The sequence below is a fragment of the Clostridioides sp. LIBA-6622 genome, from assembly GCF_056716095.1.
Genome location: NZ_CP196998.1, coordinates 3,823,811 through 3,881,481, shown reverse-complemented (window position 1 = coordinate 3,881,481; position 57,671 = coordinate 3,823,811). Strand labels below are relative to the sequence as shown.

Genomic DNA, 57,671 nt, shown 5'->3' with positions numbered 1-57,671 from the left:
ATTTAGTAGGTTCAATTTTGTTAGTAGCACTTGTATTTTATTCTTCTACATTGACAGGAGATGCAGCTACAAAAGCTATAGCCGTGGCAGAAGCTAAAGTTAATTCGACTATGCTTTCCATGTTTTTAAAAGGAATACTTTGTAATGTTCTAGTAGTCTTATCTGTATGGATGGCTACAGCATCTCAAGATGTAATGTCAAAGTTAGGTTCATGCTGGACAGTAATAATGCTATTTGTGTTATGTGGATTCCAACATAGCGTTGCAAACATGTTTTTTATACCAATGGGAATGGTATTAGGAGCAGATATTACTATGGTTCAATTCATAACTAATTTGCTATTTGTAACACTTGGAAATATCGTTGGAGGTTCTGTAATAGTTGGAGGAATTTATTATCTTTGCTATGTTAAAAATAGTTAGATAAATAATACGAATTAAATTGCCTTTTAAAGCATTGATATCAGTGATATTGATGCTTTTTTTAAATTATTTATATTCTTTTATATATTGTTATTTTTTTTTTTTTAATTTATTATATATTTATTGAATATAGTTTGTAATTAAGAAACTTAAAATATAAAATCCATATGATAAGCAAAATCATATATTATTGAATATAGTTAATACTATATATTAATGTAATTTAAATAAGAATGACAGCTAAAGTTCAGTATAATTTGGGAGGAAATACAATGAATAATCAAGATATATATGAAAATTTATTAAATATATTAAGTAAAGATGATATAAAAGTTGATGAACCTATGAAAAAGCATATTTCATTTAGAGTAGGAGGACCTGCAGATATATTGGTTAGACCCAGAACAGAAGAACAATTAAAAAATGTACTTCTTTTGGTAAAAAAAGAATCTATTCCATATTTAATAATCGGAAATGGTTCAAACATTTTAATTAAAGATGGTGGAATAAGAGGCATTGTAATAGAGTTAGCAGATAATTTCAATTCTTATGAGATAAATGATACTAGAATGATTGCTCAGTCAGGAGTTTTATTATCAGTTTTAGGTAAAGCTCTTCAAAAGCAGGAATTAAAAGGATTTGAGTTTGCTTCGGGAATACCTGGAACATTGGGAGGCGCATTAGCCATGAATGCTGGCGCATATGGCGGTGAAATGAAAGATATAGTAAAGTCAGTAAGATTGATGGATATGGAAGGAAATATATTTGAACTATCAAATGAACAGATGGAATTTGGGTATAGAAAAAGTATAATATCAAAAAATGGCTATATAGCTTTATCAGCAGAATTAGAATTACAAAAAGGAAACTATGATGAAATAAAAAGTTTAATGGACGATTTGGCAACAAGAAGAATAACTAAACAACCATTAAATTTTGCTAGTGCAGGAAGTACGTTTAAGAGACCAACAGGATATTTTGCAGGTAAATTAATAGAAGAAACTGGATTAAGAGGTCTTACTTTGAGAGGTGCACAAGTATCTGAGAAGCATTGTGGATTTGTAGTTAATAAAGGAGAAGCAAATGCTAAAGATATCTTAGATTTAATATATGTTATAAAAAGTGCCGTACATGCCAAGTTTGGGGTTATGTTGGAAGAAGAAGTCAAAATACTTGGAGAGGATTAACAAATGAAAATATTGGCTGATTATCATACACATACATTATATAGTCATGGAAAAGGGACTATTGAAGACAATGTAAAGGTGGCCATTTCTAAAGGAATAAAGACAATAGGGATATCAGACCATAGTTATAAACATATTGCATATGGCGTAAAGAAAAAAGATATTCTTAAAATGAGAGAAGAAGTAAACCATTTGAATGATAAATATAGTGATATAAATATACTCTTGGGTATGGAGTGTAACATATTAGATGATAAAGGCAATATAGATATGGATGATAAGTTCATTAAAGAATTTGATTATATTATGGCTGGATATCATTTTGGTTCTACTCCAACATCATTAAAAAGTTTATTGAATCATTGTAATAATTATGTATTCAAAACTGAAAAAGCAAAGGAATATAATACAAAAGCTGTAATAAATGCTATGAGTAATAATGATATTTTTGTAATTACTCATCCTGGAGATAAAGGCGATGTATATATAGAAGAAGTAGCAAAGATAGCAAAAAAGACAGATACTAGACTTGAAATAAATAGTAGTCATTCTTTTTTAAATGTGAATCAGTTAAACAAGATAAAAGAGTTAAAAAATACATTTGTAATAGGCTCAGATGCACATTGTCCACAAAGAGTTGGTGACTTTGAGCTAGCGATAAAGACTATATCTGATTCTAATCTAGATGTATCGTTAGTAGAAAACATTATAATAGAATAAACATAAGATAAAAGGGAGGAGTTAGCAATGAAATTTGTTATAGTTACAGGTCTTTCAGGATCTGGAAAAAGTGAGACAATGAGAGCTTTAGAGGATATGGGATTTTATTGTGTAGATAATCTACCTCCTGCTTTGATAACTAAATTTGCAGAATTATGTTATCAACCAAATTCAAGTATTGATAAAGTTGCTCTAGGGATAGATATAAGAGGAAGAAAGTTTTTTGAGGCTCTTCACGAAAGCTTAAATTACTTGGAAAAAGAAAATTATGAATATGAAATGGTCTATTTGGATTGTAATGATGATGTATTGTTAAAAAGATATAAAATGACGAGAAGAAATCATCCATTGGCAAAAGACATGCAGATTCCAGAAGGTATAAAGATGGAAAGAAAGATAATGGAGCCTTTAAAGGAATTATCTACATGTATAATTGATACAACTAATATGAAGCCAAAAGACCTTAAAGAAGAAATAAAAAAAATATATTCTTCTGGTGAAGATAATCCAAACTTAACTATATCTGTAGTATCTTTTGGATTTAAACATGGTATACTTGCTGATGCAGATTTAGTATTCGATGTAAGATTTCTTCCAAATCCCTATTATGTTGAAGAATTAAGGTCTAAAACTGGTGATGATAAAGAAGTTAGAGATTATGTTATGAATTCTAAAATCAGTGAAGAATTTTATATAAAACTTTTAGATATGATTCATTTTTTAGTGCCTCAATATATAGAGGAAGGAAAACAACATTTAGTAATTGGTGTTGGATGTACAGGTGGAAGACATAGGTCAGTTACTATAACAAATCTTATAGCGGAGGATTTATCTAATAAAGGATATAGGGTTGTAAAGAAACATAGAGACTCTATGTTACGATAATGGAGGCAAACATGGCTAAATTACTTATTATTGTAGGAATTTTAGGTTGGATTGCATTAATTGTATCGTTATTTATATATAAAAAAGCAAAGAATGAAAAAGTAAAATTGTTTCAAAGGTCTATTGTTGAAAATAGAGACCCAAATGTGGTCGTGATAGGTGGAGGTACTGGTCAGTCAGTATTTTTAAGAGGTCTTAAACATACTACACAGAATATAACTGCGATTGTTACTGTTGCTGATGATGGTGGAGGTTCAGGTGTACTGAGAGAAGACTTAGGAATGCTACCACCAGGAGATATAAGAAACTGTTTACTAGCACTTGCAAATATAGAACCAACAATGAATGAAGTCATGCAATATAGGTTTACAGAAGGACTTTTGAAAGGTCAGAGTTTTGGAAATTTATTTCTGGCTGCTATGAATGGACTATATGGAAACTTTGAAAAAGCTGTGTATAAATTAAGTGAGATTTTTGCTATAACAGGAAGAGTTTTGCCAGTAACTTTAGAAGATGTAAATTTAGTTGCTAAATTGGAAAATGGCAACATAATAAATGGAGAATCTAGCATACCTAAAGAATCAAAAAGTCAAAAAAGCTCTATTGACGAAATTTTCTTAAATCCAAAAGATGTCAAACCATTAAAGGATGTTATTGCTTCTATTTATGATGCTGACATTATAATCATGGGCCCTGGAAGTTTATATACAAGCATAATACCAAATTTACTTGTAGATGGAATTGTAGAGGCCATTAAATCGTCTGTAGCGCCAAAGGTATATATATCAAATATAATGACTCAACCAGGAGAGACAGAAGGTTACAACGTATTAGAGCATGTTAATGCTATAGTAAAGCATACTGATGAAAATTTGATAGATTATGTAATAGCAAACAATGAAATATTACCCGAGGAAATGCTTGACTTATATAGACAGGATGGAGCAGAACAAGTTTTGCTAGATAAAAAGCAAAAAGAAAAATTAAAAGAGCTGGGTATAAGAACTGTAGAAAAGAATTTAATTGAAATAAAAAATAATTATATAAGACATGATGCAAAGTATATATCTAACATAGTTATTGAGTTAGCCCTAAATCATAATTACAACAAAAGTTAGTAAAAAAGGATTTTAAAAAATTGTGTAGAAATCCTTATCATTATGTTAGTTTTAAGGAGTGAACATCGATGAGAGAAGAGGTTAGTGCTGGTGGTGTAGTCCTGTTTGGCAATACGATTCTTTTACTAAGGAAGTTCAATGGAGATTGGGTGCTACCCAAAGGAAAAGTAGAAGAAGGGGAAAATAACCAAGAGGCAGCATTACGTGAAGTAAGTGAAGAAACTGGAGTAAAAGCAGATATATTGAAATATTTGGGTGAAATACATTATACATTCAAAGAAAACTGGGATGAAAACAGAGCAGTTCATAAAACAGTTTTTTGGTATTTGATGCAAGCAAAGAATATGGATACTATTCCACAAAAAGAGGAAGGCTTTATTGATGCTAAATTTATCCATCTAGATAGAGTAGTAGACCTAGCTAGGTACGATGATGAAAAGGAGATAATAAAGGTCGCATTACAAGAAATAAAAAAAAGGTTAAAGAAAAATTAGTTAATGGGTGATAGATATGTCTTTTTCAACTGAAACCAAAAATGAACTAGCGAGAATTGTATCTGAGAATGAATGTTGTAATATAGCTGAATTATCAGCTCTAGTCAAATCAGGGGGAAGTATACAAATTGTTGGATATAAAAAGCTAAATCTAAAGATAACAACAGAATTAAATTCAATAGCCCGAAAAGTATTTAAGTTATTAAAAAAGAATTTTAATATTAATACTACAATCTCTGTAAATAAGAATCAAATGTTGAAGAGAAATAACAGTTATGTATTAATGGTAACAAGTGAAATGGGTTCAGAAATGTTATTAAAAAGATTAGGTATACTTGAAGATAAAGAAGGCTTTTTTACTATAAATAAAATTCCAGATAACTTAATTAAACACGAAGTATGTAAAAGAGCTTTCATAAGAGGAGCTTTTCTTGGTGGAGGTTCTATAAGTGACCCAGAAAAGAACTATCATATGGAATTTGTGACTAACAACGAGGAGTTTGCAGAGTCTTTAAAAGAACTTATAAACTCTTTAGGTTTTAATAGTAAAATTGTGGCTAGAAAAAATAATCATGTTGTTTATATTAAAGAGAGTGAACAAATATCTGATTTGCTGAGTATTATAGGAGGACACCACGCTCTTTTAAGTCTCCAAAATACTAAAATAGTAAAAGAAATGAGAAACAATGTAAACAGGATAGTAAATTGTGAGACAGCTAACCTTTCTAAAACAGTAAATGCAGCAGTAAGACAAGTAGAAAATATTAAGTTTATACAAGAAACTATAGGAATTAGCAGTTTGCCAGAAAATTTACAAGAAATAGCTAAGATTAGAATTGAGTATGAGGATATGACTCTCAAAGAACTTGGAGAGATGTTAGAGCCACCAATAGGAAAATCTGGTGTCAATCACAGGCTCAGAAAAATAGAGGAAATCGCGACAGATTTGAGAAAAAAATCATTGCAATAAATTGAGGGGACAATCTCAGAATAAGCATTAATTTCTAACATATATATGGAATATGTTGAAGTTAATCCCTATTTTGAGATAAAAGTCTCTGTTTTTGTTTTAAGACATATATTTGTGGTAAAATTAAATTTATAAAACAGGAGGTGATTTAATGAACAAAGATTTTGCTCATCTTCATGTACATACTGAGTATAGTTTACTCGATGGATTTTCGAGGGTGAAAAAACTTATAAAAAGAGCTAAGGAGTTAAATATGAGCTCAATAGCTATCACTGACCATGGTTGTATGTTTGGTGTTATAGATTTCTACAAAACAGCTATAGAAGAAGGAATAAAGCCAATTATAGGGTGTGAAGTTTATACAGCTGCACGTGGACTTAGAGATAAAGACCCAAACTATGATAAATATCAAGGACATTTAGTTCTGTTAGCTAAAAATATAGAAGGTTATAAAAATTTAATAAAAATAGTTTCAACTTCATATGTAGAAGGTTTTTATTATAAGCCTAGAGTTGACATGGAAGAACTTAAAAAACACAATAAGGGAATTATAGCACTTTCTGCATGCCTTGCAGGAGATGTAGCACGTGCCTTAATGAATAGAAATTATGATAAGGCGAAGCAATTTGCTATTGATTACAGAGATATATTTGGAGAAGAAAATTTCTTTTTAGAGATTCAAGACCATAATTTACCTGAACAGAAAGAAGTAAATTCTGGATTAGTGAAGTTATCAAAAGAGACTGGTATTCCAATAGTTGCAACTAATGATGTTCATTATGTAAATAAGGAAGATTCAAAGATACATGATGTACTTATGTGTATTCAAATGGGAAAAACATTAAATGACCCAAATAGAATGAGATTTGGTAGTGATGAGTTCTATTTAAAATCGAGAGAAGAAATGGAAGAACTATTTCCATATGCATTAGAGGCTATTGATAATACTACGAAAATAGCTGACATGTGTAATGTAGAGTTTGATTTTAATACTATACATCTTCCTAAGTATGATGTTCCAAAAGGATATACACCAGAAACTTACTTAAGGGAGTTATGTTTTAATGGATTAAAAGAGAGATATGATAATCCTAGTGACGAGGTGCTAGAGAGACTAAATTATGAATTAGATGTAATTGAGAAAATGGGTTATGTGGAGTACTTCTTAATTGTATGGGATTTCATAAATTTCTCTAAAGAAAATAATATTATAGTAGGACCAGGTAGAGGTAGTGCAGCAGGTTCAATAGTAGCATACACACTTAAAATAACTGATATAGACCCAATAAAATATTCTCTCCTGTTTGAACGTTTCTTAAATCCAGAACGTATATCTATGCCAGATATAGATATAGATTTTTGTTATGAGAGAAGAGAAGAAGTTATAGATTATGTAAAGAGAAAATATGGTGATGACCATGTCGCACAAATAATAACTTTTGGGACAATGGGTGCAAAAGCTGCAATAAGAGATGTTGGAAGAGTGTTAGATATAGGTTACAATAAAGTTGACAAGATAGCCAAAGAAATTCCTTTTGCTTTAGGAATGACAATAGATAAAGCTCTAGATACAAATCCTAATTTTAAAGAATTATATGACCAAGACCCTGAAACAAAAGAGATAATAAATATATCTAAACAGATAGAAGGTATGCTAAGACATGCTTCTACTCATGCAGCAGGAGTAGTTATATCAAAAAATCCTGTGGATGAGTATGTCCCTTTATATAAGCATCAAGATGCAATAACAACACAATTTACTATGACAACACTTGAAGAACTTGGTCTTTTGAAGATGGACTTTCTTGGATTAAGAACACTTACAGTTATAAGAGATACTCTTGATTTAATAGAAAAAAATAGAGTTATAAAAAATTATACAGAAAAAATAGACTTTTCAAAGATGGATTATGATGACCCAAAGGTATATGAGATGCTTTCATCTGGAAATACATTAGGAGTATTCCAATTGGAGAGTGCTGGTATGAGAAGCTTTATTAAGCAACTAAGACCAGACAACTTTGAGGATATTGTAGCGGGTATATCTCTATTTAGACCAGGCCCAATGGATTCTATACCTGCATATATAAAAAATAAAAGCAATCCAAATGATGTAACATACCTACATGAAAAACTAAAGCCTATAATGGAAGTAACCTATGGTTGTTTGGTATATCAAGAACAAGTTATGCAGGTTGTTAGAGATTTGGGTGGTTATAGTTATGGTCGAAGTGACTTGGTTAGAAGAGCCATGAGTAAGAAAAAGATGGATGTAATGGAAGAAGAAAGACAATATTTTATTCATGGTAAGTTTGATGAAGATGGTAACATAGAAATTGCAGGTTGTATCAGAAATGGTGTAGAAGAAGAAATAGCTAATAAAATATTTGATGATATGATAGATTTTGCTCGTTATGCATTTAATAAATCACATGCGGCAGCATATGGAGTTTTAGCATATGAGACAGCTTATCTAAAGACATATTATCCAGTTGAATTTATGGCAGCATTGATAACGAGTGTTATGGGGAATACTGACAAGGTAGTTGAGTATATAAGAGAATGTAAAGCATTAGAAATAGATGTATTGCCTCCAGATATAAATAAAAGTTTTTCAAAGTTTTCAGTTGAAGGGAACAATATAAGATTTGGTCTAGCAGCTGTAAAAAATGTTGGTGTAAATATAATAAACAACATAATTGATGAAAGAGAATCTAATGGGTTATTTATAGATTTAGTAGATTTGGTTAAAAGATTAGACCAAAAAGATACAAATAAGAGAGTAATAGAAAGTCTAATAAAATGTGGAGCATTTGATAACATAAGTGAAAATAGAGCTAGTTTAATGGCAGGATATGAAAGCTTATTAGAAAGTGTATCTATGGATAGAAAGAAAAATGTTCAAGGTCAGATTTCTCTATTCGATGCTTTTGGAGATAGTGAAGAAGATAATGATTTTCAACAAATATATAGTTTACCTAAAAGGCAAGAATATGAAGAAAGAGAAAAACTTAACCTTGAAAAAGAAGTATTAGGAATGTATGTAAGTGGGCATCCTTTATCACAATTTGAAAAAGAGCTGCAAGAAAAGACATCTATAGATAATGTAAAATTAAATTCATTAAAAGAGGATGAAGAAGCATATATACAAATGAATGAAACAGAGGCCATAATGGGTGGAATGATTGTAAATAAAACTATAAAAACTACAAAGCGAAATGAAATTATGGCATTTATTGAATTAGAAGATTTGTATGGAGCTATAGAAATAGTAGTTTTTCCCCAATTATTACAAAAATATAATGTGATTCTAAATGAAGATAATATAATCTATGTGAAAGGAACATTAAGTATAAAAGAAGGAGAAAATGCAAAACTTATAGCTAGAGAAATAAAAGATATAAACGATAATACTGATTTTGCGAATAGAAACTACAATTCAGGAAGAACTAAAAGTATACAAAATATTAAACCAGAAAGTGGTAAAAAATTGTATTTGAAAATAAATAGTATGTCTGACACAGATACAACCAATAATATTGTAGAAATAGCTAAACAACATCCAGGTAATGATAGTATATATCTATATCCTATGGATGAAAATATAAATGGTAAGCGTAAAGCATATAAAATGACAGGAATATTGACTTGTATATGTGATGAATTTATAAATAACTTAGAGACGTTACTTCCTAAAGATAACATAAAAATAAAAGCTTAGTTTTTTGGATAAAAATCTAAATATATTATAATAATATGAAAAATATTGTCCGTTTTGTGATATAATATCACAAAATGGACATTTAAGGACATTTAATTTTTTTAGTCTTGATGGGATTGAAAAATGATATAGGGACAAAAAAAGTCCATTAACATACAATAACAATGATTATAATAAAAAATTGACATAAAATCCAAGGAGGTAGAAAATGAAAACTATAGGATTACTAACAAGTGGAGGAGATGCTCCAGGAATGAATGCTGCGATTAGAGCGGTTGTAAGGTCAGCAATATATTATGGATGCAAAGTATACGGAATTAATAGAGGATACAAGGGATTATTAGAGGAAGACTTAACTGAAATGAACTTATCTTCTGTTGGGGATATCATACACAGAGGAGGAACTATATTAAAATCTTCTAGATGTGAAGAATTCAAAACAGAAGAAGGTAGACTAAAAGCAGTAAAAATTCTTAAAAAGTATAAAATCGACTGTTTAGTTGTAATTGGTGGAGATGGCTCATTTACAGGAGCTCAAAAACTTAGTGACTTAGGATTTCCAGCTATAGGTATACCAGGAACTATAGACAACGATTTAGCATATACAGATTATACTATAGGATTTGATACTGCAATGAATACTATTATAGATGCTATAGGTAAGATAAGAGATACATCTTCTTCTCATGAAAGAGTTAATATAGTAGAAGTCATGGGAAGACACTGTGGCGACTTAGCTCTATATGCAGGTCTTGCAGGAGGCGCTGAAACTATAATAGTGCCAGAAGTAGAAATTAAAGTAGATGAAGTTGCTTTAAGACTAAAAACTACTCAAAAAAGAGGAAAGAGACATAGTATAATCGTTTTAGCAGAAGGAGTCGGAAGTGCTAGCGATTTAGAAAAGGAACTTAAAAAAGAGTCAGGAGCAGATTTAAGAGTAACTGTATTGGGGCATGTCCAAAGAGGAGGAAGCCCAACTGTATTTGATAGAATATTAGCAAGTAGACTTGGTGTAAGAGCAGTAGAATTATTACTAGATGGAAAATCAGCTAGAGTTGTAGGAATAAAAGAAAATAAGATAATTGATTTAGAAATAAGCGAAGCTTTAGCTCAAAAGAAAGTATTTGATAAAGAAGCTTATGAGATGGCAAAAATATTATCTATATAAGTTTTAGTATTAAAAATAAATCTTTGGAATAATATCTCAGGAGGAGCAAATATGTTAAATAATGTAAAGAAGACAAAAATTGTTTGTACACTAGGTCCAGCATCACAAAGTGAAGAAGTTTTAACTCAACTTATGCAAAATGGTCTAAATGTATGTAGATTTAACTTTTCTCATGGTTCACATGAAGAACATAAGGAAAGAATAGATATGGCTAAAAAAGTTAGAGAAAAACTAAATAAGCCAGTTGCTATATTATTAGACACAAAAGGTCCAGAAATTAGAACAGGTAATTTTGAAGACCCAGAGGTATTTTTAGAAGAAGGGCAAAAATTCACTATAACTATGAAAGATGTTATGGGGACTAAAGAAATGTGTACAGTAAGCTATAAAGGACTTGCTGAAGACGTTAAAGCAGGAGATTCTATATTAATAGATGATGGTCTGGTTGGATTAAGAGTAAAAGAAATAAATGGAGAAGACATAGTTTGTATTGTTGAAAACTCAGGAATAGTTAAAAATCATAAAGGAGTAAATGTACCTGGTGTTAAGATAAATTTACCAGCAATAACTCCTAAAGATGTAAGTGATATAGAGTTTGGAATAAGTGAAGGTATAGATTATATAGCAGCTTCTTTTGTAAGAAAAGCATCTGATGTATTAGCAATAAGAGAAATACTAGAAAACAATAATGCAACTGATATACAAATAATATCCAAGATAGAAAACCAAGAAGGTGTAGAAAACTTAGATGAAATATTAAAGGTTTCTGATGGTATAATGGTGGCTAGAGGTGATTTAGGTGTTGAGATACCAACTGAAGAGATGCCAATAGTTCAGAAAATGATGATAAAAAAATGTAATGAACTAGCAAAACCAGTTGTAACTGCGACTCAAATGCTTGATTCTATGATAAGAAATCCAAGACCAACAAGAGCAGAAGTTACAGATGTTGCTAATGCTATATATGATGGAACAGATGCGATAATGTTATCTGGAGAAACTGCTGCTGGAAAATATCCTGTAGAAGCAGTAAAAATGATGGCTACAATAGCAAAAAGAACAGAAGAAACTTTAGATTATGATAGATTACTAAAGGAAAATGGAACTAATAATGTTACTGTAACAGATGCAATAAGTCATGCAACTTGTACAACAGCAGTAGATTTAAATGCATCAGCTATAATAACATCTACTTCTTCAGGATATACTGCTAGAATGGTATCTAAGTTTAGACCAAAATCTCCGATAATAGCAACTACAAACAATGAAAAGACTATGAATAAACTAGCTCTTACATGGGGAGTTTATCCAGTTAAATCTTCTGTTGCAGGAAATACAGATGAAGTTATAGAAAAAGCAATAGAGGCAGCTAGACAAGCAGATTATATAGATAATGGAGAATTAGTAGTTATAACTGCTGGAGTGCCAGTAGGAGTAAGTGGAACTACTAACTTAATAAAAGTTCATGTAATAAGTGAAGAAATTGTTCAAGGTATAGGTGTGGGTACTCAAACAGTAGAAGGTAAAGTTCGTGTAATAAAAAATGGGGAAACTTGTATAGATTTCAATGAAGGAGACATACTTGTTTCTACAACTACTGATGCTGAAATGAACAATTATATAGAGAAAGCAGGAGCTGTAGTAACTGAAAATGGTGGAATGACATCACATACAGCTATTGTAGGCATAAATTTAGATATACCAGTTATTGTATCTGCAACAGATATAACAAATCTAGTAAAAGATGGAGAAGTTGTAACTGTGGATGCATCAAGAGGTGTGGTATATAGAGGTTCAACTAGAGTTTTATAGGAAAAATAATAAATTTATTTATCAAGGGGCTTTATAAGCTCCTTTTTTTTTGGTAAAATAAAATATTGTAGCTTAGTAAAAAATATAGTTTAGTTAATAGCAATATTTTAATATAAATTTAAAGGAAAAAGTTTGTAAAGATTTAAATATAATAGATTGATTGGAGGGTGATTTATGCTTTCGAAAAACGAAGTGTATATTGTAGATATAGTAGACATTGGACAAGGCGGAGTAGGAGTAGGAAAGTACAATGGTATTACAGTTTTTGTAGAGGGCGGATTAATACAAGATAAAGTGAAAGTTAGGATTAATAAGGTAAAGAAAAATTACGCTGTAGGAGATATTGTTGAAATAATAGAAAAGTCTCCATTTAGAGTAAAAAGAGTGTGTAATGACAATCTTAGGGATTGTGGAGGATGTCAGATACAGGATTTAGATTATAATAAGCAACTTGAAATGAAAACGAATGAAGTTAAGCAAGTACTTACGAGAATAGGTAAGTTAGAGGATGTAGAAGTTCATGATACTATAGGAATGGAGAATCCATATAGATATAGAAATAAAGCACAATTTCCAATACAAAAAAATGATGGTATTCCAATTATTGGTTTTTATAAAAAGAAGACTCATGATGTAATATCGACAGAAAAATGTGTAATACAACATGAGATAAATGATAAAATTGTTAAGATAATAAAAACATATATAAGAGCCTATAAGGTAAGTATATATGATGAAAAGACTCATGCAGGATTAATTAGACACTTGGTAACCAAAATAGGTTTTACAACTAAAGAAGTGATGGTTGTATTAGTAGCTAATGGAAATAAACTTCCATATCTTAAAGAATTAGCTTCAGTGCTTAAGGAAAATATACCTGGTTTTAAGACTTTGGTTGTAAATATAAATCAAAAAGATACTAATGCTATTCTAGGAAGAGAAAATATAGTTGTCTATGGTGATGGTAAAATAAATGATTATATAGGTGATTTAGTGTTTGAGATTTCGCCATTATCATTTTTCCAAGTGAATCCTGTCCAAACTAAAGTATTATATGATAAAGCTCTTGAGTATGCAAATCTAAAGGATACTGATACTGTTTTTGATATTTACTGTGGTATAGGTACGATATCTTTGTTTTTGGCGCGAAATGTTAAAAAAGTTTATGGAATAGAGATTATAGAAGACGCTATAAACGATGCTAAGATAAATGCTAGATTAAACAACATACATAATGCCGAATTCTATGTTGGTAAGGCAGAAGAGGTTGTGCCTAAGATGTATAGTGAGGGTAAAACTGCTAATGTTGTAGTTGTAGACCCGCCTAGAAAAGGATGTGACGAAAAGGTTTTAGAAACTATTGTTTCAATGAATCCTGAGAGAATTGTTTATGTTTCTTGTAATCCTTCTACTTTAGCTAGGGATTTAGATTATCTAAATGTACATGGATTTAAATGTGTTGAGGCACAACCTGTAGATATGTTCCCTCATTCTACACATGTGGAAACTGTAGCTAAGATAGTCAAGAAATAGTAACATTTATATAGATGATATATTGTATTTGCCACTGTAATTTAATTTCGGTGGCAAATTTAGTTTATAAATTAAAATTTTAAAATGATAAATTAAGGAAAAAAGGCTATAATCTTATAAAATTTAAGAATGTAAGATATGCACTTTTAAAAAGCAATATAGATTATTTTAATATAATATAGATAAATATGGATAGGAGAGAGTAAGAAACATGAAAGATGAGAATGTAAGTTATTTGGGATTGGGATTATGCTTTGGTGTTATTTTGGGTTTAGTATTTAAAAATTTAGCTATTGGTATATCCATTGGGTTACTTATTGGAGTAGTATTAGATAATAATAAAAACAAAACTAAATAAAGTTTTTATAGTAGAGTATAACTAAAAATAAGAATTTATTTTAGTTTTTATAATAGAAAAGAGAGAACGTTAAATGTATAAGTATATTAAATTGTAGTTGAATGTAAAAATATTTTATGGTAAAATAGCAATAATATTATTAGAAAAGGAGAGTTTTGCTTGATGTCGGAGTTATATATAATGGTAAACAACAAATAAATAGTTGGAGACGCATATATTCTGTATAATCAGAATTTTTAAGTGTATTTTTGATACATTTAATTATTGTGTCTTATTCTGCCTTTATAGATAACTAACATATGACAACAAATAATAATATTATATATTACTTTGTTAAATTGTGGTGTAGTGGGCTTTAATCTGCTACACCTTTATTAATTTTACATAGTATTATTTCGAATATAATTATGTTGAAATAGAAAATATTAAATTTTCTAGTCCACAGGAGTTTTCTGTTTTTGTGTAGGTAAATATATACCACATAAAAAGGCAGATATAAATACCTGTGGACTTTTTTTGTTAAAAATAAAAGATATTGAGAAAATAAGCATTATTGAACTTAATGAGCGGACAGAGTCTTATAACAGATTTTAAAAAGAATTGAGACCTAGTGGAAATCGTAAAATGTTTATTTTAAGGAGGATTTAAAAATGAATTATACAAATAGAAAACGAGCTTATTATCAGGATAATTCTTGCCTAGATAATTTTATCTGCAAAAAGTGTGGTTGTCTTGTAGTTCCTGAAGGTTCTGGGACACAACATAGAAATCATTGTCCACATTGCCTACATAGTCTTCATGTGGATATTATTCCTGGTGACCGTGCTGCAGATTGTGACGGTAATATGGAGCCTATTGGAGTGTGGGTAAGAAAAAATGGTGAGTGGGCAATTATTCATCGTTGCATACGATGTGGTCATCTTAGTTCTAATCGAGTGGCAGCAGATGACAATCAGGTAAAATTGATGTCGATTGCACTAAAACCATTGGCACAACCACCATTTCCACTGGAAAAAATCACTGAAAAATTAGAAAAGGAGGAAGAAAAATGAAAGATGTAAAACAGATTGATTTACAGGAATATGGTCTGGATAATAGCTTTATAACTCAGAGTATCGAATATAATGGTCTGTATATTGCACGTATTGTATCACAGGAAAAGAATATTTATCATGTGATATGTGAGAGTGGTGAACTTTTTGCAGAGGTATCAGGAAAGTTACGTTTTGAAGCTACTATACCATCTGACTTTCCAGCTATTGGAGATTTTGTTATGTTAGACCGATGTACTGGTAAAAATGGTAATGCTATTATTCATCATGTGCTTCGTAGAAAAAGCTTATTCATGCGTAAGTCTGCTGGAAATACAAATGAGGAACAGGTAGTTGCAGCTAACATGGACATTGTTTTTCTGTGTATGTCACTAAACAAGGATTTTAACATTCATCGATTAGAGAGGTACTTGTCTATGACATGGGAAAGTGGAGCAATTCCAGTAGTAGTACTTACTAAAGCGGACTTATGCAACAATTTGTATCGTAAGCTACATGCAATTAATTCTGTAGCTTTGGGAGTAGATGTAGTTGTTACTTCAACTATAGAGCTAGATGGATGGCAACAGCTTTCCAAGTATATTAAATCAGGTTGTACTATTGCTTTGCTTGGTTCATCAGGAGTTGGAAAATCTTCATTAATTAATTGTATGTTGGGTGAAGAACTTCTAAATACAAAGCAAATTCGCATAGATGATGATAAAGGGCGACATACCACAACTAGACGAGAGTTGTTTTTAATCTCAGGTGGCGGTATTGTTATTGACACACCAGGTATGCGAGAGTTGGGAATGTGGGATGTTTTAGAGGGATTAGATAAAAGTTTTGCAGATGTAGAAGCTTACTTAGGAAAATGTCGTTTTCGCAATTGCACTCATACCTCAGAACCAGGATGTGCTATTTGGGAAGCTATTGCACAACAGGAACTCTCGCCTAAAAGATGGGAATCATATCGTAAGCTAAAAACTGAAGCAGTATTTGCAGACGACAAAAGAAACTATTTGGCGGAAAAAGAAAAGAAATTTAAAAATATATCAAAGTTAAATAAAAAATATTTTAAAAATAAGTAAGATAATTAGGATATGAGTGCAGCTGTTTTTATTCTGTTCAGTCATCTTCTTAGTCTATATACTATTAATATGTTAGATTTGCCACCAGTTTGTACTTTAACAAGGTTCTGGTGGCAAACTTTGTTTATTGTTTTATTTAAATAACTAATAATCGTCATCATATTGACAATATTTTAAACTTATGATAATCTATAATAGTCAATATGATGACTATTATAGATTTGCTAAGAATATTTGATTTATGTAACTGTATGTAAAGATATGTTACTGTTTGTGCATAGTAACTAAATACAAAGTGAAAAGAAGTATCTATTAACTAAAACATGAGGAGATATTATATGAATAATAAAATTATTAATGTTCAAAACTTAACCAAAACCTTTGATAGGAAAGAAGTTATTTGTAGATGTAATATGACAGTTCCACAGGGGGTAATTTATGGATTTCTAGGAGCAAATGGTGCAGGAAAAACAACAATTTTTAAACTTATAGCAGGATTATTAAATCCAACCTATGGACAAATAAATATTTTCGGTTTAGATATTAGTAAAAACCATAATAAGATATTGAAACGACTTGGTTGCATGATTGAATCTCCTATTTTTTATGACCATCTTTCTGCTACAGAAAATTTAGAAATGCACCTTAAATATATGGGTTATATTAATGATGACATTGAAAAAACATTAAATGATGTAGGACTTGTTAGTACGGGGAAACAGCCTGTATCCCAATTTTCTCTTGGCATGAGACAACGATTAGGAATAGCTAGAGCAATTATTCATAAGCCGAATATTTTGATACTTGATGAGCCAATAAATGGGCTAGACCCAATGGGAATACGTGAAATGAGAGAACTTTTTATAAGACTTGTTCAAGAAGAAAATATGACTATTCTAATATCTAGTCATATTCTTAGTGAAATTGAGCATATTGCAGATATTATTGGTGTGATTGTAAATGGTAGTATTGTGGAAGAAATTACTTTATCATCTATTAAGGAAAAATTTCCAGAGGGGTTAGAAGAGTATTTCTTTAATATTATGAGTGGAGGAAATACATGTGAATAATTTGATGAGGTTAGAATTAAGGCGTACCAATATTAAAAGCTATTTAATAGCTACAGGAATCATTACTATGTGTAGTCTCTGTATGCTATATATGTTTGCATATATGTCTATGATAGGTTCAGATGGGGAATTTTTTGGTTATATAGGTATACTATCTATTGTTAGTTCTATAAATATGACATGTTTTTGTGTACTTGGTTCTGTCATGCACTCGCGATTTATTATTGATGAATATATTGGCAAACGAGCTATGTTACTATTTTCTTATCCAATTGAAAGAAAAAAGATGTTTTATTCTAAATTCTTACTAGTAACTTTATTTACTGTTGGAGGAATAATTTTAAGTAATTTACTAATGTTTGTTATTTTTTTCTTAAGCGAATCAGTTTTTCCAATTGTTAATGATAATCTTTCAATTAGTATAATAATTAAGTCTATTTTTATAACATTGATGATGGCTATTATAGCAGGGGGATTTTCAGCAATATCAATGTCAATTGGGTTCAAGCGTAAATCTGTACCAACAACAATTGTGGTCGCAGTAATACTTTGCGCTTTAGTTACTAATATTTTATCCCTTTCAACTCTTACAATGATACCAACAATCGCTATTACAGTACTTTCAATAATAGTTTCGTTTATTAGCACGAAATCACTAGCTAATAAAATAAATTATTTAGAATCATAAATAGAACTAAATATGAGTTATAATAAAGTCAAATTGAAAAACTATCTATTACATCTGCTCATTAGTATATATCATAGATATTTCTAAATATATCAGAGTTTTAATCTATGCTTGAATGCAAATAATCTTTATGATATGATGTCAATAAGAATACTATGAGAGGAGTGCCTTGATGTCGGAGTTATATAATGGTAACCAACAATTAAATAGTTGGAGACGCATATATTCTGTATAACCAGAATTTTTAAGTGTATTTTTGATACATTTAATTTGTGTGTCTTATTCTGCCTTTATAGATAACTGACATATGACAACAGATAGTATTTGAAATATATATTACTTTGTTAAATTATGGTGTAGTGGGCTTTAATCTGCTACACTTTTATTAATTTTGCATAGTATTATTTTGATTATAATTATGTTGAAATAGAAAGTATTAAATTTTCTAGTCCACAGGAGTTTTCTGTTTTTGTGTTGGTCAATATATGCACAGAAAAAGGCAGATGTACCTGTGGGCTTTTTTTATATAAATTATTAAATATGGAGGTAGTTGAAGTGAGTATAATTGAACTTAGTCGACTGACTAAATCTTATAAAAGGTTTGAGAAAGAGCCAGGTCTTATAGGAAGTGTAAAATCTTTATTTAACAGGAAATACACAGAAAAAATAGCTATATCATCATTTGATTTAAAAGTGGATGAAGGCGAATTTGTTGGATTAATAGGTCAAAATGGAGCTGGCAAAACTACTCTTGTTAAGATGCTAACTGGTATTATTGCGCCATCTTCTGGAGAAATATCTGTTATGGGTTATTATCCTAATAAACTGGAAAATAACTTTAAAAAACAATATGCTGTTGTTATGGGACAAAAAAGTCAACTATTCTTTGAATTGACACCAGCAGATACATTTCTTTTATTTAAAGAGTTATACGATATATCTGATGAAGAGTATAAAAGAAACCTAGATTACTTTATAGAATTATTTGAGGTATCAGACTATCTTAATGTTCAAGTTAGGACACTTTCTTTAGGAGAGAGAATGAAAATGGAATTAATAGTAGCCCTTCTCCATAACCCTAAAATATTATTTTTAGATGAACCAACAATAGGTCTAGATGCAGTGGCACAAAAACAAATTAGATATTTTCTAAAAGAAGTGAATGCAACAAAAGGGACTACTATTATGCTTACTTCTCATTATATGGAAGATATTAAGAGTTTATGTAGTAGAAGTATCGTTGTAGAAAATAGTCATAAAATATATGATGGCTCTACAGAAGAATTGTTTAATCATTTCCAAAAATATAAAAAAATAACAGTTAGTTTCGCTGACGAAACTGATATTAAATTTCCAAAAGATTGTAAAATCATTGAGCAAACGAAGCATAAGATATCAGTAGTTATGCCAAAAGAAAGAGGGAATGAAACTGTTAAATGGATTTTTGATAATTATGATGTCAAGGATGTGATAATTGAAGAAGAAGATATAGGTAATATTGTAGAGAGAATATATAAGAAAGGAAGTGAGGAGTATCGTGAGCAACTATAATCAGGTATGTTCTAGTCATTCAATGTTTTATAAATTTAAACAGAATATCCGAAGATATTATGAAGTAGCCAAAATTAATTTCAAAGTACAACTTATCTGGAGATTTGATGTAGTAGTTAATATGATGTTTACTATTATAAAAATTTTATTTGCTTATATCTTATGGAAAGCAGTTTTTGGTGAAAATAAAATAGTTTCTGGCTTTACATTTAATTCAATGTTGTCTTATTACATAATAAGCTCATTTTTATCAGGTATTGATATGTCAAAGAGTACTAGTGAAGAGATATGTAATCGTGTGAAACTAGGTACATTTTCAAAATATATGATTATTCCAATTAATGTTCAAAATTATTTTATTGCTAAAAATTTTGGAATGACATGTTTTTATTTTGTATTTAATATGATTTCTGCATTTGTATGGATTTTCATATTTAAATTGGATTTTGCTTTTACATCCAATCCAGTTCAAATAGTGATTTCAATCTTAATGATTTCTTTAGGGCTTATTTTTATGATGCAACTCCATTTCTTTATTGGAATTTTATCGTTTAAATTTCTTGAAATTGGATTTTTTAGAATGATAATTGAAAACATCTCTGAATTTGTTACAGGAACAATGATACCACTTATACTTTTACCAGAACTTGTAGTAACAGTCATGAAGATATTTCCATTTTATTATACAGCATATTTACCATCTATGTTACTAATAGGAAGAAATAGCAATGAGGCAGTACAAGGGTTGATTATTATATCATTATGGGTTCTGCTCTTTTTTATAATGAATAAACTTATGTATAAAAGAATGAGAACGCTATTTGATGGGGTGGGGATATGATGAAAAAAAATTTCAAAATAATATTTATGTTACTAAAGATGAAATTATCAAAGATGATGGTATTTAGATTTGATTTTTTTGGAGCATTTTTTGTAGACAGTTCGTTATTTATATTACAACTATTAATGTTTAATGGTATATATTCTCATATAGACTCAATAGGAGGTTGGCAACATGGAGAGATGTTAATATTTATAGGAACTTTTTCATTAATAAATGCGATAAATATGACAATTTTCTTTTTTGGTATCTATGATATTCCAAGAAAAATTCAAGAAGGAGAATTAGATTATTATATTACAAAACCAATAGCCCCACTATTTAGATTGACATTTGAAAATATTAATATTGGTTCATCCCCATTAATTTTGGCAAGTATAATCATAGTTTTATATGGGGTGTCTGAATTAAATCCAAAGATAACTTATATCACAGTAATAATGTATATCTGTATGGTGTTATTGATGACATTACTTTTCTATGATGTAGGTATTATACTTCGGACAGTTTCATTTTTTGTTATATCATCTTCCGCTATAATGAGACTAGAAGATAATTTATTACCAATGAACATGAAAATACCTGGCGTAATATATGAAGGTGTTTTTAAATTATTATTCTATTTAATTTTACCATATGGAATTATGTCAACAATTCCAACTCAAATTTTGGCAGGAACAATAACAATGAATGGATTGATATATTCAATCTTAATTGTATTTTTGTTTACATTATTTATGTGTAGATTTTGGAAGTTAGGTATGAGGCATTATAAAAGTGCAAGTAGTTAATATAAATTTGTTTATTAGTATAATTATAGAATAGCAAGATTAATTAAAAATCTATCCAAGTAATTAGATATAATCTTTATGGAGGAAGGAGGTCTTTTAATGTCTAATAGGTTGGATATAATTTTAAATATAAGTAATGCACAGGAGAATGACCAGAATGAGTGATATATCTTATTCAGAAAATCAGAAACAAGATAATCTTCATGTGGAGGATAATTTACTTGCACAAAGATTTAATTTGTTTTCTCTATTAAAATTTGCATTTCCTACTATTTTTATGATGATTTTTATGGGATTATATACAATTGTCGATACTATATTCGTTTCAAGATTTGTTAATACAAATGCTTTATCAGCAATTAATATTGTCTGTCCAATTATTAATATTATAGTTGGACTTGGAACTATGCTTGCTACTGGGGGGAACGCTATAGTAGCTCATAAGATGGGAAACGGTGAGGCTGATGAAGCTAAGGAAATTTTTACTTTAATAGTATTATCTGGAATTGCACTTGGGATGATAATTACTGGTATTGGGATTATGTTTATAGACTATATTATTATATGGTTAGGAGCAAGTGAAATTTTGATTAAATATTGTCGCTCATATCTTTTTATTATTTTGGTTTTTGCTTCTGCTAACATATTACAAGTATTATTTCAAAGTCTATTTGTAACAGCTGGAAAGCCCAAGTTTGGATTATGGTTGGTGATAGGTGCAGGGTTTACTAATATAATTTTAGACTATGTATTTATTGTTCCATTACAAATGGGTATTGGTGGAGCGGCACTTGCAACTGGTATAGGATATATAATTCCTACTATTGCAGGATTAGTTTTCTTTTCGAAAAACAGGGGAGTACTTAGATTTTGTATGCCTAAAATAGATAAGAAAGTATTATTTGAGGCTTGTTTTAATGGTTCTTCTGAAATGGTGAGTCAATTATCAACAGCAGTTACTACTTTTTTATTCAATATTATAATGATGAAATTGATTGGGGAGGATGGAGTTGCAGCTATTACAATAATTATTTATTCTCAGTTTCTTTTAACTTCACTTTATATAGGTTTTTCAATGGGAGTTGCTCCAATAATAAGTTATAATTATGGAAGTAGAAATAATACACAGTTAAAATACATTTTTAAAATCTGCATATTATTTATTTCAGTAGCTTCTTTATTGGTATTTGTGTTTTCTATGCTCTGTTCACCAGGGATAGTAGAGATTTTTTCTCAAAGAGGAAGCAATGTTTATCAGATTACAAAGTCTGGATTTTATATATTTTCTTTTAGTTTTATTTTTTGTGGATTCAATATTTTTGCATCATCTATGTTTACAGCACTATCAAATGGAAAGATATCTGTAATACTATCTTTTTTACGTACGTTTGGTTTTATAACTACAGGTTTGATGATATTACCAAATATATTAGATATATATGGAATTTGGCTAGCAGTACCAATTGCTGAGCTTTTAACCTTATTTTTAACAGTTAGTTTTATATGTAAATATAAGAATAAGTATAACTATATATAAGAATAATTGCAGTTAACACATATCTTTTTAACTGTATATCATTTAGCCCATAAATAAAGCTTTTTCTATTATTTATGGGCTTTTATTGTATTTCTTCTTTTGGATTCATTCTTTTAATATTTTGTTATTCATATATTGCATAATCAAATCAGCACCAAATTCATTACTACCTGCACTTCTAATTTCTTTTTGCATAAGAATTATATTTTGAGTTATAGTCGAATCATTAAGAACAGCTAAAGTAGAATCTTTAAGAATATCACTTGTAATATGTTTATGTGAAATTTTTTTTCCTAAATTTAAGAGTTCAATTTGTTGTGCATTAGCTGGTTGGTCACTCATAAATGGTATAACAACCATAGGAACACCAAAATAAAGGGATTCCATAACACTATTTAAACCACCATGAGTAATAAAAACATTTGATTTCTCTAATATCTCAAGTTGTGGTACAAAGGGATAAATATAAAAATTATTTGGTATCTCATTGAAGTCTGATATATTTATTGAATTACCAACAGACATAATGACAGTTACATTTTCATCTTTAAACGCATTGATACACTTTTTGTAAAATGCCATTGCTTTATTTACTACTGTACCCAAAGAAATATAAATTAAATTATTTTTAAATTCTGGAAATATAAACTCATTCTTTTTATTACGTTGGTAAATAGAAGTACCAAGAAATATAAACTTATCTTCTGGAAAATCTTCTGCATATGGCTGAAATTTTTTTATAGTATATACAAGATTGAGCTCTGGAGGATTTTCGGTAATTTCTTTTAACCAAGAGTTAGTCATCAATTTAACACCATTTGATACTTTTTTAGTCCATCTGCGACATATCCATTCAAAACGAAATATACTTAATATTCCACCAGAGTTAATAAATTCTTTCATCAGAATTTCATTAGGAGCTGGTGCAGTAATAATCCTAATAACAGGCTTATTGAACCTTTCTGCTATATGCTTTCCTAAAAAGAAAAGATGTTCATAAATAATTAAGTCAAATTTATGGACTACTTTTATAGAAGCTTGATAGGCATTTTTTATTTGAATAGAAAGTTTTCTGTCATCTTCATAACAAAGAAAATCAGAGCCCATTTCTAAAATTTTATCTTTCCATTCTTCAGTTAGTAAGTATGTTACGGAATTACCTTTATGCACTAGCTTTTCTACTAACCCAAGGGTAGGGTATACATGTCCAGAAAAAGGTAAATTTATAAATAAAATTTTCATAATCAACCTCCTTTACGATTTTTTATCACGTATTTACTTCGCTCAAATAAACAAAATACTGTTCTGTTTATATTTTACAATGTACTTTAGGCAAAGTCAATTATAAACAGAATATTATTCTTATAATATTGAAGATTAAAGCTTACACATAAGGGAAATTATGTTTTTTAAAATGGGTAGAGACTTCCATGATTGTAGGGAAGATGAAGGATATGGAATTAAGCAAACTATTTTTTATGGGTTTTGTGCCAGCAACAAAAATGAGTAAAGAAACAATTAATAAGTTTAATTCTCATTGGAAAATATTTACATATTTACAAAACCTTATTATACTAGAGCCAGATACTATTGGAGAGGCTTACTTTTCAATTTGTACTTCTAATGTTTATACAGATATTACTGGAAAACTAATAAATCATCGAGGTCAAATTGTTAAAAGGATAGAGTATCTTTGCTAATTCTGATAAATTTTTATTTAATTATTTAAATTAATATGATAAAAGTTATGATTAATTAGAATTTAATTTATACTTGATTTTATTTAATTATTTGAATATACTTTAAGCAAAAGATAGAGAGTGAGAGGATTAAATAGAAAAAAATAACTCTTTATAGGAGCGATTTTAATATGGAGACATACTTTAATAAAAAAATATTACTTGTTGATGATGAAAAAGATATAATAGATTTAATTGAAGAAGTACTTATAAATGATGGTTTTAAAAATATTATTAAAGTCTACAATGGTTTAGATGCTATTTCTTTGTGTAAGATAGAATGTCCAGATATTATTATTCTTGATATAATGTTACCAGATGTAGATGGGATAGAAGTGTGTAAAAAAATTAGAGAGTTCTCATATTGTTCAATTCTTTTTCTTTCATCAAAAGATGATGAGATTGACAAAATACTTGGTCTTAGTAGTGGTGGCGATGATTATATAACGAAGCCATTTAGCCCAAGAGAGGTTGTATTTCGAGTTAAAGCTCAATTGCGTAGACAACAATACCAAAGCATTATACCATCATATGATGTAGTTATTAAGTTAGGTAAGATTACTATTGATACAGAAGGAAGCCGTGTTTATAAAGATGGAAATGAAATTGGGTTAACTGGAAGAGAGTATCAACTTTTAAGTTATATGGGTCAAAATATAAATAAAATTATAGGTAAGGAAAGATTATATGAAAAAGTGTGGGGAGAATATAGCAGTATCTGTGATAATACAATTATGGTACATATACGTCATATACGAGAAAAAATCGAAGATAATCCTTCAAATCCTAAATTACTCATAACAGTTAAAGGTCTAGGATATAAACTTGTAAATAGAGTTGATTAGAATGGATTTTAATGTTAATAGGCACTTATTTATGAGTGCCTATTAATATTTGTATTCCAGCAATAGACTTTGCAGTCTATTAGATTCTTATCTTTTTAGTTTCCTAGCTATGAGACTTTAACCAAACATTAATACATGTATTGAAGTATTGATTAAACAATATCATAGATAGATTTATATTAATTGTTTCTCTATGTTAAATACCTTATCAATCCAACCTTTATAAAATTTTTCTTCATGAGATACTAGTATGATACTTCCTTTAAACTGTTTTAAAGCATTTTGTAAAGCATCCTTTGTTTCTGCATCAAAATGGTTGGTTGGTTCATCTAGAATTAAAAAATTGCAAGGAGATAATATCATACAACATAATTTAACCTTAGATTGTTCACCACCACTTAGAGTAGATATACTTCTTGAAACATGCTCTTCTTTTACTCCGCATTTGGCTAGGTGACGTCTAATCTCCTTTGTATTAAACTTTGGATACTTATCTGCCACTATTTGAAGTGGCGTTTTAGTGGGATTCTCCCATTTTAAATCTTGTTCATAATAACCAATTTTAACTTGGTCTGAAAACTTAAAACTTCCAGCTATGCAAGGAATATCTTTAACTAATGTCTTTAACAAAGTCGATTTACCAATTCCATTAAATCCAGTTATAACTATTTTTTGACCTCCATCAACAGAAAAATTTAGTTTTGGAAGCAAAGAATAGTAGTAGCCAACTTCAAGATTGGTAACTGTAAGAGCATTTTGAGCAGATATTTCAATCTCTGAAAATTGAACATTTGGTTTTCCTACAAAACTAGGAGGAGCTATTCTTTCTATTTTATCCAATTGTTTTTGTCTTCCTCTTGCAATTTTTGAATTTACCCCAGCTTTATTTTTACGTATAAATGTTTCTTCTTTTTCTATTTTCTTTTGTTGTGCTTGATATCTTCTAATATAATCCTCCCTTAAATGTGATTTTTGTTTAAGAAACTCTGAATATTTTCCATGATATTTTTTAATCATGCCAAACTCTATATCAAGAATGCCTGTAGAGATTTTCTCTAAAAAGTCAAAATCGTGGGAAACTACAATAAATGCTCCAGCAAATGTATTTAAATAACTTGAAAGCCATTCAACATGTTCTTTATCTAAAAAGTTTGTTGGCTCATCTAATAATAAAACTTCATGATTAGAAAGCAGTAATTTTGCCAAGATTACTTTTGCTCTTTGTCCTCCACTAAGTTCTCCAACTACACGATTCATTCCTATCGAATCTAATCCAAGACCATTTGCTATTTTGTTCACTTCATTGTCTATGGAATAGAAGTTGCTTGCTATTAGTTGTTCTTGATACTCTGATGCCTTAATCAGGAGTTGTTCATTTCCAGATAGAGCACTTTTTTGATATAGTAAATTCATCTCCTTTTCTATTTTATAAAGTTCTTCAAATGCAGAGTGCAAATAGAGGGATATTGTTGTATCTCTATTAATTTCTGCATATTGGTCTAAATGACCTATTTTGATATTAGTTTGCCACTTGATTTCTCCTTCATCTGGAATAACTTCTCCTAATAAAATTTTAATTAAGGTACTTTTCCCTACACCATTTTGACCAACTATACCAATATGTTCACCTTTGAATAAATCAAAGTTAGCTTTCTCATACAGTGACTTATCCATAAAACCTTGTGATAAATTAGTTACTTTTAATAAACTCATAATTCAAACTCCTTTTCTTTTATTAAAAATTTATGAAAATAAAAAAAGCAGAGGAAAGGCATTCTAAAATGCCGACCTCTGCTTTTGGAAAAACAAAAGGTCATAGACAAGCATTGTTGTCTATGACCAGAAAATCTATATATCTATCGGCAAATAGGCAATTTTAAATAAGCATAGCTAAAAAACTATACTAAACCTATATTTGCCGATGAAGATAGAAAGCTCTAAGCTTCCAGATTAACCTCTACACAACGCTTCATCGTATACATTTGTGTAGAGTTAAGTTTTCTAACAAGTTTAACTAATTCTATATAAATCATAATTGTTCACATCCTAATCTTAATTCTAGTTTATTTATATTTAAACTGTACTTTAGTACTTTTGGTATTATCTTATTTATTTAAATTATATTTTACTAATTATAGCTTAAATCATGTTATCATAATACATAGTTATAGTCAACCAAAAAAGCTATTTTCATGTAGTCACTTTGATAACATAATAAATTAAAATTATATTATTAAGGTGTAGGATAGTGTTAATTATAATAATTCTCCATAATTTTGATATAGTATAAGATTATCTTTACAAGATATTATAACCTGTAGAACAAGTTGAATACTATTGTTGAATTTTCAAGGATATGCTAATATACATATATAATTGTTAGAAATAAAATAAATGCAAAATTTACATATGAAGGTATACATTTAAAGTAGTTATTAAAGATATGTGTTTATTTATGATTATATAAACAGGTATACTTTGAATATAATATCATTAGTAAGATAATGTAAATGAGTTATTATGAAAATAATCGAAAGCAATTTCAATAAAGTCTTTTACAAAGGGGAATCAGGTTTGTGTCGATTAAAAGAATAGTTTTTATAATGTCTTTAATTAGCTGTGTAGTATTTATGTGTCTCCCAATACAAGCAATTGCTACATCAGAAAAACGTGTGGTAAAAGTAGGTTTTTTTGAGTTTGAAGGGTATCATGAGTATAATGAAACTGGAAATAGAAGTGGGTATGGGTATGAGTATCTCCATGAGATTGCAAAGCATACTGGTTGGACATACGAATATGTATCTGGTACATGGGAAGAATGTCAAACTATGTTAGAAAATGGTCAGATTGATTTGCTTACATCTGCACAGTATACAAAAGAGCGTGCAGAAAAATTTGACTTCTCAGAATTGCCAATGGGGAGTAGTTATGCACGTATTACAGTAAAACGTGGAAATTTAAAATATTTACCAAATGATTATAAAAATTTTAATGGAATGGTGATTGGGTTACTTGATAGTAATAGTAGAAATGAAAATTTAAAAAGATTTGCACATGAAAAAGAATTTAATTACACATCTAAATATTTTAAAAATCAAGAAGAGTTAGAAAAAGCATTAAAAAATGGAAAAGTAGATGCTATATTAACTAGTAGTTTAAGAAAGGCTAAAAATGAAAATGTAATTGCTCAATTTTCTCCATCTTCATTTTATTGTATCGTAAAAAAAGGTAATACTCAATTGTTGCAAGAAGTTAACAATGCTCTGGAAGACATTGAAATGGATAATCCTGCATATAAGTTTAATTTGTATAGTAAGTATTATCAATCTGGCAATAAAAATGAGTTTATTCTTTCTAAAGAAGAACATAATTATCTAAAAAGAAATAATAGTATACGTGTAGTTAGTATGCCAGAATCATATCCACTATCGTATTTAGAAAATGGGAAATTTAATGGTATAATATCAGATATGTTTAATTTAATTGTTAAAGACCTTGGTTTAAATATAGATTATATAGAAACCAATTCATATAAAGAATCAATCAATATGTTAAAAGAAGGAAAAGCAGATGTAATATACTTTTTTAATTCTGATTATGGTTGGTCAGAGCAGAATGGAATAAAAATTACATCTCCTTATATGGAATTGAATTACAGTGCAATAACTAAGAATTATAAGAATACTAAATTTAACAATATTGCCGTTGTAGACAATGATAAATTTAATGATGAGTATATCAAAAAACGTTATGACAAAGCTAAAATTAAAAGTTATAAATCCGAAAAACTGGCTATAAATGCAGTAGAAAGAGGCGATGCAGATGTAGCATTTATAAATACATATTCTGCTGAAAACTATATACAAAAAGATTATAATAATTTAAAAGCAATTTTGGTTACTGATTATAAAACTAACATATCCTTAGGTGTCAACCAAGATACAAATCCAGTACTATATTCTATTTTAGATAAAAGAATAAATTCACTTAATAAGGATGCTTGTTCTGAAATTATTGCAAAACATACAATGTTTCAAAATTATGATACTAGCTTATCTCAATTTGTACACCAGCATCCAGTTCAGACAGTTTTAGCTTCTTTTTGCTTTTTCTTAATTATAATAGCAGTGCTTTCTTATATAATTGCAATTAACAGAAGACACTCAGTACATATTTTTGATTTAGCATTTAAAGATACAATTAATGGTATTTGGAATTACAATGGATTTGAAAAAGAGACAACAAAGCTTTTGGAAAAACATAAAGAAAAGTATTATGCACTGGTTGCTTTTGATATAAAGAAATTTGCTGTAATAAATGAGAACTATGGGAGAGATTCTGGAGATATAATTATAAAAGAAATTGTTTTAGCTCTAAAAAAGACTATAGGTGATACATCTTTATTAGCCCATGTAAAAGCAGACCATTTTCTTTTTCTTTTACCGTATGAGTTTAAGAAAGATTTGGAACGAGTTCTTAATAGTATAAGTGAGGATATATCATATTTTGAAGTGAAAGGCTTTAGTATTAAAGTCAAGCCAAACTTTGGAGTATACAATATTGAATCTGAGAATGTTGCAGTTACCAAAGCTATTGACTATGCTGAAATTGCTAGAAGAAAAGCAAAGGAAAGTAAGTCATCTATAGTGTATTTTGATGAGTCACTTAGAGAAAGTCTTAAAAAAGAGAAAGAGATTGTTGATAGAATAGATTATGCATTAGAAAATGGGGAATTCCAAGTTTATTATCAACCTAAATTTGATATGAGAACAAATGAAATTATTGGAGCAGAAGCACTTGTTAGGTGGAATCATAAAGAACTTGGTTTTATGAACCCAGGAGAATTTATTCCTATACTTGAAAAGAGTGGTGGAATTATAGAAGTTGATTTTTTTGTGTTGGATGAAGTATGTAGATTGACTCGTTTTTGGGTGGATTCTGGAATTAAACCAATTTCAATTTCTGTAAATCAATCAAGAGCACATTTTCAAAGAAAAGATTATATATATAGATTACAAAATTTACTTGTTAAATATAATATACCTAGAAATATAATTGAACTTGAGATAACTGAAAGCTTGTTTGAAAATGATAGCATATCAAATGATATGATAAAGAAGATTAAGGAACTTGGATTTTTTATTTCTGTTGATGATTTTGGGTCAGGTTATTCTTCTTTGAATCTTCTAAATCAAGTTTCTGTAGATATTCTAAAGATAGATAAATCTCTATTAGATAATTCTAAAGGAGAAGGGAAGATTATAAGTAAAGTAGTTGAAATGGCAAATGACTTAGGGTTAGAAGTGATTTGTGAAGGTGTTGAAAATATAGAACAGGCAGAGTTTTTAATGAGTATTAATTGTTATTATGCACAGGGGTATTTGTATGCTAGACCTATGCCAAAAGATATGTTTGTTCAAAAACTGGAAAAGTCTAAAGGTATATAGAAAATTATATAAATATTTAAGTTGTTATAATGATATATTAAAGATTCTAATAAATAAAGAATAAAATATCAAATATGAACTAAAACATAATGGTTATTGAGTAGATATGAAGGAATTAAGGATACATTTTTCCACTAGTCTACTATCTATGAATTAGACTTGATGCAATGAAAATTTCAAGTTTAAAAAAGGTGATAACAGTATAAAAACTGATTATCACTTTTTTTATTACCAGTGTATATGTACTTCATAAAATTTTTTTATAAAATCGTCTATTGTCACATTTTTGGCTTGATTGTAGCACTTTTACTATATATATTGACATCATTATTCATAGGAATTATACTATAAATACTAAAAGTGTCACAAATGTGACACAAAGAATAGGAGGATTAATATGTCAGATATAAATGTTATTGTATGGAGTTTACCCATTTTATTTATGCTACATGATTTTGAAGAAATTATATTTGTTGGTCATTGGAAGAAGAAATTTAAAAGTTTATTAGAGATACCCAATATGAAAAAGAAACCATATGGACATTTCATAGATACAGCATCTTTTTCAATGACTATTGGTATATTGTTTTTAATTCAAGTTCTAATTGCTTTTTTTAGCATTCTGTTTCAAAGCTATTATGTTTGGTATGGGGTGTTCTTTGCTTTCACAGCTCATTTTATTTTAGTACATATTCCTTTCACAATTATATTTAAACATTTTGTTCCTGGTATTTTTACGTCACTTATTATACTACCGATATGCTCCTTTATTTTATATAAGTCTGCAACTATTTTGTCATATTCTTTTCAAACGTATGTTATTTCATGTGCTTTAAGCTGTGTAGCAGTTGGTATTTTATTTATAAGTGTTGATTTTCTTATGAAAGTATTTTATAAATGGTTAAACAACTATGCCCTAAGCAATGCTATGAGATAAAAAGATTTTAGCAGTATATAACTTAATGATATAAATGGAGGAAGGTAACTATGAGAAAACATCTGGATGAAAAGATTTTTGTTGAGATTAATGGTATGCGACAGGGAATGTTTTTGCAGAGCGAGGACACCAACGGGCCAGTACTTTTGTTTCTACATGGCGGACCTGGATCGCCGGAAATCTGTTTTACGAAGAAGTATCCCGCTGGGTTAGAGAAGCTGTTCACCATTTGCTGGTGGGAGCAGAGGGGCAGTGGCATCTCCTACAGTAGCACGATTCCAAAAGAATCGATGACCATTGAGCAGATGATTTCAGATATACTTGCAGTGGCTAAATATCTTAAAGAGCGTTTTGGAAAGAAGAAAATATACGTGATGGGTCACTCTTGTGGATCTTTTCTGGGTATGTTTGCAGTTCAGCGAGCACCAGAGTACTTTTACGCCTATATTGGTATAGCTCAGGTGTGCCAGCAAGCGAAATCAGAGCAGTTGGCGTATGATTATATGCTTCAGAAATACCGCACTGTTGGCAACAAGAAGATGGTATATAAGTTGGAAAAATTCCGTATTGATAATTGGAAAGAGATGAACATGAAGTATCATAATATACGAAATGTCTGCATGAATCAACTTGGAATTGGCCTAATGCACAACAGTATTTCCAGACTAGAAATAGTCATGATTCTTCTATGCTTTAAGGGATATACTTGGAAGGAGAAGATGCAGTACCTCAGAGGTGGTTCGTTCTCCTTGACATGTCTTTGGAGCTATGTCCTATGCGGCGATTTGTTTAAGGAAGTTCCTTGCCTGGAGGTTCCAGTCTATATGTTGCACGGCAAATATGACTACAAGGTGTCCTATTCTCTGGCTGAAGAGTATATCCGTGTGTTGCAGGCACCTCTCAAGGGATTTTATACCTTTGAAAATTCTGCCCACAGTCCTTGCCAAGAGGAGCCAGAGTGGATGTTCCAAATTATGCAAGAAGATGTACTCCAGAGTAGAGTGGATTTGGCGGATTCATTAGAGTGCATTGACCAGTCTGGCGTCAAGGTCACAAATTGAACATAAAAACGTTCCTCTATTATGTATCACTTATGATATTGAGTGTAGTTCTGGCAATCATTTATGTATGATATGTAAAAATGACTAAAAAAATTAAATATACAGCAAAGGCACTTCATAAATTATGAAGTGTTTTTTATTATTGTGAAAATAAGTATTGTATCATGAACAATAAAAAGAACAGTATTAATTAAATTTTAAATAATTTCAAGTATTATATATTATTTTATTTGAAAAAACTAAAATTTTAAGGAAAAATGATGTATTTGTATTAAATTTTATTGAAATAATTAAAATTATTTACTTAATATAAAATATTAGTTAGAATTATACTAAATAATTAAGGAGGTGAACAGCTATAGATGAGATAGATTTAAAAATAATTAATTCTCTAAAGAAGAATAGTAGAGCCTCAACTTCTGAAATAAGCAGACAAGTCAATTTATCAATACCAGCAGTTTCAGAACGCATAAAGAAAATGGAGCAATCAAATATAATTCAAAAGTATACCATTCAAATCAATAGAGAAAAAACAGAATACAAACTTTTGGCTTTTATATTTATCAATACTGATTTATCCAAAAGTATAGAAGATTTTAAACAAATTATATTGGAACATGAGACTGTATTGGAGTGTCATCATATTTCAGGGGAGTATGATTATTTAATAAAAGTATTAGCAGAAGATACTAGTGACCTTGAAGAATTTATATCTATAACATTAAAAAAAATCAAGGGAATTCAGAAAGCTAATACAACTATTGTCCTATCTACGATTAAGGAAGAAATCAATACATGTAAAAGTATTTTTAAAATATATTAAGTAGCTAAATATTAAGTATATTATTTATCTTTATTTTAACTAAATTTTAGGAGGAAAATATAATATGAAAGTTTTAGTTTTTTTAGCAAAGGGTTTTGAAACTATGGAATTCAGCGTATTTATAGATGTTATGGGATGGGCTCGTAATGATTATGCTTGTGATATTGATGTAGTAACTTGTGGATTTAAAAAGGAGGTTATAAGTACATTTAATATTCCAGTATTGGTTGATAAGACCATAGAAGAAGTATGTGTTGATGATTATGATGCTCTGGCTATTCCTGGGGGATTTGAAGAGTTTGGATTTTATGAAGAAGCATATGATATGCCATTTTTAAACTTAATAAGAGAATTTGACTCAAAAGAAAAGATAATTGCATCTATTTGTGTGGCAGCATTGCCAGTTGGCAAGAGTGGAGTTTTAAAAAATCGTAAAGCTACTACATATCATTTGAAAAATGGTCAAAGGCAAAAACAATTAAGCGAGTTTGATGTAAATGTAATTAATGAACCAATTGTTGTAGATAAAAATATTATAACTTCATATTGTCCAGAAACTGCTCCACATGTAGCTTTCAAGCTTTTGGAAATGTTGACAACTAGAGAGCAAATGGAGATTGTTAAACTAGCTATGGGATTTAAACTATAATGAGTTATAGATTTTCTAAGTAATCAGAACCCCAGTCACACATGCAATCTAAAATTGGAATAATACTCTTTCCAAAATCTGATAGTGAATATTCTACTTTTGGAGGAACAACAGGATAAACAACTCTTATAATTAAACCATCTGCTTCTAATTCACGTAGCTGTTGAGTTAACATTTTAGGTGTTGCTTTAGGAATTAATTTTCTTAGCTCATTAAATCTCAATATAGTGTCTTTAAGATGCCAAAGTATAAGTGTCTTGTATTTACCACCAATCAATGCAAGTGTTGCTTCTATTGGACAACTATAATTACTAGGACATTTTTTCATTTTTAAGCTCCTTTCATATATTTTAAAGTATCTTTTTAGGTACTATATTACAAAAAAGTGCATTATTGTAATATAAAGTTATAGTGATAAAATTATAGCATAGGTTAAATGAATCATCAATGTAACCTAATAAAATGATAGGAGGTAAGTAAATGAATTTTGTTGAACTTGCAAAAAAAAGATATTCTTGTCGTAATTATCAGGATAGAAAGGTTGAAAAAGAAAAGCTTGAGAAAGTTTTAGATGTTGCGAGAATAGCTCCAACTGGTGGTAATCGTCAACCACAAAGATTAATTGTTATTCAAGAAGAAAAAGGTCTGAATAAACTTTCTAAGGCTGCCAATATATATGATGCACCATTAGCAATTATTGTGTGTGGAGATAAGGAAAAAGTTTGGACAAGACCTTTTGATGGAAAACAACTTACAGATATTGATACAAGTATAGTCACTGACCACATGATGTTACAGGCAACTGAACTTGGATTAGGAAGTGTTTGGGTGTGCTATTTTAATCCAGATGTAATTAGAGAAGAGTTTAGCTTGCCAGACAATCTAGAACCAATAAATATATTATTAATAGGATATGAATCTAAAACACCAGAAAGCCCAGATAGACATGAAAAAACTCGTGTTTCTTTAAGTGAAATTGTTTCTTATGAAACTCTTTAATCAAAAATTAAGTTATTTACATAATAAATATAATAAAATATTTGTGATAAGTAAAATTTAAAATAAGTAATATCTACATGAAGTTAATTTTAGTGAAGTGTATCTGATTTTAAGAGAAGATATACTTCACTAATTTATTTGTTTAAAATGTTTATTAAATGTGAGGGTTTTACGAACTAACTAAAATATATCTATTGAATTAACTTTTAAATCTGAAAAAGCACTTGAGATATAGTCTTTTATATCATTTAGATGCTCTTGAATTTGTTTTTCTGATATTCCATCAACTCCATATACAAAATACAAAATATTTTTAGTATCTTTTGTTATAGATGTTCGTTTATCTGGTCCATTAAGAATGCTGGATAATATACCAATGTTATCAGATAAAAATAAATCATACTTTGTTAAGACCTGTTCTTTATCACTTATCCCATAAAAATGTTCACCACCACTTGCTACATCTATTTTCAAAGGTAATTCTATCTTATCAAGGTTATGTCCTGCTGTTAAAAGAAGGTTTTTTAATTCTGCTAAAAACATTGATTCAACTGTTATGCCTACATCTGGGATATTTTTTTGTTTTAACAAGAGAGATTCTAATTGAAGTAATACAGGGTAAGTTTTCTTAAATCTTTTATAATATTTTATGTAATTTGAAATAGGTTCTGTTTTAATTTTTTCTTGACGATTGTATTCTGGGTGTTGTTTAATGATAGTTTCAGTTACAGAGTTTTTAAGAAATAGAAAATTTTCTTTATTAGTATTTGAATTTATAATATTTATAACCATAACTCCAAATTTAAGGTTAGGATAAATTTCTTTTACTTTATTTGATATTTCTAGCATAATATAGACTCCTTTTTATTTTATATTTTATGATATAATCTTAGCAAGATAAAAGTGGATTTTGTAGTTCCACTTTTATAGCAATTTTATAGAACCACTTTTGGAGGTATTAAAGTGTGGATTACGATTAATAGAAATAGCAATATATCACTATCAAGACAAATTTATTGTGAAATAAAGGGTATGATTTTGGATGGAAGCTTAAAATTCGAACAAAAATTGCCATCATCTAGAACTTTGTCAAAAGAATTATCTGTATCTCGCAATACAGTTTTAGATGCATATAATCAATTAATAGCAGAAGGATATCTGGATACAAAAAATGGTTATGGGACAATCATAGCTAAAGGTATATCAGAGTGTAATGTTGATTTTAAGTTAAATTACACTTTTGAAAATGTAGATAATTTGCATATCAATAAACAAAAAAACTGCATAGATTTTCGTTCTGGTATTCCAGAATTAAAACTATTTCCGCGTAAAGAATTTTCAAAGTTATACAAACAAATACTGTATGATTTATCAGATTTAGATTTTAGATATGGAAGTGTTGCTGGTGTATGGGGATTGAGAGTAGAAATATCTAAGTACTTATTTCGCACTAGAGGTATTAGATGTAATCCCAAAAACATTATGATTGTTTCTGGTTCAACACAGGGATTATCCCTAATTTCACAACTTTTATATAAAAACAATAAAAAAGTAGTTGTAGAAGACCCTATTCATAAAGGCTTACTAAAGGTTATTTCATCTATTGGATATTCGGTTATTGGAATTAAAGTAGATGATAAGGGTATTAATACTGATTTAATAAAATCAGTGAAAGGCATTTCTTTTGTTTATACTACTCCTTCTCATCAATATCCCTTAGGGGGTATTTTACCTATTCAAAGAAGACTAGAACTTATTAGATGTGCAATAGAGAATAGTTACTATATAATTGAAGATGACTATGACAGTGAATTCAGATATGAGGGACAACCAATTAGTTCTCTTTATGAACTTAATCCAAATAAAGTAATTTATATAGGTTCTTTTAGTAAAATATTATCTCCAGCTATTCGTGTCGGATTCATGTTACTACCAGATAATATTTTAGAGGATTATAAAGTTATGAAAATGTACTCTGATGTTCATACAGAAACAATATTTCAGTATGTACTAGCTGAGTTTATTAGAGATGGAAGCTTAGAGAAGTATATATTTAGAATGAAGAAACTATATAATAGAAAACGTAAACACCTTATTGAAGTATTAAACACTGAGTTTAAAAATGAATTTAAAATAAAAGGTGAGGCAGCAGGCCTTCATATAGTTGTTCATTTTTATAATATCAAGTTTACAGAAAGCTTGATTAATAAAATTTTTGAAGCAAATATAAAAGTTTATCCTATACAGCAGTATGCAATTAAGAATATGTTAGAATATGACCATGAAATTATACTAGGTTATGCTCATCTTAGTCTTGATGAAATTGAAAAAGGTATAGAAATACTCAGTAAAATAATACATATGAACAAAGATACATAGATAGAATCTTTAGTGATTTATATAATGGATACAATTGAGTTGACATTTTAATAATAGTTATTATATTAATGTATCGTTATTATTTTTATATTGGAATATTTAATATTATGTTGTAGATATTTTACGACTATTAACTAAGTTAAGATAGCAATTTATATTAAGAAAAAAGTTTTTGCATAGGTTATAATACTTAAAAGGAGAGGATGAAGTTGAAAACAAATACAGATGTGATTATGGACATTATTGATTATATAGAAGAAAATCTTACAGAAAATCTAAATTTAGATAAAATAGCTGATATTGCTAATTATTCAAAATACCATTTACACAGAATGTTTACAAATATTGTAGGATGTACTATTCATCAATACATACAGAGAAGGAGACTTACTGAAGCAGCTAGACAACTTATATTTACAGATAAATATATTATAGACATAGCTATTATAGCAGGATATTCTACACATCAATCATTTACACTGGCATTTAGAAACTTATACAAAGAGTCTCCACAAGTATATAGAAATAAAGATGAATTTTATCCTATACAACAGAGATTTGTTTTAAATCTAAATCATCAAATCCAAAATGCAAAATGTATGTCTTATACAAGTATTAATTATAAACAAAGAAGAGATGAAATCAATTCTTCTCTTAACTTTAACATTAATTGTGAGGTGAAAGTAGCATGAGTTTAGTACCACATGTAATTGAACAAACTGGTCAAGGGGAAAGGTCTTATGATATATATTCGAGATTATTAAAAGATAGAATTATATTTATAGGAGAAGAAATTAATGATGATATTGCAAGCCTAGTAGTAGCTCAATTACTATTACTAGAATCAGATGACCCAGATTCAGATATAATTATATATATAAATAGCCCTGGAGGCTCTGTTACAGCAGGATTTGCTATATATGATACAATGCATTATGTAAAATGTGATGTATCAACTATTTGTATTGGTATGGCAGCAAGTATGAGTGCTTTTTTACTTGCAGGAGGGACAAATGGAAAAAGATGTGCTTTACCTAATGCAGAGATTATGATTCATCAACCAATGGGTGGAGCTAAAGGACAAACAACCGATGTAAAAATAGCAGTAGATCATATGTTGAAAACAAAAGAAAAATTGGATGGAATTCTTTCTAAAAATACAGGAAAATCAATAGAAGATATTAGAATAGATACAGACAGAGATAATTTTATGACTGCACTAGAAGCTAAAGAATATGGGCTAATTGATTATATAATGAATAAAGAAGAGTAGAAATTTTATTTCAGAATCCAATCTACAATATATAGATAATAAAAAATAACCATGTTTAGATAAACGTGGTTATTTTTTATTTAAAAAAGAAAAGTTTTTCGGAGCTATAACCACATTTTTTAATCAACCAACAATAGACCAAAATGGTTTTGAGTTTCTCCTTTTTCTTTTAAGGTATTTATTTCTAGCCCATTTGACCTTACTGTAGCAAATACATCAATGCCACAAGCTTCCATTGATGGAGCTGTTTTGTTAGGAAAATTACAAGTAGTAGGGTTACACTTAGCACACATTGTACAAGGTCCACTTCCAAAAGCAATTACCTTATAATATCCATCTAAAAATAGTTCTCTTGCAAGTTTGACAGCTAAAGGAGTAACAATGCTCATTTCATGACATCTAAATAGAATGGCTTTATCATAACAATCTATTATTGCTTGTGTTTGTTGATAGGTTGGGACATTAGGTGGACAACAATGGCTATGACCAAATGTGTTGCAACCAAATTGACATTTATAAATTGTCCATGCTGCGGTGAGAATTGTTTTAGGGGCTATTGAAATAGCAATATCAGCTCCGTTAGATTTTAATGTTTCAAAGTATTTTTTCATAATTTGCCTCCCATAAAAAGTAGTTTGGTTTTTTTATTATAAATGAATAAATAATGAATAAATTTAACTATTTCTTATATTTATGATAGCTCAAAAGTATATATCAAACAAATCAAAGTATTAGAATTCTGAATTAAATAAAAATGAACTATGGATAAATAGGATAAATAAAGTTATATACTGTTTTTTTTGTCGGTAAAAGTTTCTGAAATTTCAATAACAAATTGATGAGAAATACCATATATTACTTATGTCTGTAATATATAGAAGACAAAGGAGTTGTACATTATGATTACAATAAGTTTGTGCATGATTGTTAAGAATGAAGAAGAGGTTATAGGCAGATGTTTAGAGTGTGTAAAGGATATAGTAGATGAAATTATAGTTGTAGATACTGGTTCTACAGATTCCACAAAAGAAATAGTCTCAAAATATACAGACAAGGTATACGATTTTGAATGGATAGATGATTTCTCTGCTGCAAGGAATTTTTCATTTTCTAAAGCTTCTAAAGACTATATAATGTGGCTTGATGCAGATGACATAATTTTAGAAGATAATAGGAAAGAATTATTGAAAATTAAAGAAAGCTTAGATACTTCTATTGATATTGTCATGGCAAAATACAATGTCTCCTTTGATGAAAACGGCAAACCAACTTTATCATATTATAGAGAACGACTGTTTAAAAGAAGTTCTAATTACAAATGGGTTGACCCTATTCATGAAGTAATACCTCTTGTTGGAAAACTATTTTATTCTGACTTTGCAATATCTCATAAAAAACTAAACAGACAGGACCCTTTAAGAAATCTAAGAATATTTGAAAAAATGATTTCAGAAGGTAGAGTATTAGAGCCAAGACATCAATTTTATTATTCAAGAGAACTCTACTATAATGCAAGGTATGAGGAAGCAATAGAAGGTTTTACTAAATTTTTAGATTCATCTAGAGGTTGGATTGAGGATTGTATCAGTGCTTGCAGAGATTTAGCCACATGTTATTACTTAATTAATGATGAAAAAAATGCCTTATATTCTTTATTTAGAAGTTTTGAATTTGATGAGCCAAGAGCAGAAGTTTGCTGTGATGTAGGAAAGCATATGTTTGATAGACAAAAATATAAAGAGTCTATTTTTTGGTATAAGGTAGCATTAACAAGAGACAAAAATGATATTAATGGAGGATTTAAATCAAATGATTGTTATGGATATATACCATATATACAATTGAGTGTGTGTTATGACAGATTAGGAGAAGCAGATAAAGCTATTTATTATCATGAAAAAGCAAAAGAAATTAAACCTAATGATAGTGCTATTTTGCATAATGAAAACTATTTTAGTAAATTTAAAAATAATTGATAAGTCACAATAATACTAAATTTGACATATTATATATAGAGCTTAAAAGCTCAAATATATTAGGAGGTGCTTTTAATAATGAGTAGAAATAAATATTTTGGCCCATTTGATGACAATGATTGCGATAATGGCTATGATGACTGCAATGGTGGTCATGATAATTGTAATAGCTGTGATTGTCATCACGGGTGTCCGCCATCATGTGTAGGGCCAACGGGTCCAATGGGTCCAAGAGGTAGAACAGGAGCAACGGGTCCGACGGGTCCAACAGGTCCAAGAGGTCCAGGAATAGGAGCAACAGGTCCAACAGGCCCAACAGGCCCAACAGGAAATACAGGAGTGACAGGAAACACAGGAGCAACAGGATTAAGAGGCCCAACAGGGGCAACAGGGTCACCAGGTCCAACAGGAGCAACAGGAGCGACAGGCTTTGGAATAACAGGCCCAACAGGAGTAACAGGAGCAACAGGAAATACAGGAGCAGATGGAGTAACAGGTCCAACAGGTCCAACAGGAGTAACAGGAGCAAATGGAATAACAGGCCCAACAGGAGCAACAGGAGCGACAGGCTTTGGAATAACAGGCCCAACAGGACCAACAGGAGCAACAGGAGCAAATGGAGCAGCTGGAGTAACAGGAGCACCTGGAGGAACAGGAGCAACAGGAACACCTGGAGCAACAGGTCCAACGGGACCAACAGGCCCAACAGGAGCAAATGGATTAGCAGGTCCAACAGGAAATACAGGAGCAACAGGAACACCTGGAGCAACAGGAATAACAGGTCCAACAGGAGCAACAGGAGATACAGGAGCAGATGGAGCAACAGGTCCAACAGGGGCAACAGGAGTAACAGGAATAGGAATAACAGGTCCAACAGGTCCAACAGGAGCAACAGGAGTAGGAGTAACAGGAGCAACAGGTCTAATAGGGCCAACAGGAGCAACAGGAACACCTGGAGTAACAGGCCCAACAGGAGCGACAGGAGCAACAGGAATAGGAATAACAGGCCCAACAGGAGCAACAGGTCCAACAGGAGCAGATGGAGTAACAGGCCCAACAGGAGCAACAGGGACAACAGGAGCAGATGGAGCAACAGGCCCAACAGGAGCAACAGGAAATACAGGAATAGGAATAACAGGTCCAACGGGTCCAACAGGTCCAACAGGAGTAGGAGTAACAGGAGCGACAGGTTTAATAGGGCCAACAGGAGCAACAGGAGATACAGGAGCAACAGGCCCAACAGGAGCAACAGGAGCAACAGGAACAGCAGGTCTAATAGGGCCAACAGGAGCAACAGGAAACACAGGAGCAGATGGAGCAACAGGTCCAACAGGAGTAACAGGAGCAACAGGAAATACAGGAGCAAATGGATTAGTAGGTCCAACAGGTCCAACAGGAGCAACAGGAATAGGAATAACAGGCCCAACAGGAAATACAGGAGCAACAGGAGTAGGCATAACAGGAGCAACAGGGGCAACAGGAGCAACAGGTCCAACAGGGGCAGATGGATTAGTAGGTCCAACAGGAGCAACAGGAAATACAGGAGCAGATGGAGTAGCAGGCCCAACAGGAGCGACAGGAGCAACAGGGAATACAGGAGCAGATGGAGCAACAGGTCCAACAGGAGCAACAGGAAATACAGGAGCAGATGGATTAGTAGGTCCAACAGGAGCAACAGGAAATACAGGAGCAAATGGAGCGACAGGAGTAACAGGCCCAACAGGAGCAACAGGAAATACAGGAGCAGATGGAGCAACAGGTCCAACAGGAGCAACAGGAAACACAGGGGCAGATGGATTAGTAGGTCCAACAGGAGCAACAGGAAATACAGGAACAACAGGGGCGACAGGAAATACAGGAGTAACAGGAGCAACAGGTCCAACAGGAGCTAGTGCAATAATACCTTTTGCATCAGGCATACCACTATCACTTACAACTATAGCTGGCGGATTAGTAGGTACTCCAGGATTTGTTGGTTTTGGTAGTTCAGCTCCAGGCTTAAGTATAGTTGGTGGAGTAATAGACCTTACAAACGCAGCAGGAACATTGACTAACTTTGCATTCTCAATGCCAAGAGCTGGAACAATAACATCTATTTCAGCATATTTCAGTACAACAGCAGCGCTTTCAATTGTTGGTTCAACAGTTACAATTACAGCAACACTTTACCAATCAACTGCACCAAATAACTCATTTACAGCAGTACCAGGAGCAACAGTTACACTAGCTCCACCTCTTACAGGTATATTATCAATTGGTTCAGTTTCACATGGAATTACAACTGGATTAAATATAGCAGCAACAGCAGAAACACGATTCTTACTAGTATTTACTGCAACAGCTTCAGGACTTTCATTAGTTAATACTGTAGCAGGATATGCAAGTGCAGGAATTTCAATAAATTAGATTAGATAATTAAAAAAAGGCTTCTAGTATCTTATGGATATTAGAAGCTTTCTTAATACTAAATTGATAGATATAGTTTTAGTATTAATCTAATATTAATTGATGAGCACAATATAAAGTACTATTATATAATATAAAATAATAACATTAAATTTGAAATAGGAAATTGTCTAGGGGGGATATTGTGAAAAATAAGATTGAGATATTAATGAATAATTTTGTAAAAGATTATTGTAAATCAAATAATATAACTACAAAATGGCAAGAACTTTTATTTGCTTATGCATCTGTTGAAGACGATATGTTTCATCAGTTAAAAAGTGCTGTAGGAACATCTCATGCTATGCCAAAAGACTTTCTGAAAGATGGTAAAACTATAATTACATATTTTATACCTTTTGATGAAAGTGTGAACAATAGTAATGTTGGAGGATTTGAATGTTCAGAAATTTGGGCAAGAGCATACATAGAAACTAATAGATTAATTTCAGATTTGAACAATTTTTTATGTGAAGAATTAGAAAAAATAGGATTTAGTTCATATGCTATTCCTGGTTCATATAATTTTGATAATAACAAATTAATTAGTGATTGGTCACAAAGACATATTGCATTCATAGCAGGTCTGGGAACCTTTGGATTAAATAATATGCTTATTACAGAAAAAGGGTGTTGTGGAAGGATAGGAAGTATAATCACAAGTTTAGAATTAGAGCCAACTAAAAGACCAAAACAAGAATACTGTTTATATAAACAGTATAACAGTTGTAAAAAGTGTGTAAGTAAATGTGTAAAAGGAGCCTTAAAAGAAGATGGGTTTAATAGAAATAAGTGTTATGAGATGTGTATGCTAAATGAAGCTAAGTATTCTTATATAGGTGGATGTGACATTTGTGGAAAATGTATAGTTGGAGTTCCTTGTTCAGTAATAAATCCATCAAGATAAAGATTTAACCTCAATTAAAGATTCTGATTATATGTGTAATGAGTCGTAAAGATAGAAAAAATATAAATAAAGAATTTGTATTGATTGACAACTATTTATGCTATTGATAGACTTATATGTATTGTTGTAATGTATAAGGAGGGGTGAAAATTTATGTTTGATTTAATCTTTATTTTTGCATAGCAAGGGCTATTGCAAATATAAAATTTAATATATAAATAGCCCTTTGCTATTCCTAATAAAAAATTACTATTTAATAGGAGAGCAAAAATGAGCTATAAAAAAGCAATACATATATTACCAGAAGAATTACTCAAATTAATACAAGAATATGTAGATGGAGAATATATATATATTCCGAGAAAATATAATAATAAAAAAGAATGGGGAAGTAATACATCTACTCGTGAAGAGTTATCCATTAGAAATATGCAAATTTACGAAGATTATCAAGTTGGATATGATTTGAAATACTTATCAGAAAAATATTATTTATCTTTGAAAAGCATTCAAAGAATTGTATTACAAGAAAAAAAGAAAAGATAGTTAAGAATGAGTCCGTGTAATTTTATAATTATACTGACTCATTTTCTTTTGATAAAAGTGTTTGAGGTATAGTTTCTTTTAGGTGGATGTTATAATTTAAGTAATTTCAATAACTTATACAAGTTGTAACAAAGTCAGCTGTAAAGTACTTAATAAGAAGTACTAGTCTTTTGTATAAGAGAAATTAAAATTTATTAAAATTAGGAGGTCTTGTTTTGAGAAAAATACTTGATTATATTCCACCTTTTCATAACTTTCTATTAGTTTAGTAATATTAATAGAAAGGAAATTGTATTTATGCAAGAAATAATTTGGGAAGTGGAATATGCTTCCCAACTACCTGTAATTAGGTATTGTAAAAAATGTGGAAAAAAGATTGAATATATTTGTTCAGATTTATTTAGAGTTAATGCTCAACATAAATATTTAGATATATGGTTAATATATAAGTGTTCAAATTGTGATTCAACATGGAACTCAACTATATATTCTCGTGTTAATCCAAAAAACTTAAATCCAGAAATACTGGAACAATTTCATACTAATGATAGTAATCTTGTTAAGCAATATGCTATGAATGTAGAACTTTTACATAGAAATGGAGCAGAAGTTGGTATTCCAGAATACAAAATAGTAGGTCAAGAAATTAACATTAATGACCTCACACAAGTTAGAATTGTAAGTAAGTATCCGTCTCAGCTAAAGGTATCAACATTATTACGTGAAAAACTAGGTCTATCCAGGAAGAAATTTGATGAAATGTTAGATTGCGGGATTATTAAAAGTATATCTGGAGTTGATTTAAAGAAAAGTAAATTAAATTATGAAATTATGTTAGAGATAGGTAAGTAGAAGTAGAAATCTTCAAATTGACCAGAATAACTAGCTTAATATATGTTCTATTACTACATCATTTTAAAAAATAGTGGCTATGAAAAATGAAAAGCCACTATTTTTATGTATAACTATTATCTTTCTAAATTTTTTAATATTTCATAGTAGTGTTTTGTAGCCAATGTACTTGGTTTACCTTTTTTACAGAAAGATAACTTGGATAGTTTTGGAACTACACGTTCGACAATAATTTTATTATCTATCATCTTAGATTCAAGTGTTTTTAAAGCTTCTAAAAATCTTTTATCCTGTTTTGCACGATTGTAAAATGATAAAACATAAACGTAAAGGAATAGGTTATAATTACGGAAAGGATATTCAACTTGCATGAATAATGTACCAATTCCATAATGACAAGGGCCAATTGGTTTTTTAATAGTCCAATGGTCAAGTAGAAAATCTACAGCTTTGTCAAGTTTTGACTCTTTATTTAGATAATTACTAAAACGGAATGCGTTTAGTATATTAAGTGTTGGAAGAGGATTTGAGTATTCAGTTTCTGGACCCCGACCAAAACTAAATTTATTGCAACGCCATCCACCATCAGTATACTGTGTATCTAAAAAATATTGAAATGTTTTATGCATTCTAATGTCAAGTGCATAACCCATATGACAAAGTACATTAGCTGCGTTAGCAGTATGGCAAGGGTAAATACCTCCATTTGGATATAATTTAAAACGTCCATCTTCTCGCCATGTGCTAAATATCAATTCAGCACATTCTTGAAGTAAAGTATCATCCGAGTTCACACCTAATTCTAACAAATAAAGTATACTATCAAGAGTGGAGAAAGGGGAACCTTTTATTAAACGTTTGTCAGGTGTAGTCCAATAGTCTGCACCATTATCATGTCTGTGTGATAATATTACTTCAATATCTGATAAATATTGATTTTCTACATTCATTTTTGTGACTCCATTTCATATTATATTCAGTATAAATCTATAAAAAATTTTATTATGATATTATTGATATTTATATTTGCTTTATTTTATTCAGGATAGCATCTATAGCTGTATCAGGAACAACTGCTAAATCTTCTGCATTAAAATAATAAATTATATTAGAATCAAATAATATATTTGAATTTGGAGGAAACTCATCATCTCCAAACCAAAGTATAAATATCATAGAAGTATTACCCATATATGTGAACTTATAAGCTAAATCACCCATATCTACTTTTTCAGCTCCCATATTTTCCATAACTAACTTATATTTTTCTATTTGAGATGTAAAAACTTCTGAAAGCCTAGCTAAAGTTCTGTTTAAAAAGTTTGGATAGTAAACATTGCCACCAGGTATTTCTTTAAAAGTTACATATTTATTAGTTCTAGGAATACCCTTAGCATTAATTAAGTATCTAACTATCAAAATTTTAAGTTCAAAGTTCTTACAGATACTATCATTATCATTCCAAACTTCTCCACTTGGATAATCTATGATATATCGTCTATCAAAAAAAATTAGTGTAAATCTGTTTAAATCACTGTTGAAAGATATATTACTTAAATTACTAATTGTATGAGGGTCTAATTCTTTAAATTTTTCTCTAGCATAGTCAAATGGAACATTATAATTACTTTTTGTTAACTTTTCATCCATAATTTTTTCCTCCAATTTAAATAATTAAAGATGTGTTCATAAGAAGTTGTCTTATTATTGATTTTATTACATATTTAAAATATTACAATAATAAGTTATTAAATAAATTTTGATATTTAAGTAAACACATATAAAATAAATACAAAGTACTTGGAATGTAAAGTTTTTGTATCTAAAATATTTTATTTGTAAAATATTAAGTAGTTATTGTAAGCTATAATATGGGAGTATAATATTAGATGTAAATTTGCAAAGAGATTTATTAAAGGTACAGATTAAAATGTTATTAAACATATAAATGGAGGAGTTAGTATGTCTAAGATATTAGTAATAGATGATGAGCTAGATATGTTAAAGCTGATTGAAAACATATTAAAAAGAGATGGTCATGAAGTGAAGGTAATTAGTGATGTAGAGAATGCCATGGATATAAATTTTAACTCTTTTAATCTAATAATACTAGATGTAATGATGCCTAAGATTGATGGTTTTGAAGTATGCAAAGCTATAAGGAATAAGGTTGATTGTCCAATACTGTTTTTGACAGCTAAAAATATGGAAAGTGATATTATGTATGGTCTTGGTATAGGAGCAGATGACTATATAACAAAGCCTTTTGGTGTAGGAGAATTAAGGGCTAGAATAACTGCTCATCTAAGAAGAGAAAATAGAGAGAAAAAAAATTTATTAAATATATCAAATGTTCAATTTAATTTTTTAGGAAAAGAAGTTTCAATTGATGGCAAAAAAATTAATTTTACTAAGAGTGAATATTTGATATGTGAATTTTTAGCAAAAAATAAGGGGCAAGTATTTTCAAAAGAAAGAATATATGAGTCAGTATATGGTTTTGATGGAGAAAGTGATATAAGTGCTATTACAGAACATATAAAAAATATACGAAGTAAATTAAAACAATATGATGTTTATACAATAGAAACTGTATGGGGTATAGGATATAAATGGATGTAATAAATAGACGTGCGATTTAGTGAAAATATTATATATATCTACAAAATGTTTGTAAAATATTAATCTATATATTAAAATTTAATTTATAGATTAATATTTTTTGTGAATGACAAAATTGTAAGGTATTTTGTTATAAAATATTAATATTCGTAGTGTATACTAATAATAAGGTATTTGGTATTAAATCTTGAGAAAAGGATGGTTATCTCTAATGGATAAACTAAAGAATATTAGAAAGAGTTTACTACAGTATACATTTTTATTTTTACTAATAGGTATAACGATTTATCTAGTGTTTAAAACATTAGACATTAAAATGTTATCAAATGTTATAGTTATGGTAGATAAGAAATTTTTATTCATAGGTGCTTTGGCAATAATGTCTCATATAATGCTTGAAGGAGTAGTAATGAAGATAATTATAGAAAGTACTCACAAAGTTAATATTAGATTTATTGGTTTTAAGTTGGCCATTATGGGATTTTATTATAATTTAATAACTCCTTTTGCTTCAGGAAGTCAACCTGTACAGATATATGTGCTTAAAAAATGTAAAATGCCACTTAGTAAGGCAAGTGCAGTTGTTACCAATAAGTCTATTATTTTTCAAATAGTAGTTACTTTTTATTGTACAATACTTGTGCTAATGAATTTTTCTATGTTAGAAAAACAGATGAAAGTGATTATGCCTTTAGTTTTTCTAGGGATAGCTATTAACTTATTTGTCCTAATTATGATAATATTAGTTATTTTAAATCCTCAAAAAATAAAATATTTTATGAGAGTTTCTATTAAGCATTTATCGAAGATTAAATTTTTAAAATTTTTAGATAATAAGATTGAATCTATAGAAAGTTTTATAGATGATTATAGTAAAGCGATAAGTTTTTTTGCCAAGAATAAAAAAGTATTAATTTCAACTATAATAGTAACTTTTATTCAATTAAGTGCTTACTTTAGTGTTTCATTTTGGATATACAAAGCATTTAATTTACAAGGCTATAGTTATATCTATATATTAACACTACAAGCGTTTTTATATATGGCAATATCACCAATACCAACACCTGGAAATGTAGGGGCTAATGAATTAGCATTTTTCACTATATTCAAATCAGTATTCCCTCAACCTTTGATGGGATATGCGGTATTTTTATATGGTGGATTTATGTACTACTTGATTTTGATTGGAAGTGGAATATTTACTGTAATCACTCACTACAGAATGAAAAATAGGATTGGAAGAAATGTAGTTTTAGGTGAAAATTAAATACATTTAAATAAGCGTAGATTAAAAAATATGTCATAAGAACTAGAATATTTTAATTAGATGGTTGAAATATAAAGATTATTATGACATATTTTTTTTAAAATATAAAAGGAATTGTGAGAAAATTGTTGAATTTAATAGATAGTATTGCAAAATATTTGTAATTTTGCATATTATAAAAACATTTCATTATCTTTAAGGTAAATTTTACTTATCAGGGGATAAATCTAAGGGGGGAAATGTATGGAGAAAAAAATTTTAACAGTTTGTCCATACTGTGGAGCTGGGTGTCAGTTATATCTAGTGGTAAAAGACAATAAGATATTAAGAGCTGAGCCAGCTAATGGTAGAACAAATCAAGAAAGTTTGTGCTTAAAAGGTCGTTATGGATGGGATTTTCTAAATGACCCTAAAATTTTAACACCTAGGCTAAAAAAGCCAATGATAAGAAAACAAGGTGTATTAGAAGAGGTTGAATGGGATGAAGCTATAAGTTATACAGCTTCAAGATTAAATGAAATTAAAGAAAAATATGGTCCTGATTCTATTATGGGAACAGGTTCTGCAAGAGGACCTGGTAATGAAGCAAATTATATAATGCAAAAATTTATGAGAGCTGCAGTAGGAACTAATAATGTTGACCATTGCGCTCGTGTCTGACATGCACCATCTGTAGCCGGTCTGGCTTACTCATTAGGTAGTGGTGCAATGTCTAATTCTATACCCGAGATAGAAAATGCAGATGTTTTATTTATATTTGGATATAATGGAGCAGATTCACATCCAATAGTAGCAAATAGAATAGTAAAAGCTAAAAAAAATGGAGCTAAATTAATTGTTACTGACCCTAGATTAACTGAATCTGCAAGAATTGCTGATATACATCTACCTATAAAAGGTGGAACAAACATGGTTTTAGTAAATGCTTTTGGAAATGTCTTGATAGAAGAAGGTCTTTACAATAAAGACTTTGTTCAAAATCATACACAAGGATTTGATGAGTATAAAGAAATTGTTAAACCATATACAGCTAAATATGCTGAAAAGGTTACAGGAATCCCAGAAGAGCTTATAAGAAAAGCTATGAGGGAATATGCAAAAGGTAAGAAAGCTATGATACTTTATGGAATGGGAGTCTGTCAATTTGGACAAGCTGTTGATGTAGTTAAAGGGCTTGCATCAATTGCTTTACTTACAGGTAATTTTGGTAGAGAAAGCGTTGGAATAGGACCTGTACGTGGACAAAACAATGTACAAGGAGCTTGTGATATGGGGGCTCTTCCTAATGTATATCCAGGGTATCAAAATGTAACTGATGATAAGATAAGAGAAAAGTTTGAAAATGCTTGGAGTGTAAAGTTATCTCCTAACAATGGTTATAGTTTAACTCAAGTTCCAAACTTAGTACTAAAAGAGAAAAAGCTTAAAGCTTATTATATATTTGGAGAAGACCCAGTACAAAGTGACCCAGACGCATCAGAAGTTAGAGAAGCTTTAGATGAATTGGAATTTGTAGTTGTTCAAGATATATTTATGAATAAGACAGCTCTTCACGCTGATGTCATACTTCCAGCTACTTCTTGGGGAGAACATGAAGGAGTATATACATGTGCAGATAGAGGATTCCAATTGATGAGAAAGGCTATAGAGCCACAAGGAGATGTAAAACCAGATTGGCAAATTATAAGTGAAATCTCTACAGCAATGGGATACCCTATGAACTATAAAAATACTAAAGAAATATGGGATGAACTTAGACAACTATGTCCAAGTTTCTTAGGTGCTACTTATGAAAAAATAGAATCTCAAGGGTGCGTTCAGTGGCCTTGCAAGAGTGAAAGTATAGAAGATAAGGGAACTATGTATCTATATGAAGGTCAGAAGTTTTCTACTCCTAATGGAAAAGGTAATTTATTTGCTGCTGAATGGAGACCACCTATGGAAGTTGAAGATGATGATTATCCATTTAGTTTATGTACTGTAAGAGAAGTTGGACATTATTCAGTAAGAACTATGACTGGTAATTGTAGAACGCTTAGTTCATTAGAAGATGAACCAGGTCGTGTTCAAATAAATTGTAATGATGCTGAAAAACTAGGAATTGAAGATGATGAACTAGTTAGAATCAGTTCAAGAAGAGGAAGTGTAATAACAAGAGCAACAGTTACTGATAGAGTTAAAGAAGGTGCAACATATATGACTTATCAGTGGTGGGTTGGAGCTTGTAATGAACTTACAATAGCAAATTTGGACCCTATATCTAAAACACCAGAATATAAATATTGTGCTGTTAAACTTGAGAAACTTGAAGACCAAGAATTAGCAGAAAAATGTGTGAAAGAAGAGTATCAAAATCTTAAAGATAAAATGACTGCTACAAATATTTAGTAGTTAATTGGATTAAAGATTTATAAAAAGCGGAAAGGCTAATATTTTATGAATAATATATACTCAAAAACTAAATTACAAGAAAATAGCAAAGATGAAGTTTTTGAAAACAGTTGTAGTCTAGTGAATTACAAATATCTGAATTCTTTTAATGTAGAAGTAAATAAAGTAAATGAATATGAACTATCAACAGACAATGAAGAAATAATTGCAGAATATCCACTTAGTTTTATTTTAAATGGTAAATATGTAAATACATTTTTATGTACACCACATAATTTAAAAGAGCTTGTAGTTGGTTTTTTGAAAACCAAGGGATATATAGAAAACCAAAAAAATTTGTTAAGCTTAGAGATAAATGAGAAGGAACGTTTTGCAAAAGTAAATATTCAAAATAAACAGGAAATAGAAGATGAGCAAATTATATTTTTGAATTCACTAGACTATATAAAATGTACTCCTGTGGAGAGTGATATAAAAATAAATTATGATACGATTTATAGCATAATGGATAGAAATTTAAATTCGTCAGACTTATTCAAAAACACGGGTGGAGTGCACAGTGTGTCCATATTTAATTATGATAAAAATATAGTAACCTGTGAAGATGTGGCGAGACATAATGCAATGGATAAGGCGATTGGATTTTGCGTCTTAAATGAAATATCATTGAAAGATAAAATTGTAGCAGTAAGTGGAAGAATATCATTAGAGATGATACTGAAAGCAGCTATGACTCAAATTCCTATTGTAGTATCAAAATCGGCACCAACTAATTTATCAATAGAGCTTTCTAAAAAATTAAATATAACTCTTATTGGATTTGTGAGAGGAAGACGAATGAATATTTATGCAAATCCACAGAGAGTTATCAAAAAGTGAGACTGAGTATATGTGTGCTAAAAAAGAAGAACAAAAATATTCAAAGTGTGAAATCTGTGGAGCATTAATTGATGATACTGATAAAGTATATGAAAACACATACAATTTGTGTAAAAAATGTAAGCGAAATATAAGTACTGATAAAATATTAAAATATATAAATATATATAATGGAAAATAACTAGGGAGTTAGAAATATACAGATTGAAAGGTGGGATAATATGAAAAATAAAATAGGCTCTTTTGTAATAGCAGACCCAAACAAATGTACAGGCTGTAGAGCTTGTGAAGTAGCTTGTTTTACAATGCATAATCAACATAATAATGTAGGTTATACAGTTGGAACGGTTGATATACCTGTTATACCTAGACTTTATTTGGTAAAAGGTGATACTTTCTGTATGCCAATACAATGTAGACATTGTGAAGATGCTCCTTGTCTAAACTCATGTCCACAAAAAGCTATAATCAAAGAAAATAATATTATGTCTGTAAATGAAGAAAAATGTATAGGATGTAAAACTTGTCTGCTAGCATGTCCTTTTGGAGCTATAGATTTACTTCCACAATATGAAGATGGTAAAGAAGTAGAACAAGTAATTTTAGAAGAAAATAAAAAAATAGCTTATAAATGTGACTTATGTAAAGACAATGAAAAGATAGCTTGTGTAAGTGCATGTCCTCAGGAAGCTTTAAAACTTGTTACTCCAATAGATGACAAAAAGGCTAAGAATAGACAGGCTGCACTTAGCTTATTGTTAACAAATAAATAAAGGATACAGGGGTAGGTGACGTTTATGATAATAAATATAGATAAAGATTTATGTACTGGATGCAGAGAATGTTCCAAAGTCTGTCCAGTAAATGCTATTGAAGGTGAAGAGGGGAAACCACAAGAAATAAATTTAGATAGATGTGTTATGTGTGGTCAATGTGTTCAAACTTGTAAATCTTATGCTTCAGTTATAGATGAAGGATTCGAATTTTTACAAAGTAAAAAACAAGAAAGGGATATACCAGAGTCTATAAATGAACCTATATTTGCAGCATATAATGTATGTGATGTGGATAAGGTTAAAAAGGCTTTAAATGACCCAAATGTATTTACTATGGTTCAATGTGCACCAGCGGTTAGAGTAGCTTTAGGAGAAGATTTTGGATATTATCTAGGATATTTAGGTGCTGGCAAAATGGCAGCGGCACTTAGAGCTTTAAACTTTGATAGAGTTTATGATACTAACTTTGCAGCAGATTTAACTATTATGGAAGAAGGTAGTGAGTTAATTAAAAGAGTAACAGAAGGTGGAACTCTTCCAATGTTTACATCTTGTTGTCCAGCATGGGTAAAATTTATGGAAAAAAATTATCCTAAATTAACTAATCATTTATCTTCTTGTAAATCACCTCAACAGATGGGTGGTGCGATATTTAAAACTTATGGCGCAGAAATAAATAATGTAGATGTATCAAAGATATTTAGTGTTTCTATAATGCCATGTACATGTAAAAAATATGAATGTGATAGAGAAGAAATGGATTCTAGTGGATATAGGGATGTAGATGTAGTATTAACTACAAGAGAATTAGCTTACCTAATAAAAGATATGGGAATTGACTTTAAAAACTTAAGAGAAGAAAAATTTGATAGTCCTTTAGGTAGTTACAGTGGAGCTGGAACTATATTTGGTGTTACTGGTGGAGTTATGGAAGCTGCTATAAGAACTGGTTATGAGCTTATAACTGGTGAAAGTATTCCTGATGTAGAAGTAAAACAAGTAAGAGGAGAGAATGGTTTTAGAAAGTCAACTATTAAGATAGGGGATTTAGACCTAAGAGTTGGAGTAGTAAGTGGATTGAAAAATGTAATACCAGTACTTGAAGATTTAGAAAAAGGAAAATTAGATGTAGATTTTATTGAAGTTATGACTTGTCCTGTTGGATGTGTAAGTGGTGGAGGTCAACCGAAAATTTTACTAGAAGAATATAAAGAATTGGCTTATGAAAATAGAACAAAAGCAACATATGTACATGATGAACATTTAGCAGTTAGAAAATCTCATGAGAACCCTGAGATTAAAAAATTGTATGATGAATATCTAGTAGAACCATTAGGAGAAAAGTCTCATCATTTATTACACACTACATATTGTATAGGAAAGGAAGTGGCTAAGTAATGAACTATTTTGTTATAGCGGACCCTGATAAGTGCATAGGATGTAGAACTTGTATGATAGGATGTGTGGTTGCACATTCAGATGAAGATATTTTTTACAAAAATCCTGATGAGATAAATTTTAACCCAAAACTTTCTGTTATAAAGACAAAGGAAGTTAGTGCTCCAATACAATGTAGACATTGTGAAGATGCTCCTTGTGCAAAGGCATGTCCAAATGGTGGTATAGTTAGAGTAGGAAACACAATAAAAATAAATGAAGAAAACTGTATAGGATGTAAGACTTGTATGTTAGCGTGTCCTATAGGTGCAATAGATATAGTTACATTAAAAGATATAGACGAAGGAAAACTTTGCTTTAGAGAAAGAATGACAGCAAATAAATGTGATTTTTGTATAGAATCTCCAGAAGGACCTGCATGTGTAAATGTCTGTCCAACTAAAGCATTTACTATAGTTAAGGATGAGGATATAGATAGTAAAGTTAAAAACAAAAGAAAATTAGCTATATTGTAATATATAAAAAGATGGAGCTCTATTTATTATTAAGAGTTCCATCTTTTTATATATTATTTATATATTAAAAATCAATTATTGCATTAGTTTATCAAGTCTTTCTTTATTCATTTTTTTCATTCCTATAGAAGTTATAATAAGTAAAGTATAGGCAATTATAACTGATAAAATTATAATGTACCAAGAAAATCTATAACCAAAGTTATCAACTAGTAATCCAAATAATGTTGAACCTAATGCAAAGCCCACTGCAAAAATTAATTGTACGATTCCATATATACTACCAAACTCCTTTTGACCAAAGAAAGTACCTGTTAAATAAGCTGGTCCAATCATATAAGCAAATACAGAAAGTCCTTTCAAGGTAGCAAACACAAATGCAAAAGTAGAAGATTCATCTACAAGTAGCAGTGATAAAGTAGCTATAAGGACCAATATAAAAGCTATAATAAGTGGTTTTACTTGACCAAATTTATCAAACAATAATCCTCCAAATATATTACCAACGAGAGCGAATAAAGCAAAAACGGAACCTACTGTTCCTACTAAAATTGGATTTAGATAATTTCTAAGATAAGTTGGATATTGTACAGATAAAGATGAAACATATATCCCTACAAATATAAATCCCATTGCCATAATCCAAAAATATTTGATTTTTTTAGCTTCTTTTAGTGTATAACCCCATACTGAAGAAGAAATAACATCAGATGATTTCTCTTTTTTTCCTTTAGATTTCACTATTTCACTGGCATCTTTAGGCATTCTAAGTATGAATAATATTATAGGTATACCAATTATCAATGCTGCAATTCCGAATATTAGATAAGAACGACTATATCCTTGAGATGCTAATAAACGAACTACAAGTGGTTGTAGAAATATACTACCAATAGAACCACCAGCAAATGCAAATCCTAGAGCTTTTCCTTTACTTTCTTCATCAAACCATGCACTTATTAAAACAGGTATACCTATAGCAGATATAATTGTAGCACCAACTTGTACAATACACGATAAAGTATAAAATTGCCATAGTTCAGTACATATAGAAAAAGTAGCAAAAGCAATACTAGAAATTATACAACCTAATAAATATAGTGTCTTAATATTGACTTTAGAAAATAATTTACCTATAAAAGGTGATACAATCGCTGAAGCAATCGTACCAATGGTGAATATTAGAGAAAAAGATGCCAAACTAAAGCCTTCTCCTTCTACAACATAACTTATAAACTGAGGTTGTATAGTAGCTACAAGATTAAATGGAATAGCTTGTATCAACATGCAACCAAGTACTATAACCCAGGCATTTGAAAAGTTTTTAATGCTAAATTTATTATTTAGTAGTGTATTCATTGTATCTCTCCTTTAGATTAGGATTTGTAAATATTAATCTAATTATTCTAGTTTTATAGATTAGTTTTGGATAGTATAGCTATTTAAATGTAATTTTGGGTATTAATATAAAAATTATCTATTAAAAATTGATTATTTTAAACGGATGGGGTAAATTAACATATATAGATAGATAAATGAAAGGATGGATAAAATGTCATTTGAAAAAATAAATAATAATAATCTAGATAAAATACACAATAGAAAGTGTATTATGCTTGTAAATTTTAATAAAAAAGAATTATCACTAATTAAAAATATTAGTAATTTTGCTGGAATAAGAGACCACATTATCTTAAGTGATAAAAATGGAGATAACATAATTAGAGATATTTTGGATGGAAATACATCAAATGAATGTGAAAATGGAATTAAAAGTAAGTCTGTGATATTTAATAATACATCAAGTACACAAGTGAATGCATTTTTAGAAGGATTAAAAAAAGTGAGGATAAATAGACCTTTTACAGCTATAGTAACTGAAACATCTATTGATTGGACATTAAATAATTTAATAGAAAATTTAGTTCAAGAACGTAATGCTATGGCATTAGGA

The 57,671-nt window shown here is 29.8% G+C and carries 53 protein-coding genes (2 of these 53 running past the window's edge); 45 read left to right on the top strand and 8 right to left on the bottom strand.

What is annotated here, in order from left to right:
- From ACTG47_RS18095 to ACTG47_RS18000, 20 genes are all read left to right on the top strand, one after another.
- On the top strand, window positions 1-422 hold the 3' portion of the coding sequence (locus ACTG47_RS18095) for a formate/nitrite transporter family protein (protein WP_479925585.1). Its footprint begins 349 nt before the window's first position; only the last 422 of its 771 coding nucleotides appear in the window; its start codon lies off the left edge, out of view; the stop codon is at window positions 420-422.
- A 272-nt stretch (window positions 423-694) separates the two neighbouring features.
- Window positions 695-1,609 carry a UDP-N-acetylmuramate dehydrogenase gene (gene murB, locus ACTG47_RS18090; RefSeq protein ID WP_479925584.1) on the top strand — a complete coding sequence of 305 codons (915 nt, stop codon included), beginning with the start codon at window positions 695-697 and terminating at the stop codon, window positions 1,607-1,609.
- 3 nt (window positions 1,610-1,612) lie between these two features.
- Window positions 1,613-2,329: a PHP domain-containing protein gene (locus tag ACTG47_RS18085; protein ID WP_479925583.1), complete on the top strand. Its 717-nt coding sequence runs from the start codon at window positions 1,613-1,615 to the stop codon at window positions 2,327-2,329.
- A 27-nt stretch (window positions 2,330-2,356) separates the two neighbouring features.
- Window positions 2,357-3,214, top strand: a complete 858-nt coding sequence (gene rapZ, locus ACTG47_RS18080; protein WP_479925582.1) for an RNase adapter RapZ — start codon at window positions 2,357-2,359, stop codon at window positions 3,212-3,214.
- 11 nt (window positions 3,215-3,225) lie between these two features.
- Window positions 3,226-4,332 (top strand): gluconeogenesis factor YvcK family protein, encoded by a 1,107-nt coding sequence (locus ACTG47_RS18075; protein ID WP_479925581.1) that lies wholly within the window; start codon window positions 3,226-3,228, stop codon window positions 4,330-4,332.
- A gap of 68 nt (window positions 4,333-4,400) precedes the next feature.
- Window positions 4,401-4,826 carry an NUDIX hydrolase gene (locus ACTG47_RS18070; protein ID WP_003416968.1) on the top strand — a complete coding sequence of 142 codons (426 nt, stop codon included), beginning with the start codon at window positions 4,401-4,403 and terminating at the stop codon, window positions 4,824-4,826.
- A gap of 16 nt (window positions 4,827-4,842) precedes the next feature.
- On the top strand, window positions 4,843-5,796 hold the full coding sequence (gene whiA, locus ACTG47_RS18065; protein WP_479925580.1) for a DNA-binding protein WhiA: 954 nt from the start codon (window positions 4,843-4,845) through the stop codon (window positions 5,794-5,796).
- 151 nt (window positions 5,797-5,947) lie between these two features.
- Window positions 5,948-9,517 (top strand): DNA polymerase III subunit alpha, encoded by a 3,570-nt coding sequence (locus ACTG47_RS18060; RefSeq protein WP_479925579.1) that lies wholly within the window; start codon window positions 5,948-5,950, stop codon window positions 9,515-9,517.
- 208 nt (window positions 9,518-9,725) lie between these two features.
- Complete coding sequence (pfkA, locus tag ACTG47_RS18055; protein ID WP_054271841.1) at window positions 9,726-10,685, top strand: 6-phosphofructokinase; 960 nt, start codon at window positions 9,726-9,728, stop codon at window positions 10,683-10,685.
- A 51-nt stretch (window positions 10,686-10,736) separates the two neighbouring features.
- Entirely contained in the window at window positions 10,737-12,497 is a 1,761-nt protein-coding gene (gene pyk / locus ACTG47_RS18050) for a pyruvate kinase (protein WP_169469829.1), read from the top strand.
- Between the two features lie 174 nt (window positions 12,498-12,671).
- The gene (gene rlmD / locus ACTG47_RS18045; RefSeq protein WP_479925578.1) at window positions 12,672-14,030 is read left to right on the top strand and encodes a 23S rRNA (uracil(1939)-C(5))-methyltransferase RlmD; all 1,359 of its coding nucleotides are present in this window, start codon (window positions 12,672-12,674) and stop codon (window positions 14,028-14,030) included.
- A 211-nt stretch (window positions 14,031-14,241) separates the two neighbouring features.
- Entirely contained in the window at window positions 14,242-14,388 is a 147-nt protein-coding gene (locus ACTG47_RS18040; RefSeq protein ID WP_479925577.1) for a glycine zipper domain-containing protein, read from the top strand.
- Between the two features lie 650 nt (window positions 14,389-15,038).
- On the top strand, window positions 15,039-15,440 hold the full coding sequence (locus tag ACTG47_RS18035) for an RNHCP domain-containing protein (RefSeq protein ID WP_021386311.1): 402 nt from the start codon (window positions 15,039-15,041) through the stop codon (window positions 15,438-15,440).
- 122 nt (window positions 15,441-15,562) lie between these two features.
- A complete protein-coding gene (gene rsgA, locus ACTG47_RS18030) occupies window positions 15,563-16,510 on the top strand; it encodes a ribosome small subunit-dependent GTPase A (RefSeq protein WP_479925576.1) in 948 nt (315 codons plus the stop codon).
- A 338-nt stretch (window positions 16,511-16,848) separates the two neighbouring features.
- Entirely contained in the window at window positions 16,849-17,580 is a 732-nt protein-coding gene (locus tag ACTG47_RS18025) for an ABC transporter ATP-binding protein (RefSeq protein WP_479925575.1), read from the top strand.
- 250 nt (window positions 17,581-17,830) lie between these two features.
- Window positions 17,831-18,268, top strand: coding sequence for a hypothetical protein (locus ACTG47_RS18020; protein WP_479925574.1), 438 nt, complete (start codon window positions 17,831-17,833; stop codon window positions 18,266-18,268).
- 555 nt (window positions 18,269-18,823) lie between these two features.
- Window positions 18,824-19,819: an ABC transporter ATP-binding protein gene (locus ACTG47_RS18015; RefSeq protein ID WP_479925573.1), complete on the top strand. Its 996-nt coding sequence runs from the start codon at window positions 18,824-18,826 to the stop codon at window positions 19,817-19,819.
- Window positions 19,806-20,660 (top strand): ABC transporter permease, encoded by an 855-nt coding sequence (locus ACTG47_RS18010; RefSeq protein WP_479925572.1) that lies wholly within the window; start codon window positions 19,806-19,808, stop codon window positions 20,658-20,660. The genes ACTG47_RS18015 and ACTG47_RS18010 overlap by 14 nt, the downstream gene beginning before the upstream one ends.
- On the top strand, window positions 20,657-21,451 hold the full coding sequence (locus ACTG47_RS18005) for an ABC transporter permease (RefSeq protein ID WP_479925571.1): 795 nt from the start codon (window positions 20,657-20,659) through the stop codon (window positions 21,449-21,451). Before ACTG47_RS18010 ends, ACTG47_RS18005 begins: the two co-directional genes overlap by 4 nt.
- Window positions 21,452-21,608: 157 nt before the next feature.
- Window positions 21,609-22,988, top strand: coding sequence for an MATE family efflux transporter (locus ACTG47_RS18000; RefSeq protein WP_479925570.1), 1,380 nt, complete (start codon window positions 21,609-21,611; stop codon window positions 22,986-22,988).
- 105 nt (window positions 22,989-23,093) lie between these two features.
- Here the strand turns inward: ACTG47_RS18000 and ACTG47_RS17995 are convergent, their stop codons facing one another.
- The gene (locus tag ACTG47_RS17995) at window positions 23,094-24,230 is read right to left on the bottom strand and encodes a nucleotide disphospho-sugar-binding domain-containing protein (protein ID WP_479925569.1); all 1,137 of its coding nucleotides are present in this window, start codon (window positions 24,228-24,230) and stop codon (window positions 23,094-23,096) included.
- 212 nt (window positions 24,231-24,442) lie between these two features.
- Between ACTG47_RS17995 and ACTG47_RS17990 the strand changes: the two genes are divergently transcribed.
- Together ACTG47_RS17990 and ACTG47_RS17985 are read left to right on the top strand one after the other, a co-directional pair.
- Complete coding sequence (locus tag ACTG47_RS17990) at window positions 24,443-24,688, top strand: hypothetical protein (RefSeq protein ID WP_479925568.1); 246 nt, start codon at window positions 24,443-24,445, stop codon at window positions 24,686-24,688.
- A 170-nt stretch (window positions 24,689-24,858) separates the two neighbouring features.
- Window positions 24,859-25,572, top strand: a complete 714-nt coding sequence (locus ACTG47_RS17985) for a response regulator transcription factor (RefSeq protein WP_479925567.1) — start codon at window positions 24,859-24,861, stop codon at window positions 25,570-25,572.
- Between the two features lie 174 nt (window positions 25,573-25,746).
- Here the strand turns inward: ACTG47_RS17985 and ACTG47_RS17980 are convergent, their stop codons facing one another.
- Complete coding sequence (locus ACTG47_RS17980; protein ID WP_479925566.1) at window positions 25,747-27,285, bottom strand: ABC-F family ATP-binding cassette domain-containing protein; 1,539 nt, start codon at window positions 27,283-27,285, stop codon at window positions 25,747-25,749.
- A gap of 863 nt (window positions 27,286-28,148) precedes the next feature.
- On the opposite strand from ACTG47_RS17980, the gene ACTG47_RS17975 reads away from it, so the two are divergent.
- From ACTG47_RS17975 to ACTG47_RS17955, 5 genes are all read left to right on the top strand, one after another.
- Window positions 28,149-31,019 carry an EAL domain-containing protein gene (locus ACTG47_RS17975; RefSeq protein WP_479925565.1) on the top strand — a complete coding sequence of 957 codons (2,871 nt, stop codon included), beginning with the start codon at window positions 28,149-28,151 and terminating at the stop codon, window positions 31,017-31,019.
- A gap of 397 nt (window positions 31,020-31,416) precedes the next feature.
- The gene (locus ACTG47_RS17970) at window positions 31,417-31,956 is read left to right on the top strand and encodes an HXXEE domain-containing protein (RefSeq protein WP_479925564.1); all 540 of its coding nucleotides are present in this window, start codon (window positions 31,417-31,419) and stop codon (window positions 31,954-31,956) included.
- Window positions 31,957-32,006: 50 nt separating this feature from the next.
- Window positions 32,007-33,017, top strand: a complete 1,011-nt coding sequence (locus ACTG47_RS17965) for an alpha/beta fold hydrolase (protein ID WP_479925563.1) — start codon at window positions 32,007-32,009, stop codon at window positions 33,015-33,017.
- A 358-nt stretch (window positions 33,018-33,375) separates the two neighbouring features.
- The gene (locus ACTG47_RS17960) at window positions 33,376-33,840 is read left to right on the top strand and encodes an Lrp/AsnC family transcriptional regulator (RefSeq protein WP_479927096.1); all 465 of its coding nucleotides are present in this window, start codon (window positions 33,376-33,378) and stop codon (window positions 33,838-33,840) included.
- A 64-nt stretch (window positions 33,841-33,904) separates the two neighbouring features.
- Window positions 33,905-34,489: a DJ-1/PfpI family protein gene (locus ACTG47_RS17955; protein ID WP_169469813.1), complete on the top strand. Its 585-nt coding sequence runs from the start codon at window positions 33,905-33,907 to the stop codon at window positions 34,487-34,489.
- Window positions 34,490-34,493: 4 nt separating this feature from the next.
- On the opposite strand, the gene ACTG47_RS17950 is transcribed toward ACTG47_RS17955, so the two are convergent.
- Window positions 34,494-34,817, bottom strand: coding sequence for a winged helix-turn-helix transcriptional regulator (locus ACTG47_RS17950; RefSeq protein WP_169469812.1), 324 nt, complete (start codon window positions 34,815-34,817; stop codon window positions 34,494-34,496).
- 152 nt (window positions 34,818-34,969) lie between these two features.
- On the opposite strand from ACTG47_RS17950, the gene ACTG47_RS17945 reads away from it, so the two are divergent.
- The gene (locus ACTG47_RS17945; protein ID WP_479925562.1) at window positions 34,970-35,488 is read left to right on the top strand and encodes a nitroreductase family protein; all 519 of its coding nucleotides are present in this window, start codon (window positions 34,970-34,972) and stop codon (window positions 35,486-35,488) included.
- A gap of 180 nt (window positions 35,489-35,668) precedes the next feature.
- Here ACTG47_RS17945 and ACTG47_RS17940 read toward each other — a convergent pair whose 3' ends face one another.
- Complete coding sequence (locus ACTG47_RS17940) at window positions 35,669-36,337, bottom strand: phenylalanine--tRNA ligase beta subunit-related protein (protein WP_169469810.1); 669 nt, start codon at window positions 36,335-36,337, stop codon at window positions 35,669-35,671.
- A gap of 114 nt (window positions 36,338-36,451) precedes the next feature.
- Between ACTG47_RS17940 and pdxR the strand changes: the two genes are divergently transcribed.
- From pdxR to ACTG47_RS17925, 3 genes are all read left to right on the top strand, one after another.
- Window positions 36,452-37,867 (top strand): MocR-like pyridoxine biosynthesis transcription factor PdxR, encoded by a 1,416-nt coding sequence (pdxR, locus tag ACTG47_RS17935; protein WP_479925561.1) that lies wholly within the window; start codon window positions 36,452-36,454, stop codon window positions 37,865-37,867.
- A gap of 209 nt (window positions 37,868-38,076) precedes the next feature.
- Window positions 38,077-38,559, top strand: a complete 483-nt coding sequence (locus ACTG47_RS17930; protein WP_254176400.1) for a helix-turn-helix domain-containing protein — start codon at window positions 38,077-38,079, stop codon at window positions 38,557-38,559.
- A complete protein-coding gene (locus ACTG47_RS17925) occupies window positions 38,556-39,140 on the top strand; it encodes an ATP-dependent Clp protease proteolytic subunit (RefSeq protein ID WP_169469808.1) in 585 nt (194 codons plus the stop codon). Before ACTG47_RS17930 ends, ACTG47_RS17925 begins: the two co-directional genes overlap by 4 nt.
- 119 nt (window positions 39,141-39,259) lie before the next feature.
- Here ACTG47_RS17925 and ACTG47_RS17920 read toward each other — a convergent pair whose 3' ends face one another.
- The gene (locus tag ACTG47_RS17920) at window positions 39,260-39,751 is read right to left on the bottom strand and encodes a DUF2284 domain-containing protein (protein WP_479925560.1); all 492 of its coding nucleotides are present in this window, start codon (window positions 39,749-39,751) and stop codon (window positions 39,260-39,262) included.
- A 288-nt stretch (window positions 39,752-40,039) separates the two neighbouring features.
- Here ACTG47_RS17920 and ACTG47_RS17915 point away from each other — a divergent pair, with 288 nt between their 5' ends.
- The 5 genes from ACTG47_RS17915 (at window position 40,040) to ACTG47_RS17895 (ending at window position 45,866) form a co-directional block, all read left to right on the top strand.
- Window positions 40,040-41,116, top strand: coding sequence for a glycosyltransferase (locus tag ACTG47_RS17915; RefSeq protein WP_479925559.1), 1,077 nt, complete (start codon window positions 40,040-40,042; stop codon window positions 41,114-41,116).
- A 222-nt stretch (window positions 41,117-41,338) separates the two neighbouring features.
- Entirely contained in the window at window positions 41,339-43,522 is a 2,184-nt protein-coding gene (locus ACTG47_RS17910) for an exosporium glycoprotein BclB-related protein (protein WP_479925558.1), read from the top strand.
- Between the two features lie 184 nt (window positions 43,523-43,706).
- The gene (locus ACTG47_RS17905) at window positions 43,707-44,468 is read left to right on the top strand and encodes an epoxyqueuosine reductase (RefSeq protein WP_479925557.1); all 762 of its coding nucleotides are present in this window, start codon (window positions 43,707-43,709) and stop codon (window positions 44,466-44,468) included.
- A 270-nt stretch (window positions 44,469-44,738) separates the two neighbouring features.
- Window positions 44,739-45,014: a CD3324 family protein gene (locus ACTG47_RS17900; protein WP_054277675.1), complete on the top strand. Its 276-nt coding sequence runs from the start codon at window positions 44,739-44,741 to the stop codon at window positions 45,012-45,014.
- 297 nt (window positions 45,015-45,311) lie between these two features.
- Window positions 45,312-45,866: a DUF1062 domain-containing protein gene (locus ACTG47_RS17895; protein ID WP_479925556.1), complete on the top strand. Its 555-nt coding sequence runs from the start codon at window positions 45,312-45,314 to the stop codon at window positions 45,864-45,866.
- A 116-nt stretch (window positions 45,867-45,982) separates the two neighbouring features.
- On the opposite strand, the gene ACTG47_RS17890 is transcribed toward ACTG47_RS17895, so the two are convergent.
- Window positions 45,983-46,816 carry a prenyltransferase/squalene oxidase repeat-containing protein gene (locus ACTG47_RS17890; protein ID WP_479925555.1) on the bottom strand — a complete coding sequence of 278 codons (834 nt, stop codon included), beginning with the start codon at window positions 46,814-46,816 and terminating at the stop codon, window positions 45,983-45,985.
- Between the two features lie 70 nt (window positions 46,817-46,886).
- On the bottom strand, window positions 46,887-47,516 hold the full coding sequence (locus ACTG47_RS17885; protein ID WP_479925554.1) for a DUF3786 domain-containing protein: 630 nt from the start codon (window positions 47,514-47,516) through the stop codon (window positions 46,887-46,889).
- Between the two features lie 312 nt (window positions 47,517-47,828).
- Between ACTG47_RS17885 and ACTG47_RS17880 the strand changes: the two genes are divergently transcribed.
- The 8 genes from ACTG47_RS17880 to ACTG47_RS17845 all read left to right on the top strand — a co-directional run bounded on the left by ACTG47_RS17880 (window position 47,829) and on the right by ACTG47_RS17845 (window position 55,717).
- The gene (locus ACTG47_RS17880) at window positions 47,829-48,488 is read left to right on the top strand and encodes a response regulator transcription factor (protein WP_479925553.1); all 660 of its coding nucleotides are present in this window, start codon (window positions 47,829-47,831) and stop codon (window positions 48,486-48,488) included.
- A 211-nt stretch (window positions 48,489-48,699) separates the two neighbouring features.
- Window positions 48,700-49,758: a lysylphosphatidylglycerol synthase transmembrane domain-containing protein gene (locus ACTG47_RS17875; RefSeq protein ID WP_479925552.1), complete on the top strand. Its 1,059-nt coding sequence runs from the start codon at window positions 48,700-48,702 to the stop codon at window positions 49,756-49,758.
- A 243-nt stretch (window positions 49,759-50,001) separates the two neighbouring features.
- Window positions 50,002-52,146, top strand: a complete 2,145-nt coding sequence (fdhF, locus tag ACTG47_RS17870; RefSeq protein ID WP_479925551.1) for a formate dehydrogenase subunit alpha — start codon at window positions 50,002-50,004, stop codon at window positions 52,144-52,146.
- 48 nt (window positions 52,147-52,194) lie between these two features.
- Window positions 52,195-53,028, top strand: coding sequence for a formate dehydrogenase accessory sulfurtransferase FdhD (gene fdhD, locus ACTG47_RS17865; protein WP_479925550.1), 834 nt, complete (start codon window positions 52,195-52,197; stop codon window positions 53,026-53,028).
- Window positions 52,997-53,209: a hypothetical protein gene (locus ACTG47_RS17860; protein ID WP_479925549.1), complete on the top strand. Its 213-nt coding sequence runs from the start codon at window positions 52,997-52,999 to the stop codon at window positions 53,207-53,209. The genes fdhD and ACTG47_RS17860 overlap by 32 nt, the downstream gene beginning before the upstream one ends.
- A 40-nt stretch (window positions 53,210-53,249) precedes the next feature.
- Window positions 53,250-53,801 carry a 4Fe-4S dicluster domain-containing protein gene (locus tag ACTG47_RS17855; protein ID WP_054271753.1) on the top strand — a complete coding sequence of 184 codons (552 nt, stop codon included), beginning with the start codon at window positions 53,250-53,252 and terminating at the stop codon, window positions 53,799-53,801.
- Window positions 53,802-53,825: 24 nt separating this feature from the next.
- Window positions 53,826-55,202, top strand: a complete 1,377-nt coding sequence (locus ACTG47_RS17850) for a [FeFe] hydrogenase, group A (protein ID WP_169467072.1) — start codon at window positions 53,826-53,828, stop codon at window positions 55,200-55,202.
- Complete coding sequence (locus ACTG47_RS17845; protein WP_021386201.1) at window positions 55,202-55,717, top strand: 4Fe-4S dicluster domain-containing protein; 516 nt, start codon at window positions 55,202-55,204, stop codon at window positions 55,715-55,717. Before ACTG47_RS17850 ends, ACTG47_RS17845 begins: the two co-directional genes overlap by 1 nt.
- A gap of 75 nt (window positions 55,718-55,792) precedes the next feature.
- Here the strand turns inward: ACTG47_RS17845 and ACTG47_RS17840 are convergent, their stop codons facing one another.
- Window positions 55,793-57,076, bottom strand: a complete 1,284-nt coding sequence (locus ACTG47_RS17840) for a conjugated bile salt MFS transporter (RefSeq protein ID WP_479925548.1) — start codon at window positions 57,074-57,076, stop codon at window positions 55,793-55,795.
- Window positions 57,077-57,269: 193 nt separating this feature from the next.
- On the opposite strand from ACTG47_RS17840, the gene ACTG47_RS17835 reads away from it, so the two are divergent.
- On the top strand, window positions 57,270-57,671 hold the 5' portion of the coding sequence (locus tag ACTG47_RS17835; protein WP_479925547.1) for a DUF3783 domain-containing protein. 21 nt of this gene lie beyond the right edge of the window; the window shows 402 of its 423 coding nt (coding positions 1-402); the start codon lies at window positions 57,270-57,272; its stop codon lies off the right edge, out of view.

What these genes read in the sequence shown, in the direction of transcription:
- ACTG47_RS17860 (WP_479925549.1), top strand. Translation starts at nt 52,997, where the DNA reads ATGCAAATCCACAGAGAGTTATCAAAAAGTGAGACTGAGTATATGTGT.
- fdhD (WP_479925550.1), top strand. Translation starts at nt 52,195, where the DNA reads ATGAATAATATATACTCAAAAACTAAATTACAAGAAAATAGCAAAGAT.
- ACTG47_RS17890 (WP_479925555.1), bottom strand. Translation starts at nt 46,816, where the DNA reads ATGAATGTAGAAAATCAATATTTATCAGATATTGAAGTAATATTATCA.
- ACTG47_RS17970 (WP_479925564.1), top strand. Translation starts at nt 31,417, where the DNA reads ATGTCAGATATAAATGTTATTGTATGGAGTTTACCCATTTTATTTATG.
- ACTG47_RS17875 (WP_479925552.1), top strand. Translation starts at nt 48,700, where the DNA reads ATGGATAAACTAAAGAATATTAGAAAGAGTTTACTACAGTATACATTT.
- ACTG47_RS17965 (WP_479925563.1), top strand. Translation starts at nt 32,007, where the DNA reads ATGAGAAAACATCTGGATGAAAAGATTTTTGTTGAGATTAATGGTATG.
- ACTG47_RS18060 (WP_479925579.1), top strand. Translation starts at nt 5,948, where the DNA reads ATGAACAAAGATTTTGCTCATCTTCATGTACATACTGAGTATAGTTTA.
- ACTG47_RS17880 (WP_479925553.1), top strand. Translation starts at nt 47,829, where the DNA reads ATGTCTAAGATATTAGTAATAGATGATGAGCTAGATATGTTAAAGCTG.
- ACTG47_RS18040 (WP_479925577.1), top strand. Translation starts at nt 14,242, where the DNA reads ATGAAAGATGAGAATGTAAGTTATTTGGGATTGGGATTATGCTTTGGT.
- ACTG47_RS18005 (WP_479925571.1), top strand. Translation starts at nt 20,657, where the DNA reads ATGATGAAAAAAAATTTCAAAATAATATTTATGTTACTAAAGATGAAA.
- ACTG47_RS17980 (WP_479925566.1), bottom strand. Translation starts at nt 27,285, where the DNA reads ATGAGTTTATTAAAAGTAACTAATTTATCACAAGGTTTTATGGATAAG.
- ACTG47_RS18085 (WP_479925583.1), top strand. Translation starts at nt 1,613, where the DNA reads ATGAAAATATTGGCTGATTATCATACACATACATTATATAGTCATGGA.
- ACTG47_RS17990 (WP_479925568.1), top strand. Translation starts at nt 24,443, where the DNA reads ATGGAATTAAGCAAACTATTTTTTATGGGTTTTGTGCCAGCAACAAAA.
- rapZ (WP_479925582.1), top strand. Translation starts at nt 2,357, where the DNA reads ATGAAATTTGTTATAGTTACAGGTCTTTCAGGATCTGGAAAAAGTGAG.
- ACTG47_RS18075 (WP_479925581.1), top strand. Translation starts at nt 3,226, where the DNA reads ATGGCTAAATTACTTATTATTGTAGGAATTTTAGGTTGGATTGCATTA.
- ACTG47_RS17900 (WP_054277675.1), top strand. Translation starts at nt 44,739, where the DNA reads ATGAGCTATAAAAAAGCAATACATATATTACCAGAAGAATTACTCAAA.
- ACTG47_RS17920 (WP_479925560.1), bottom strand. Translation starts at nt 39,751, where the DNA reads ATGAAAAAATACTTTGAAACATTAAAATCTAACGGAGCTGATATTGCT.
- ACTG47_RS17895 (WP_479925556.1), top strand. Translation starts at nt 45,312, where the DNA reads ATGCAAGAAATAATTTGGGAAGTGGAATATGCTTCCCAACTACCTGTA.
- ACTG47_RS17885 (WP_479925554.1), bottom strand. Translation starts at nt 47,516, where the DNA reads ATGGATGAAAAGTTAACAAAAAGTAATTATAATGTTCCATTTGACTAT.
- ACTG47_RS17950 (WP_169469812.1), bottom strand. Translation starts at nt 34,817, where the DNA reads ATGAAAAAATGTCCTAGTAATTATAGTTGTCCAATAGAAGCAACACTT.
- ACTG47_RS17915 (WP_479925559.1), top strand. Translation starts at nt 40,040, where the DNA reads ATGATTACAATAAGTTTGTGCATGATTGTTAAGAATGAAGAAGAGGTT.
- ACTG47_RS17985 (WP_479925567.1), top strand. Translation starts at nt 24,859, where the DNA reads ATGGAGACATACTTTAATAAAAAAATATTACTTGTTGATGATGAAAAA.
- ACTG47_RS17955 (WP_169469813.1), top strand. Translation starts at nt 33,905, where the DNA reads ATGAAAGTTTTAGTTTTTTTAGCAAAGGGTTTTGAAACTATGGAATTC.
- ACTG47_RS17940 (WP_169469810.1), bottom strand. Translation starts at nt 36,337, where the DNA reads ATGCTAGAAATATCAAATAAAGTAAAAGAAATTTATCCTAACCTTAAA.
- pyk (WP_169469829.1), top strand. Translation starts at nt 10,737, where the DNA reads ATGTTAAATAATGTAAAGAAGACAAAAATTGTTTGTACACTAGGTCCA.
- murB (WP_479925584.1), top strand. Translation starts at nt 695, where the DNA reads ATGAATAATCAAGATATATATGAAAATTTATTAAATATATTAAGTAAA.
- ACTG47_RS18035 (WP_021386311.1), top strand. Translation starts at nt 15,039, where the DNA reads ATGAATTATACAAATAGAAAACGAGCTTATTATCAGGATAATTCTTGC.
- ACTG47_RS18000 (WP_479925570.1), top strand. Translation starts at nt 21,609, where the DNA reads ATGAGTGATATATCTTATTCAGAAAATCAGAAACAAGATAATCTTCAT.
- ACTG47_RS17910 (WP_479925558.1), top strand. Translation starts at nt 41,339, where the DNA reads ATGGGTCCAAGAGGTAGAACAGGAGCAACGGGTCCGACGGGTCCAACA.
- ACTG47_RS17840 (WP_479925548.1), bottom strand. Translation starts at nt 57,076, where the DNA reads ATGAATACACTACTAAATAATAAATTTAGCATTAAAAACTTTTCAAAT.
- ACTG47_RS17850 (WP_169467072.1), top strand. Translation starts at nt 53,826, where the DNA reads ATGATAATAAATATAGATAAAGATTTATGTACTGGATGCAGAGAATGT.
- rlmD (WP_479925578.1), top strand. Translation starts at nt 12,672, where the DNA reads ATGCTTTCGAAAAACGAAGTGTATATTGTAGATATAGTAGACATTGGA.
- ACTG47_RS17945 (WP_479925562.1), top strand. Translation starts at nt 34,970, where the DNA reads ATGAATTTTGTTGAACTTGCAAAAAAAAGATATTCTTGTCGTAATTAT.
- ACTG47_RS17855 (WP_054271753.1), top strand. Translation starts at nt 53,250, where the DNA reads ATGAAAAATAAAATAGGCTCTTTTGTAATAGCAGACCCAAACAAATGT.
- ACTG47_RS18070 (WP_003416968.1), top strand. Translation starts at nt 4,401, where the DNA reads ATGAGAGAAGAGGTTAGTGCTGGTGGTGTAGTCCTGTTTGGCAATACG.
- ACTG47_RS17845 (WP_021386201.1), top strand. Translation starts at nt 55,202, where the DNA reads ATGAACTATTTTGTTATAGCGGACCCTGATAAGTGCATAGGATGTAGA.
- ACTG47_RS17925 (WP_169469808.1), top strand. Translation starts at nt 38,556, where the DNA reads ATGAGTTTAGTACCACATGTAATTGAACAAACTGGTCAAGGGGAAAGG.
- whiA (WP_479925580.1), top strand. Translation starts at nt 4,843, where the DNA reads ATGTCTTTTTCAACTGAAACCAAAAATGAACTAGCGAGAATTGTATCT.
- pfkA (WP_054271841.1), top strand. Translation starts at nt 9,726, where the DNA reads ATGAAAACTATAGGATTACTAACAAGTGGAGGAGATGCTCCAGGAATG.
- ACTG47_RS18025 (WP_479925575.1), top strand. Translation starts at nt 16,849, where the DNA reads ATGAATAATAAAATTATTAATGTTCAAAACTTAACCAAAACCTTTGAT.
- ACTG47_RS17995 (WP_479925569.1), bottom strand. Translation starts at nt 24,230, where the DNA reads ATGAAAATTTTATTTATAAATTTACCTTTTTCTGGACATGTATACCCT.
- ACTG47_RS18020 (WP_479925574.1), top strand. Translation starts at nt 17,831, where the DNA reads ATGTTACTATTTTCTTATCCAATTGAAAGAAAAAAGATGTTTTATTCT.